General features: G+C 36.9%; 47 protein-coding genes and 1 tRNA gene (1 of these 48 running past the window's edge). 27 read left to right on the plus strand and 21 right to left on the minus strand.

All coding sequences use genetic code 11. From position 1 onward, the window contains the following. Nucleotides 1-271 precede the first annotated feature (271 nt). From gcvP to RMO03_RS01040, 11 genes are all read left to right on the plus strand, one after another. Nucleotides 272-3,115 (plus strand): aminomethyl-transferring glycine dehydrogenase, encoded by a 2,844-nt coding sequence (gene gcvP / locus RMO03_RS00990; RefSeq protein ID WP_309640208.1) that lies wholly within the window; start codon nucleotides 272-274, stop codon nucleotides 3,113-3,115. 9 nt (nucleotides 3,116-3,124) lie between these two features. Further along, on the plus strand, nucleotides 3,125-4,480 hold the full coding sequence (locus RMO03_RS00995; protein WP_309640209.1) for a M48 family metallopeptidase: 1,356 nt from the start codon (nucleotides 3,125-3,127) through the stop codon (nucleotides 4,478-4,480). A gap of 36 nt (nucleotides 4,481-4,516) precedes the next feature. Beyond that, nucleotides 4,517-6,046 carry a DUF6770 family protein gene (locus RMO03_RS01000; protein ID WP_309640210.1) on the plus strand — a complete coding sequence of 510 codons (1,530 nt, stop codon included), beginning with the start codon at nucleotides 4,517-4,519 and terminating at the stop codon, nucleotides 6,044-6,046. A gap of 41 nt (nucleotides 6,047-6,087) precedes the next feature. Beyond that, nucleotides 6,088-6,471, plus strand: a complete 384-nt coding sequence (locus RMO03_RS01005) for a group III truncated hemoglobin (protein WP_309640211.1) — start codon at nucleotides 6,088-6,090, stop codon at nucleotides 6,469-6,471. A 119-nt stretch (nucleotides 6,472-6,590) separates the two neighbouring features. Then, on the plus strand, nucleotides 6,591-7,649 hold the full coding sequence (locus RMO03_RS01010; protein WP_309640212.1) for a ketoacyl-ACP synthase III: 1,059 nt from the start codon (nucleotides 6,591-6,593) through the stop codon (nucleotides 7,647-7,649). Nucleotides 7,650-8,078: 429 nt separating this feature from the next. Next, the gene (locus tag RMO03_RS01015; RefSeq protein WP_309640213.1) at nucleotides 8,079-8,714 is read left to right on the plus strand and encodes a WG repeat-containing protein; all 636 of its coding nucleotides are present in this window, start codon (nucleotides 8,079-8,081) and stop codon (nucleotides 8,712-8,714) included. Between the two features lie 134 nt (nucleotides 8,715-8,848). Beyond that, a complete protein-coding gene (locus RMO03_RS01020; protein WP_309640214.1) occupies nucleotides 8,849-9,370 on the plus strand; it encodes a methyltransferase domain-containing protein in 522 nt (173 codons plus the stop codon). Between the two features lie 158 nt (nucleotides 9,371-9,528). After that, the gene (locus RMO03_RS01025) at nucleotides 9,529-10,164 is read left to right on the plus strand and encodes a WG repeat-containing protein (RefSeq protein WP_309640215.1); all 636 of its coding nucleotides are present in this window, start codon (nucleotides 9,529-9,531) and stop codon (nucleotides 10,162-10,164) included. A 109-nt stretch (nucleotides 10,165-10,273) separates the two neighbouring features. Continuing rightward, nucleotides 10,274-11,125 carry a glycosyltransferase family 2 protein gene (locus tag RMO03_RS01030; protein WP_309640216.1) on the plus strand — a complete coding sequence of 284 codons (852 nt, stop codon included), beginning with the start codon at nucleotides 10,274-10,276 and terminating at the stop codon, nucleotides 11,123-11,125. A 332-nt stretch (nucleotides 11,126-11,457) separates the two neighbouring features. After that, the gene (locus tag RMO03_RS01035) at nucleotides 11,458-12,207 is read left to right on the plus strand and encodes an ABC transporter permease (protein ID WP_309640217.1); all 750 of its coding nucleotides are present in this window, start codon (nucleotides 11,458-11,460) and stop codon (nucleotides 12,205-12,207) included. Further along, nucleotides 12,204-12,965 (plus strand): ATP-binding cassette domain-containing protein, encoded by a 762-nt coding sequence (locus tag RMO03_RS01040; protein ID WP_309640218.1) that lies wholly within the window; start codon nucleotides 12,204-12,206, stop codon nucleotides 12,963-12,965. Before RMO03_RS01035 ends, RMO03_RS01040 begins: the two co-directional genes overlap by 4 nt. 7 nt (nucleotides 12,966-12,972) lie before the next feature. On the opposite strand, the gene RMO03_RS01045 is transcribed toward RMO03_RS01040, so the two are convergent. From RMO03_RS01045 to RMO03_RS01090, 10 genes are all read right to left on the minus strand, one after another. After that, complete coding sequence (locus tag RMO03_RS01045) at nucleotides 12,973-16,203, minus strand: gliding motility-associated C-terminal domain-containing protein (protein WP_309640219.1); 3,231 nt, start codon at nucleotides 16,201-16,203, stop codon at nucleotides 12,973-12,975. 23 nt (nucleotides 16,204-16,226) lie between these two features. Continuing rightward, a complete protein-coding gene (locus tag RMO03_RS01050; RefSeq protein ID WP_309640220.1) occupies nucleotides 16,227-20,042 on the minus strand; it encodes a gliding motility-associated C-terminal domain-containing protein in 3,816 nt (1,271 codons plus the stop codon). Between the two features lie 283 nt (nucleotides 20,043-20,325). Next, nucleotides 20,326-21,384 carry a mannose-1-phosphate guanylyltransferase gene (locus RMO03_RS01055; RefSeq protein WP_309640221.1) on the minus strand — a complete coding sequence of 353 codons (1,059 nt, stop codon included), beginning with the start codon at nucleotides 21,382-21,384 and terminating at the stop codon, nucleotides 20,326-20,328. 56 nt (nucleotides 21,385-21,440) lie between these two features. Further along, nucleotides 21,441-22,037, minus strand: coding sequence for a SprT-like domain-containing protein (locus RMO03_RS01060; RefSeq protein ID WP_309640222.1), 597 nt, complete (start codon nucleotides 22,035-22,037; stop codon nucleotides 21,441-21,443). Between the two features lie 73 nt (nucleotides 22,038-22,110). Then, nucleotides 22,111-22,788, minus strand: a complete 678-nt coding sequence (locus RMO03_RS01065; protein ID WP_309640223.1) for an SDR family NAD(P)-dependent oxidoreductase — start codon at nucleotides 22,786-22,788, stop codon at nucleotides 22,111-22,113. Between the two features lie 718 nt (nucleotides 22,789-23,506). Further along, a complete protein-coding gene (locus RMO03_RS01070) occupies nucleotides 23,507-24,526 on the minus strand; it encodes a fibrobacter succinogenes major paralogous domain-containing protein (protein ID WP_309640224.1) in 1,020 nt (339 codons plus the stop codon). Nucleotides 24,527-24,625: 99 nt separating this feature from the next. Continuing rightward, a complete protein-coding gene (locus tag RMO03_RS01075) occupies nucleotides 24,626-26,479 on the minus strand; it encodes a T9SS type A sorting domain-containing protein (RefSeq protein WP_309640225.1) in 1,854 nt (617 codons plus the stop codon). A gap of 15 nt (nucleotides 26,480-26,494) precedes the next feature. After that, nucleotides 26,495-28,111, minus strand: coding sequence for an ELWxxDGT repeat protein (locus tag RMO03_RS01080; protein ID WP_309640226.1), 1,617 nt, complete (start codon nucleotides 28,109-28,111; stop codon nucleotides 26,495-26,497). A gap of 122 nt (nucleotides 28,112-28,233) precedes the next feature. Further along, nucleotides 28,234-28,983 carry a LytTR family DNA-binding domain-containing protein gene (locus RMO03_RS01085; protein WP_309640227.1) on the minus strand — a complete coding sequence of 250 codons (750 nt, stop codon included), beginning with the start codon at nucleotides 28,981-28,983 and terminating at the stop codon, nucleotides 28,234-28,236. Further along, nucleotides 28,983-30,833: a histidine kinase gene (locus tag RMO03_RS01090; RefSeq protein ID WP_309640228.1), complete on the minus strand. Its 1,851-nt coding sequence runs from the start codon at nucleotides 30,831-30,833 to the stop codon at nucleotides 28,983-28,985. The genes RMO03_RS01085 and RMO03_RS01090 overlap by 1 nt, the downstream gene beginning before the upstream one ends. A 197-nt stretch (nucleotides 30,834-31,030) precedes the next feature. On the opposite strand from RMO03_RS01090, the gene RMO03_RS01095 reads away from it, so the two are divergent. Next, entirely contained in the window at nucleotides 31,031-33,919 is a 2,889-nt protein-coding gene (locus RMO03_RS01095; RefSeq protein ID WP_309640229.1) for a histidine kinase, read from the plus strand. Further along, on the plus strand, nucleotides 33,919-34,665 hold the full coding sequence (locus RMO03_RS01100) for a LytTR family DNA-binding domain-containing protein (RefSeq protein ID WP_309640230.1): 747 nt from the start codon (nucleotides 33,919-33,921) through the stop codon (nucleotides 34,663-34,665). Before RMO03_RS01095 ends, RMO03_RS01100 begins: the two co-directional genes overlap by 1 nt. 190 nt (nucleotides 34,666-34,855) lie before the next feature. On the opposite strand, the gene RMO03_RS01105 is transcribed toward RMO03_RS01100, so the two are convergent. From RMO03_RS01105 to RMO03_RS01145, 9 genes are all read right to left on the minus strand, one after another. Further along, nucleotides 34,856-35,503, minus strand: a complete 648-nt coding sequence (locus RMO03_RS01105; protein WP_309640231.1) for a hypothetical protein — start codon at nucleotides 35,501-35,503, stop codon at nucleotides 34,856-34,858. Then, nucleotides 35,503-36,537, minus strand: a complete 1,035-nt coding sequence (locus tag RMO03_RS01110) for a D-alanine--D-alanine ligase (protein ID WP_309640232.1) — start codon at nucleotides 36,535-36,537, stop codon at nucleotides 35,503-35,505. The genes RMO03_RS01105 and RMO03_RS01110 overlap by 1 nt, the downstream gene beginning before the upstream one ends. A gap of 269 nt (nucleotides 36,538-36,806) precedes the next feature. Then, on the minus strand, nucleotides 36,807-37,514 hold the full coding sequence (locus RMO03_RS01115) for an NRDE family protein (protein WP_309640233.1): 708 nt from the start codon (nucleotides 37,512-37,514) through the stop codon (nucleotides 36,807-36,809). Then, on the minus strand, nucleotides 37,502-37,990 hold the full coding sequence (locus RMO03_RS01120; protein WP_309640234.1) for a DinB family protein: 489 nt from the start codon (nucleotides 37,988-37,990) through the stop codon (nucleotides 37,502-37,504). The genes RMO03_RS01115 and RMO03_RS01120 overlap by 13 nt, the downstream gene beginning before the upstream one ends. A gap of 67 nt (nucleotides 37,991-38,057) precedes the next feature. Next, nucleotides 38,058-38,447, minus strand: coding sequence for a DoxX family protein (locus RMO03_RS01125; protein WP_309640235.1), 390 nt, complete (start codon nucleotides 38,445-38,447; stop codon nucleotides 38,058-38,060). 246 nt (nucleotides 38,448-38,693) lie between these two features. Next, nucleotides 38,694-39,155: a YHS domain-containing (seleno)protein gene (locus RMO03_RS01130; RefSeq protein ID WP_309640236.1), complete on the minus strand. Its 462-nt coding sequence runs from the start codon at nucleotides 39,153-39,155 to the stop codon at nucleotides 38,694-38,696. Nucleotides 39,156-39,335: 180 nt separating this feature from the next. After that, on the minus strand, nucleotides 39,336-40,028 hold the full coding sequence (locus RMO03_RS01135) for a Crp/Fnr family transcriptional regulator (protein WP_309640237.1): 693 nt from the start codon (nucleotides 40,026-40,028) through the stop codon (nucleotides 39,336-39,338). A gap of 120 nt (nucleotides 40,029-40,148) precedes the next feature. Next, nucleotides 40,149-41,285 (minus strand): acyl-CoA dehydrogenase family protein, encoded by a 1,137-nt coding sequence (locus RMO03_RS01140; RefSeq protein ID WP_309640238.1) that lies wholly within the window; start codon nucleotides 41,283-41,285, stop codon nucleotides 40,149-40,151. A 179-nt stretch (nucleotides 41,286-41,464) separates the two neighbouring features. Beyond that, complete coding sequence (locus tag RMO03_RS01145; RefSeq protein ID WP_309640239.1) at nucleotides 41,465-42,388, minus strand: T9SS type A sorting domain-containing protein; 924 nt, start codon at nucleotides 42,386-42,388, stop codon at nucleotides 41,465-41,467. A 181-nt stretch (nucleotides 42,389-42,569) separates the two neighbouring features. On the opposite strand from RMO03_RS01145, the gene RMO03_RS01150 reads away from it, so the two are divergent. From RMO03_RS01150 to RMO03_RS01160, 3 genes are all read left to right on the plus strand, one after another. Then, a complete protein-coding gene (locus RMO03_RS01150; RefSeq protein WP_309640240.1) occupies nucleotides 42,570-43,634 on the plus strand; it encodes an anhydro-N-acetylmuramic acid kinase in 1,065 nt (354 codons plus the stop codon). Between the two features lie 62 nt (nucleotides 43,635-43,696). Then, a complete protein-coding gene (locus RMO03_RS01155) occupies nucleotides 43,697-44,923 on the plus strand; it encodes a Glu/Leu/Phe/Val dehydrogenase dimerization domain-containing protein (protein ID WP_309640241.1) in 1,227 nt (408 codons plus the stop codon). An 84-nt stretch (nucleotides 44,924-45,007) separates the two neighbouring features. Next, nucleotides 45,008-45,898, plus strand: a complete 891-nt coding sequence (locus RMO03_RS01160; protein ID WP_309640242.1) for an energy transducer TonB — start codon at nucleotides 45,008-45,010, stop codon at nucleotides 45,896-45,898. A gap of 104 nt (nucleotides 45,899-46,002) precedes the next feature. Here RMO03_RS01160 and RMO03_RS01165 read toward each other — a convergent pair whose 3' ends face one another. Then, nucleotides 46,003-46,398, minus strand: coding sequence for a biopolymer transporter ExbD (locus RMO03_RS01165; RefSeq protein ID WP_309640243.1), 396 nt, complete (start codon nucleotides 46,396-46,398; stop codon nucleotides 46,003-46,005). Continuing rightward, a complete protein-coding gene (locus RMO03_RS01170) occupies nucleotides 46,379-47,092 on the minus strand; it encodes a MotA/TolQ/ExbB proton channel family protein (RefSeq protein ID WP_309640282.1) in 714 nt (237 codons plus the stop codon). The genes RMO03_RS01165 and RMO03_RS01170 overlap by 20 nt, the downstream gene beginning before the upstream one ends. A gap of 130 nt (nucleotides 47,093-47,222) precedes the next feature. On the opposite strand from RMO03_RS01170, the gene RMO03_RS01175 reads away from it, so the two are divergent. The 11 genes from RMO03_RS01175 to RMO03_RS01225 all read left to right on the plus strand — a co-directional run. Next, nucleotides 47,223-48,443 (plus strand): folylpolyglutamate synthase/dihydrofolate synthase family protein, encoded by a 1,221-nt coding sequence (locus tag RMO03_RS01175; protein WP_309640244.1) that lies wholly within the window; start codon nucleotides 47,223-47,225, stop codon nucleotides 48,441-48,443. 58 nt (nucleotides 48,444-48,501) lie between these two features. Continuing rightward, nucleotides 48,502-48,576, plus strand: a tRNA-Val gene (locus RMO03_RS01180). A 263-nt stretch (nucleotides 48,577-48,839) separates the two neighbouring features. After that, on the plus strand, nucleotides 48,840-49,421 hold the full coding sequence (locus tag RMO03_RS01185) for a Crp/Fnr family transcriptional regulator (RefSeq protein WP_309640245.1): 582 nt from the start codon (nucleotides 48,840-48,842) through the stop codon (nucleotides 49,419-49,421). Between the two features lie 117 nt (nucleotides 49,422-49,538). Continuing rightward, nucleotides 49,539-50,399, plus strand: a complete 861-nt coding sequence (locus RMO03_RS01190) for an AraC family transcriptional regulator (RefSeq protein WP_309640246.1) — start codon at nucleotides 49,539-49,541, stop codon at nucleotides 50,397-50,399. 53 nt (nucleotides 50,400-50,452) lie between these two features. Then, complete coding sequence (locus tag RMO03_RS01195) at nucleotides 50,453-51,832, plus strand: alpha/beta fold hydrolase (protein ID WP_309640247.1); 1,380 nt, start codon at nucleotides 50,453-50,455, stop codon at nucleotides 51,830-51,832. Between the two features lie 12 nt (nucleotides 51,833-51,844). Further along, nucleotides 51,845-52,102: a hypothetical protein gene (locus tag RMO03_RS01200; protein ID WP_309640248.1), complete on the plus strand. Its 258-nt coding sequence runs from the start codon at nucleotides 51,845-51,847 to the stop codon at nucleotides 52,100-52,102. Nucleotides 52,103-52,136: 34 nt separating this feature from the next. Then, on the plus strand, nucleotides 52,137-53,474 hold the full coding sequence (locus RMO03_RS01205; protein WP_309640249.1) for a YCF48-related protein: 1,338 nt from the start codon (nucleotides 52,137-52,139) through the stop codon (nucleotides 53,472-53,474). Nucleotides 53,475-53,576: 102 nt separating this feature from the next. Continuing rightward, a complete protein-coding gene (locus RMO03_RS01210; RefSeq protein ID WP_309640250.1) occupies nucleotides 53,577-54,194 on the plus strand; it encodes a TetR/AcrR family transcriptional regulator in 618 nt (205 codons plus the stop codon). Between the two features lie 49 nt (nucleotides 54,195-54,243). Beyond that, on the plus strand, nucleotides 54,244-55,011 hold the full coding sequence (locus RMO03_RS01215) for a hypothetical protein (protein ID WP_309640251.1): 768 nt from the start codon (nucleotides 54,244-54,246) through the stop codon (nucleotides 55,009-55,011). A 106-nt stretch (nucleotides 55,012-55,117) separates the two neighbouring features. Further along, nucleotides 55,118-57,499, plus strand: coding sequence for a TonB-dependent receptor (locus tag RMO03_RS01220; protein ID WP_309640252.1), 2,382 nt, complete (start codon nucleotides 55,118-55,120; stop codon nucleotides 57,497-57,499). A 160-nt stretch (nucleotides 57,500-57,659) separates the two neighbouring features. Next, on the plus strand, nucleotides 57,660-57,671 hold the 5' end (the start) of the coding sequence (locus RMO03_RS01225) for a Crp/Fnr family transcriptional regulator (RefSeq protein WP_309640253.1). Its footprint extends 567 nt past the window's final position; the window shows 12 of its 579 coding nt (coding positions 1-12); its start codon is at nucleotides 57,660-57,662; the stop codon falls past the right edge of the window.

The raw sequence follows: 57,671 nt of genomic DNA on the forward strand, positions 1-57,671 counted from the left end.
CAACAAGGATATGTAATATGCTTGCAAACATCATTGGAAAAAGAGGTCACATAAACCAAGCTAAAAACCGCCAAACCCACATGCAACGATGATTGAATATAGAAATCAAAAAGTTTTTGAATTGCTCGCATTTCCAAAAATAATCAAACTGTTAATAAGATGACGTTTTAGTTCAAAAATTCTCATAAAACAATGCTAAAAATCCCATCCACTTTGAGAATAATCCATAAATTTGTGCTTCAAAAAAACACACATTACCTACCTATACTTTATGAAAACAGATTCATTTGCTTTACGACACATCGGACCAAGAGAAACAGATATACCTCACATGTTAAAAACCATCGGAGTCGATTCGATTGAGCAGCTCATTTACGAAACCTTACCCAATGACATTCGTCTCAAAGCGCCTTTGAATTTAGATCCGGCGATGACTGAATATGAATTCGCGAACCACATACAACAGCTCGGAAACAAAAATAAAATGTTCCGTTCTTATATTGGTTTGGGTTATCATCAGGCGATTGTTCCGGCGGTGATTCAAAGAAATATTTTTGAAAACCCGGGTTGGTATACGGCTTACACACCATATCAAGCAGAGATTGCTCAAGGCCGATTGGAAGCTATTTTGAATTTTCAAACGACAGTTATTGAACTTACGGGAATGGAAATCGCCAATGCTTCGTTGCTTGATGAAAGTACTGCAGCGGCTGAAGCTATGGCTTTGTTGTTTGATGTACGCAGTCGCGATCAAAAGAAAAATAACGTTAATAAGTTCTTCGTTTCTGAAGAATTGTTACCACAAAACATATCGGTTTTACAAACCCGTTCTACGCCAATCGGTGTGGAATTGGTCATTGGAAACCACGAAAATTTCGACTTTTCTTCGGATTTCTTCGGAGCCATTTTGCAATATCCTGGAAAACACGGACAAGTTTATGATTACGCTGGATTCATCGCTAAAGCCAAAACAAATGAAATTAAAGTAGCTGTTGCTGCCGACATTTTAAGCTTGGTGCAATTGACGCCACCGGGTGAAATGGGCGCTGATGTGGTTGTGGGAACCACACAACGTTTCGGAATTCCGTTGGGTTATGGCGGTCCGCACGCGGCTTATTTTGCTACGAAAGATGAATACAAAAGAAGCATGCCCGGAAGAATTATTGGCGTAACTGTAGATACGAATGGCAATCGCGCTTTGCGTATGGCTTTGCAGACGAGAGAGCAGCATATCAAAAGAGATAAAGCGACATCGAACATTTGTACTGCGCAAGTTTTATTAGCCGTTATGGCCGGAATGTATGCGGTGTATCATGGTCCGAAAGGCTTGCAATATATCGCCAGAAAAGTACACGCTTCGGCTGCAACTTTGGCGAATGAACTTGAAAAAATCGGATTGTATCAAACGAATACTGCTTATTTCGATACCATTGTGGTGAAAACCGATGCTAAAAAAGTACGTGCCATTGCGGAACAAAATGAAATTAACTTCAATTATATTGACGACCAAACAGTTTCAATTTCTTTGAATGAAACGACGAGCATTAAAGATTTAAATGATATCGTTTTCGTTTTTGCTTCGGCTCATGAAAAATCCTATACGGCTTTTGATACTTTGTTGGGTTCGATCCATTTCCCACAAAATTTAGAAAGAACATCTGCCTTTTTGGGGTATGAAGTTTTCAATTACCATCATTCGGAATCTGGGTTGATGCGTTATATTAAAATGCTTGAGCGCAAAGATTTGTCGTTAAACCATTCGATGATTTCGTTGGGTTCGTGTACGATGAAACTTAATGCTGCTGCTGAAATGTTGCCTTTGAGCAATCCGCAGTGGAATAACATTCACCCGTTTGCACCACTGGATCAAGCGCAAGGTTATCAGGAAATGCTTAAAAAATTAGAGCAACAACTTAATGTCATTACCGGTTTTGCAGGAACAACTTTGCAACCTAATTCTGGAGCGCAAGGCGAATACGCAGGCTTGATGGTGATTCGTGCGTATCATCAATCGCGTGGTGATCACCACAGAAATATTGCTTTGATTCCATCTTCTGCGCACGGAACGAATCCGGCTTCGGCTGCGATGGCAGGAATGCAAGTCGTTGTTACCAAAACTTTAGAAAACGGAAACATCGATGTTGAAGATTTAAGAGAAAAAGCGATTTTACATAAAGACAATTTATCGTGTTTGATGGTGACTTATCCTTCGACGCATGGTGTTTATGAAGCTTCGATTATTGAAGTGACAAAAATGATTCATGACAATGGCGGCCAAGTGTATATGGATGGCGCGAACATGAACGCTCAAGTTGGATTGACTAATCCGGCTACGATTGGTGCCGATGTTTGCCATTTGAATTTGCATAAAACCTTCGCAATTCCACATGGCGGTGGCGGACCGGGCGTTGGACCAATTTGCGTAGCGAAACAACTCGTGCCATTTTTACCAACAAACCCTGTAATTCCGACTGGCGGCAGTACACCGATTACAGCCATTTCTGCAGCACCTTGGGGTTCGGCTTTGGTTTGTTTGATTTCATATGGTTATATTTCGATGTTGGGTGCTGAAGGCGTGACTGATGCTACGAAATATGCGATATTGAATGCCAATTATATTAAGGAAAGACTCAACGGACATTACGATACTTTATATACCGGAGAAATGGGACGCGCGGCTCACGAAATGATTTTGGAATGTCGTCCGTTCAAACAAAAAGGCATTGAAGTTACTGATATTGCAAAACGTTTGATGGATTATGGTTTCCATGCGCCGACAGTTTCGTTTCCGGTCGCAGGAACATTAATGATTGAACCAACCGAAAGTGAAAACTTAGAAGAATTGGATCGTTTTTGTGAAGCCATGATTTCAATCAGAAAAGAAATTGAAGCTGCCGATGCGGATGAACCGAACAATGTTTTGAAAAATTCACCACATACATTAGCCATGCTGACTGCCGAAGCATGGAATTTCCCATACACGCGTGAGCAAGCTGCATTTCCTTTAGATTATATTGCAGAAAACAAATTCTGGCCAAGTGTTCGTCGTGCGGATGATGCTTATGGCGACAGGAATTTAATATGTTCTTGTGCACCAATCGAGGCTTACATCTAAAGCTTATTCATGCACAAGAAACTTCTCTTTACTTACATTTTATTCAATGCATTGTTTTGTATTTCACAGAACAATGCATTTAAGTATGTGCCCGAAAATAAAGATTCGGTGATCAGTTTCGTTAATTCGATTTACAAAAAGAAGATTACCAAACTCGAATCGGTTGCTGAAAAAAGAAGTGAATTCAAAAAAATGATGTCGGAAAGAAAGGATGATTTCATCAAATCGATCAATGACAGCAGTTATATTTTTGATAAGAATATTTCCAATTATGTGAAGTCTGTTCTTGTCGAAATATACAAGAGCAATCCTCAAATCGACACACACGATTTTTATTTTCTCATCAGCAAATCTCCAATTCCGAATGCCGCTTCTTATGGTAATGGAATATTTGTGATCAATCAAGGTTTATTCAATTTCATAGATACGGATGATGAATTCGCATCCGTACTTTCGCACGAAATATCGCATTTTGTTTTAGACCACAGCGATAAAAGCCTGCTCAATCGCCTTTCGACTTTAAATTCAAAAGAAGTAAAATCTAAAATCAAGGCGATCAACAAAACCGAATACGGCAGAAGAAGAGCCATAGCCGACTTAACCAAAACCTTAAGCTATAATTTCCTTGATCGAAGTCGAAAAGACGAAACACAAGCGGATTCACTTGGCTTGATTATGCTCAGAAAAACGCATTATAATGCTATGGGAAGTATTAATTCTTTGAGAAAACTTGAAACCATTGACAGCATTATTTTTAACGAAGATTCTAAAATAAAAAGCCATTTCAATTTTGAGAATTATCCATTTAAGGAAAGTTGGCTGATGAAAGACGAAACACTTTTTGACATCAAGGAAAAAGCGAATGATTATGCTTGGGACAAAGATTCGATCAAAACGCATCCTGATATTCCGTTGCGAATTGAGCTGCTCAAAAAAATAATTCAGGATACCACAGCCATTAGCAAATCTTCGCCGGCATTAGACAGAGTCAAGAAAATTGCTGCCGAAAACAGCATTACGATGTATATCGACAATTCGAATCTCGATTTTGCGCTTTATCAAACGCTGATTCTTTTTAATAAAAACCTCATTGACGAGAAGACTTATTGTAATAATATTTGTAAGTTGCTCCGCAAAACGTACGAAATCAAAAGCAACCATACTTTTGGAAAATATGTTGGGCAAATCAGTCCATTCTCTGACGAAAAGTATTTGAATGACATTAAGATATTCCTCAACAACATTGAAATCAAAAATGTTCGGAAAATCGGATATGCTTTTTGTGAAAAATATAAAGCACAAATGCAGCAAGATCCTGAGTTTTCTTCATTTCAGGCGTTTTTTGAAAAATTAAACACACCGTAAAAGTTCAACCTATTTATAAATAAAAACAATCCTAAAATGAAAAAAACCCTTTTATTATGCATTACGCTGCTCACCTTACACGGTTATTCTCAAACCAATAAAATTGGTGACGTAAACACGTTTAAAATCAGAAATGCCGGAGCCATCATGGACAAGAACAAAGATGTTGACGGCTATTATTTTTACTATGTGCTTGATAAGCTCAAAAAAGGAAATGCTGAATTCGCCATTCAGATCCTCGACAAGAACCTTGTTGAAGTTGCCAAAAAATCATATATAGACGATAAGCATACCGTATTGATGAACAGTAAGTTCAACAACCAGGCAATGATGTTCGCGATGGGAAATTGGGACGATAAGCAAATCACGCTGTTGACATATGACAAGCAAGCGAACCTGACAAAGACTACAAAAATCCCATTAGAAAGTAAAGAAGCAAGATACTATGCGATGTTCGAAAAATCGGGACAGCTCAGCACTTTGTTCCCTGTTGACAACAAAGGATTCCTGTTCAACAAACTTGAAGACAATAAAAAAATCGGTTATTCTTTGAAATACTACCCGACCGATGGTGGCCAAGCCTGGGAATTTAATTCTCCGGATGATTCAAAAGAAATTCTTGGCATCAGCCCGATTGAAGTGAATGAGAAAGTTGTCGTAGCCATTGAATCGGCAAAACCCGGCATGATGTCAGGAAAATTGACGTTGCGTACTAAAGTAATCGATATCAACACCGGTAAACTTTTGTACGAAAGAGAATACAGCAAAAAAGGAAAACCGAGAATCATCAACAATGCGTTTCTTGACAGCGACAACAATGTCGTTTTGATGGGCGAATACTTTGATGAAGGCGACAACATCATGAAAGATAAAAGTTTGGGAATGTTTACCGAAGTCGTTGACATGAGCGGAAAAACAATCAAGGAAAGTTTTATCTCATGGAAAGATGATGTTTCTAAAATCGTGAAGACTCAAAATGGTTTTCTTGAAGACAAAGGCTATGTTTATTTCCACAACATTGTAAGAACGGCTTCTAATGATTATTATGCGATCGGCGAATATTATAAGAAAACGGTCAGTGCTATGGGTGTAGCCAGTGCTATATTGAATAGAGGAAATTCGACATCGTCGCTTTCACAGCTTACGATTACAAATTCTGTTGTTTTCAAATTCAATTCAGATTTTAAACTTGTCAATATCCAGGAATTCGAAAAAGGAAAATCGAGAGTGGAGTGTGCGAACGATTATGGCAGCCCGCAGATGAATGCGCATTACTTGAGTGCTTTTGGCGCTTTTGATTATGAATATACGCAAATCGACAAAGCAAATGATCGTTTCTATGCTTGCTTTATCGACTATGAAAGATTGAAAGGAGAATCAAACAAAAACGCTTTCAAAACCATTATATATGATGAAGGGAAGCTTACAGAAGATAAGATATATTTGAAAAATGTTGGTAAATCCTTCCGTGTGATGCCTGCAAAAGTGGGTAATGTGCTATTATTGGAATATGACAAGAAAGCAAAAACAATCGATTTGCACATGGAAAAACTTAACATTAAATAAGTTTTATTTTTATAATCAAATGATTTTTAAGGCACCTATTTATGATGCATGATATTGAAAATCAAGGTGATTTATTCTTTTTGGTTGATGAATTCTACAAAAAGCTTTTGGCCGATAATAACATCAGTTATATATTCACGGAAGTAGTCAGAATAAAAATCGAGGTCCATTTGCCGATATTGGTTACGTTTTGGTCGCAGGCCATTTTGGGCACGGGCGGTTATACGCGAAACCTGACGCAGATTCATCTCGACATCAACCAGAAAGAATATTTATCTCCTGAATTGTTTCAGATTTGGTTAAGTCATTTCAATGCTACAGTTAATGAAAATTTTACTGGAACAAATGCTGAGAAAATAAAAACCAATGCGCTTAGTATTGCGACGATTATGCAAATTAAAATCGCTCAAGAAAAAAGTAAATAATTACGACATCAATAATTATATCTTAAATATTTTATAATTTCACAATTAATTTGAATTAAGTAACATTTTTGAGACTTTCGAAGTTTTTATTAATAATTTCGTAATGAAATAGTAATAATATGAATATCAAGATTACAGGTTCCGGCAGTTATATTCCGGAGATAAAGGTAAAAAATACTGATTTTGAAAACCATGTATTCCTCAACGATGACGGTACTCCATTCGCTTATTCTAATGAAGTTGTTATCAGTAAATTCAAAAGTATTACCGGAATCGAGGAACGACGTTATGCAGAACCTCATCTAACTTCCTCTGACATGGCCTTTTTTGCTGCTGAAAAAGCGATTAAGAACGCCAATATTGATCCTGAAACTTTAGACTATATTATTTTCGCCCACAATTTTGGCGATGTAAAACCCAATGCGATTCAATCGGATACCGTGCCTAGTTTGGCGACCCGTGTGAAATTTAAATTGCGCATCAAAAACCCGAAATGTGTTGCCTACGATGTGCTTTTTGGTTGCCCTGGTTGGATTGAAGGTGTCTTGCAAGCCAATGCATTCATTAAATCCGGCATGGCAAAACGTTGTTTGGTGATTGGTGCAGAAACTTTATCGCGAGTGGTTGATGCTCATGACCGCGACAGCATGATTTATTCTGATGGTGCCGGCGCATCAATATTGGAAGCTTGTGAAGATGGCGATGGTTTGCTTGCGTATGAAAGTGCCACTTTTGCTTATGATGAAGCGAATTATTTATACTTTGGAAATTCGTTCAATAAAGATTTGGATCCCGATGTGCGTTACATCAAAATGCATGGCAGAAAAATTTATGAATTTGCTTTGAGTCAAGTGCCACTAGCGATGAAAAGCTGTCTTGACAAAAGCGGTATTACCATTGACAATATTAAGAAAGTGCTGATTCACCAAGCCAACGAAAAAATGGATGAGGCGATTGTGAATCGATTCTACAAACTTTATGATCGTGAAATGCCCGATAGAATTATGCCTATGAGCATTACGCTTTTGGGTAATAGCAGTGTTGCAACAATTCCTACTTTATTTGATTTATTGGTTTCAAATCAAATTGAAAATCAAGAACTTCATCAAGGCGATGTTATCATTTTTGCTTCGGTTGGTGCAGGGATGAATGTGAATGCCTTTGTTTATCGATATTAAATCAACTTCTTCTTGTTTTTTGTATTGTTCTGAAGTTAGTGTGTGTCTTCTTTTTTTAGACGCATCCTGATGCTTCGGGGCCTATGTCATTTTGAAAACAGTGGCCCTAGCCCGGATAGAAGGGAAAATCCTTTTTTCTAAATCTGGAAGGTTTAGAAAAAAGATTGGAATGATAGCCGGAAACAGCTCCTAACCCATCGACTGTGCATGCTAAGATCAATCTAGAATTTTATATTGCTGTTGATTACGGCTATTTATTTTTGTTAAAATTTACACTACTCTAAAATAATTAAATGTAAGATAATTACATCTTTTTTATTAAATTTTAAGCACTTCGTCGATTTTATTTGTTTTTAATCGACGTTTCTTCATACTATTGCAATGTAGTTAAAAACAAAACAAAATAAATTAATCCCTAAATCTCAATTTATGAAAGTAATCTACACTTACGCAGCACTTGCATTATGTTCTTTTTCATTCGCACAACAACTATTCATCGTAAACTCTGATAACAAATTTGGAGTAGTTAATGAAAATGGAGTAGAAATCATCCCGGCAAAATATACTTCGGTTGATGAATTTGATATGATTCATCCCAATTGGTCGAAAGTTGGCCTGGACAATCTTTACGGATTCGTAGACAAAACCGGTAAAATTATAGTAGAACCAAAATACCAAGAAATCAACGCTTACAATACTTTTCACGAAGGTTGGGCATTGGTTAAAAAAGATGGCAAATACGGATTTATTGATAATTCCGGAAAAGAAATTGTTCCTCCAGTTTATGATAAAGTAGGCGCTTTTGGTGACTATGTGAAAGACTGGATGCTCGTTGAAGTCAATGGTTTAAAAGGATTTGTTGACAAAGATGGTAATGTAATTGTTCCTATCAAATATACGCAAGTTGATAAATTTGATAATATTAGAAAAAACTGGTCACTGGTTAAAGACAGTAAAGACAAACTAGGATTTATTGATAAAACTGGAAAAGAAGTGATTCCGGTGGTGTATGACAATATTGAAGCATTCGTTAAAAAACAAACGGTGATTGCTAATGTAGAATAAATACAACATCAAATATAAAACAAAAGGGATTTCTTATTGAAGTCCCTTCTTTTTGTTTCTGGCATTATCTATCGCTGCATTTAAGCCTACATTCTTTATATATTTGCAATCATTAAATCAATCCAAATTATAAGATGTACGAGAACACTTTCCCCAACAAAAGATTCCAATTGACCTTAGCGTTTCTTAAAAAACATATTGATACCCAAGAAAGTATTTTGGATTTGGGTGTAGAAAATCCGTTTTCAAAAATTATGTTGGCTGAAGGATTTAAGGTTACCAATACAAGCGGAGAAGATTTAGATCAAGATCAGTCTGTTTTCAAAAAGCAAGCTGCTAACGTGGTGACTGCTTTTGAAATTTTCGAGCATTTGTTGAATCCTTATACTATTTTAAAAGAAATTCAATCGGAAAAGCTGTTTATTTCGATTCCGTTGCGGTTGTGGTTTTCACCGGCCTATCGCAGTAAAACGGATGCTTGGGACAGGCATTATCACGAATTTGAAGATTGGCAATTGGATTGGCTTTTGGAAAAAACTGGTTGGAAAATTATTGATAGACAACAATGGACAAATCCTGTAAAAAAAATCGGAATTCGGCCTTTGTTGCGGTTGTTTACCAATCGGTATTATATTGTGTATGCGGAAAGAAAATAGTTATTTAACGCTATCTTGATTTAATTTATTTGTAAGATTTTTATTTTTGTTTTATTAAAATTTATGCATTTCATCGATTTTATTTGCTTTTAATCGTTAAAACATAGTATCATTGCTCTGTAATAACAAACATAATTAATAAACAAAAATTCAATTTTATGAAAGCAATCTACACCTACGCAGCATTGGCTTTATGCACGGTCTCTTTTGGACAAAAATTATTTATCGTAAGCTCTGATGATAAATTTGGAGTAATCAACGAAAACGGAGTTGAAATTATTCCCGCGAAATATAACTCGGTGGATGACTTTGACAAGGTTCACATGAATTGGTCGAAAGTCGGACTGAATAACCTTTACGGTTTTATCGATAAAAAAGGAAAAATTATTGTGGAACCAAAATATGAAGTAATCAACAATTACAGCACCTTAAATGAAGGTTGGGCTTTGGTTCAAAAAGAAGGAAAATACGGTTTTATTGATGATTTAGGAAAAGAAATTGTTCCGCCAATCTATGATAAAATCGGTGGTTTTGGTGAATATGCCAAAGACTGGATGCTTGTAGAAGCTGAAGGTTTAAAAGGATTCCTTGACAAAGAAGGAAACATCATTGTACCTGTGAAATATGTTCAGATTGATAAGTTCGATAATGTTCGAAAAAACTGGTCATTGGTCAAAGATCGTAGAGACAAATTAGGATTTATCGACAAAACCGGTAAAGAAGTAATTCCTGTAGTTTACGATAATATTGAAGCTTTTGTTAAGAAAAAAGCAACTGTAGCTGATACGAATTAATAAAACACAAACTCCCTAATATAAAAGAGGAATTTCTAATCAGGAATTCCTCTTTTTTTATGGCTTAAATATATAATTTTATCTTTGCTCAATAAAGCCAAAACATCCAATGCATTATTATCTAATTATTCCCGCACACAACGAAGAAAATCATATTACATTGACCTTACAATCAATTGAAAAGCAATCATTGTTACCTAAAAAAGTGGTTGTGGTTAACGATAATTCAACCGATGATACGGAAATGATTGTGCATTCGTTTGTAGAAAATAATCCTAATCTAGCTTTAGTAAACAATCATTCAAATTCGGAACACCAACCCGGAAGTAAAGTCATTCGTGCTTTTCAAAAAGGGTTGGAAACTTTGGATGACGATTATGATTTTATTGTGAAATTGGATGCGGATTTAATTTTGCCATCGAATTATTTTGAAACTATCGCGGCGCATTTCAAATCAGATGCGAACATCGGAATGGTTGGCGGATTTGCTTATATCGAAAAAAACGGCGATTGGATTCTCGAAAATCTAACCGATAAAGATCATATTCGAGGCGCATTTAAAGCGTATCGCAAAGCCTGTTTCGAACAAATCGGTGGACTCAAACCTGCCATGGGTTGGGATACCGTTGATGAATTGCTTGCCAAATTCTATGGTTGGAAAGTGGTGACCGATGCTACTTTGAAAGTAAAACACCTCAAACCAACCGGAGCCAATTACAACAAAACTGCACGATTCAAACAAGGTGAAGCTTTTTACAGTTTGGGTTATGGCTTTTGGATTACTGCAATAGCCTCAGCAAAATTGGCAATGATGAAGAAAAAACCGTTGTTGTTTCTGGATTATATTCGAGGGTTCTGCAAAGCGAAGTCCGCTAACAAACCACTTTTGGTTACTGAAGAACAAGCAAAATTTATTCGCCAATATCGTTTGTCGAAAATGAAAAGAAAGATTTTCCGTTAAGACATTCTGCGTGAGATTTAGCTTCGCTCGGTTCGGCTGTGCCTCGGGTGAGATTAAGAATTTGATATTAAGAGGAGAATGTCCGGTGGACATTCGGTTTTATAAGTGGACTTCAGGTGTTTTTTTGGATTTTGAATTATAGATAAAAGTCATCGTGAAACCAGATTTGCGTGAGGGATAGCAGTGGTTATCCTTTTGTGCTGTCGTTCAGCGCAAAAGATAAGAACGCATAGCCCGACCCTTGTGGTCACGCACAAAAAGCTCCTAAAAAAACTGACAACCAACACCCGACAACCAATAACTTTTCTTATTTTAGCGCATATTTCAAAACTATGATGCTCGTTCGTTATTTGTCGCAAATTGGGAAGTACTTTTTGATGTGGAAAGAGATTTTCAACAAACCTACCAAATGGTCGGTGATGCGAAGTCTTATCTTTAAAGAAATCGATGATTTGATCATTGGTTCGCTCGGCATTGTGGCATTTATTTCGTTTTTTGTTGGCGGCGTTGTAGCGATTCAAACGGCATTAAACCTGACCAATCCGTTGATCCCGAAATACCTCATTGGTTTTGCGACACGTCAATCGGTGATTTTGGAATTTGCTCCGACGTTTATTTCGATTATTATGGCGGGAAAAATGGGTTCGTTTATCACATCGAGTATAGGAACCATGCGTGTTACCGAGCAAATTGATGCGTTGGAAGTTATGGGTGTGAATTCGTTAAATTATTTGGTTTTTCCTAAATTAATCGCGCTACAACTCTACCCTTTCGTGATTGGAATCAGTATGTTTTTAGGCATTCTCGGCGGTTGGATAGCCGCTGTGTATGGCGGATTCGGTTCGAGTGCTGAATTTATTGGCGGATTGCAAAAAGAGTTTATCCCGTTTCACATTGCTTATGCTTTCATCAAAACTTTTGTTTTTGCTTTGCTTCTTGCGACCATTCCTTCGTTTCATGGTTATTATATGAAAGGCGGCGCGTTAGAAGTTGGGAAAGCCAGCACCGTTTCATTTGTTTGGACTTCCGTGATGATCATCACGATGAATTATATACTAACCCAATTGCTTTTGACCACATGATAGAAGTAAAAAATGTTGAAAAATCATTTGGTGGCACTAAAGTTTTGAAAGGCGTTTCGACTGTTTTTGAAACCGGAAAAACCAATCTGATTATCGGTCAAAGTGGTTCCGGGAAAACGGTTTTGCTTAAAAGTTTGCTTGGCATTCACACGCCCGAAGTGGGCACTATTTCTTTTGATGGCAGGATTTATTCTGATTTAACTGCCGATGAAAAAAGGGAATTGCGTACCGAAATCGGAATGGTATTTCAAGGCAGTGCGCTTTTCGATTCGATGACGGTGGAAGAAAATGTGGGTTTCCCTTTGAAGATGTTTACTAGCAATTCGAAATCTGAGATTCAGGATCGTGTTGATTTTGTGCTTAAACGTGTGAATCTTATTGATGCGAATCTAAAATTACCTTCTGAAATTTCGGGTGGTATGCAGAAACGTGTGGCGATTGCCCGCGCTATAGTTAACAATCCAAAGTATCTGTTTTGCGATGAACCGAATTCGGGTTTAGATCCGAACACAGCGATTTTGATTGATAATTTGATTAAAGAAATTACCGAAGAATATAATATTACAACGGTAATCAATTCGCATGATATGAATTCGGTGATGGAAATCGGCGAGAACATCGTCTTCTTGAAAAACGGCCTCAAAGCATGGCAAGGCACTAAAGAAGAAATTTTTAAGACCGACAATCAAGCGGTGATTGATTTTGTGTATTCTTCGAATTTGTTTAAAAAGGTTCGTGAAGCTTATTTGAAAGGGTAATCAAATTTTATTGACCTGTCACAAATACCCATCCTTGTTTATTTTCTCCTGATTGTAAAAAAGCAATATAAAAGTAAGTCGAATCCGGCAAGGGTTGATTTTTATTGTTTTGTCCGTGCCATTGATCCGTATAATCATTTTGTTGATACACCAATCTTCCCCATCGATTATATACTTCCAACTTATCTACTAGCAAACCGGTCAAATCAAATATATCATTCACAAAATCATCATTCGGAGTAATTACGTTAGGTATTTCACATTGCGTTCCCGGAATCTGTATCGATTGCAATGTCGAGCATCCTGCACTATTGGCAATGGTAACTTCATAAACTCCGGAAGGCAAACCGGTGATTTGAATTGGGTTTTGCAAACTCGTATAACCATCAGGTCCGGTCCAAGAATAATTGGCTGATAATGCATCGAAAGAATTGTTTATTGGTGTGGCGGTTATTGTATATCGATTGTTGACACAGCCACTTTCTAGCGTAAATTCAGGTACCGAATTGACCACTACCTCAACATTGGATTCCGCAGATTCACAATCGTTGGTAAGCGCTTTTACAGCATAGATTCCTGCTTGCAATGTTGTTATGTTTTCTATTGTTGGATTTTGCTCTGAAGAAGTAAATCCATTGGGGCCTGACCAAAGGTAATTTCCAAAAGGAATGGTTGTGGCTTGCAAATTTAATGCCCTCGAATCACAAACCGCTTGTTCCAGAAAAGCGATTGGAGTTTCCGGTTTTTCTTTAATGGTAATCGTTGAAATCGATGTGTCGGAAGTACTACACGAACCATTTACGGTATATTTAAATTGGAAATTTCCCGAATCAATCGTGGTAGAATTCCATAAATTATTGGTTAAAAAACCGCTATTGGTAATTTCTTGCCAAGTGCCATTGCTGTCATAATTTCCTGTGAGTAATGAAAATAAATCGATGATTCCTTGTGCTCCGCAATATTGAACAGTCTGTCCATTTCCTGCTTGCGGATTCGATGAACTGATGTTAATTTGATAATCAACTACAAAATCGACGCACGAATTTGGGTTGCCTGTATAGAAAACACGAACATGGTAAATTCCGTTATCTGTCGGTACTTGAAATGACGGAAAATTTAAAGTACTCAATGTGCTGATAATCGTAGGGTCATCACCTTTTCGCCATTCATAATTTAAAAAAGTAAAAGCCGGAACCGACAATGAGCCACTTTGACCTTCACAAAAAGGGGTTGCTTGAATTGGGAAAAGACTCGGATTGGAAATATCGAACAAACTATTTAATATATTACCGCAAGCATCTTCTATTTGAAAATTATAAACTGTGGGTTCCAATCCTAAAAAGATATTCGAGAAATTGTTGTTGATGAAAAAAGGTTGTCCGTTTTTAGTGGTGATTCTATATTTTAATGGCGCATAACCTTCAGCAATAACAATGGCGTCGTATAGGCTATTTTCGCAGGCAAAGGAATAGACGTTTGTGATTCTGGGGCCAACAGTAAATTGAAAGCTATAAACTTCATCAATGCAAGGCAAAACCACTTGTGCTGCATTTCCAACAACAGTAATGACGCGGATGACCCTGAAGAGTCCACTTGACTGTATATTACTGTTAGTTCCAAAACGATTAAGTACATAAGCAGTCAATTGATTAAATTGATTGGTAGCTCCTATAAATCCCGTTATGGGATGTCCCCATTGGTTCGTAGTAGCGTAAAACTTCTGCATATAATAACTAACATTTCGTGCATTGGTTTGTTGCCTGAATGCAATGTTAAAGGAGTCGCAGTTTTCCGTTATTGTTGCTGTTGCCGGATCACTTGTAAGACCGGTCACTATAGCTGTAGTGAGTTTCACTTCATCGCAACTATCGAGAGTGCTGAAAACATATGTTCCCGCCATCAATGACCCCATAGAGATGGAACTTCCGTAAAAGTAACTACTCAAATCCTGCGGTAACGGAAAAGGATACCCTGCTGGGGCTGAAATCAGCGTCCCACTCACAAGGGTATGGCTGCCACTAATCTGTAGCGAACCTCTATTGCCTTCACATCCGGGATGTATAATAGCATTAACATTACCCGGAGGAGATGATGTCAGTTGAACCGTGTTGGTTCCTATTCTTCCACAAGCATCAGTCACTTGAACAGTGTAGGTTCCCTGTGGTAATGGTACCGAAGCATTATAATAAGTTGCTATACCCGAAAATGGGCCCGGATGATTCGAATTAAATGTCAATGGATTGAAACCCGCAGGAGCACTTAAAAAACTAATGGTAAAAGGAGCAGTTCCATTGAGCATGCCAATCTGGAGTTTTTTTGCATCGCAAATGACTACGGGTGTTGACAATGCTACCTGCATTGCAGCAGCTTGAATAAGAATTCCGTTTCTAGAATAGTGATTACCGCATCCGTCTGTAACAGCAACATTATAGCTATTATAGTTATTTGGAACTGTAAATGAAAAAAGCACAACTACGCCGCTTCCCGAATTGTAAGTTGATGTAAAAACCAAAGGAGCGCCTGTTGATGACATTACAGTTGTTTGGATGGTAATCGGAAAAGCAATGATATGACCCGATGTATTTGAAAGAGAATTAGAAACGTGCAAATTATTGCATCCATCGACGGATACAGTTCCATTGAGAACAGACAATCCTGGTGGTGCTTGGGGCACTGTAAAAGTCCTTGCCAAACCTTCACCACAAGCATCAAAAACCCTCACGTTGTATGCTCCGGCTGGTAAATTATTAAAGATGTTTGAAGTTTGTAAAGGCCGAATTACCGGGCCCGAAAAAATCTCATACGAAACCGCAATACTATGCGTAATCGTCACTCGAATTTGCCCATCATTACCGCAAATCTCAGGATCTCCTGCTAAGGTATAGTTGAGATCTATAATCGTATCTGAAATGAAAACATCTTGTTGCTGGCTATTGCTGAGTTCACCCAAAGATTGCGTGGCAACAACCCTATAATTTCCAGACACTAATCCGGTTAATGTATTGCCACCCAATACGGCTATGGGTACAGTAGTGTTGGGTAATTTATAAATCGTATATAAAATTGTTGCTCCCGAAGTTGTGTTAGCAACCTCAAAATTTAGCCTACCATTGGCCGTGCAACTTTCCGTAATCGGTGCAACTTGCAAAACAAAATCAGACAATTGTGCATACGAAAGCATTGTATTAAAAATACAAACCAGCAACAGTAAGCGCCATTTTAATTTTATTGCTTCCATAACTTTTTCGAAATTAATGAAATTTACCTAGTCACATAAACCCAACCCGTTTTTTCTTCTCCAGATTTTAATTTGATGTAATAATAATAGGTAGCATCCGGAAGCATTCGATTCTTATAATCTTGCCCGTGCCATTGGTTGGTGTAATCGTCTTGTTTGTATACCATAGTTCCGTAGCGATTGAATACTTCAAATCGAATTTCTTTTCCCAAACCTGTCAAATCAAATTCATCATTATAATCATCGTCGTTGGGTGAAATTCCAAGTGGTACTTGACCACAAAATGTATTGCTTACCACAATGTTTTTGGATAATGAACAGCCTTCTGAATTGGTTACTGTTGCAGTATATTGACCCGAATTAAAACCCGTAATATCGATTGGATTTACGGTACTACTGAAATTATTTGGACCGGACCACAAATACGATACGGCTGCTACATCAAACGATTTATGATTTGGAACAACAGTAATATTATACACCGCGCCTTTACACAAACCTTTAAGATCGAAATCCGGAACCGATTCACCCGCAACAGTAATCGAGTTTGTCGATTCGCAACCATTCAACAAAGCTTTAATGGTATACAATCCGGCATTGTCAGACGTTGGATTTGCTATCGTTGGATTTTGTTGGCTTGAAGTAAAATTATTAGGACCGGTCCATTCATAAGTGACATTCGCAATCGCATTGACATTCAATTGAAACGGCTGGTTCAAACAAAAGAAAGCATTCGATGTGATAATCGGAATTTCCGGAACTTCTTTAAAATTAATCGTAATAACGGCTTCATCAAAATCATCACAAAAACCATCAACATGGTATTTAAATCGATAGACTCCAAAAGGAATATTTGTAGGAATCCAAGTGTTTCCAGACAACATTCCGCTATTGGTGATTTCAGTCCAATTACCCGTAGTGTCATAGTTTCCGCCTAAAACAGAAAATAAATTAATCGGATTTGAATCAGCGCACAATGAAATCGCATTGTCATTTCCCGCCTGAGGATTGCTTACCGTTGGAATCGTATAGGACAACGTTTTATCCAAACACGATAGTGAAGAATTAGAAAAAACATGAACAAAATAAGTTCCTGCCGCAGTACTGCTATAGAAAGGTGTGAAATTTAAAGCATTGGTGGTGCTTAAAATCACTGTTGGTGCATTGGCATTCCACCATTGATAACTTAAAAAAGAAACCGCCGGAACAATCAGTTTTCCGTTTTGCCCATCACACAAATTGCTTTGCGATATGGCCGGTTCTAATAAAGTAGTGATATCATAAACTCGATTAACGACATTGCCGCAATGGTCTTCGATTTGAAAATTATACGTTCCGCTGGTTAAGTTTGAGAAATAATTAGAATTTCCATTATCAACAAAAAAGGGTTCGCCATCTTTTGTGGTAATTTTAAAAGTAAATGGAGGAACTCCCGCAACAGTAATAAAGGTGTTGTAACTGCTATCATTGCAAAGTATCCCTGTAGCATTGATGACCCTTAACTCGCCGGTGAATTCGAATTCTTTAATGACAACCATACCACAATTTGTAAGGGTAGCACTACCATTACTATAAACAGAATTTACTTTCACGACACGAAACTTTCCATACAATGCGATATTGAAATTGGTGGCATAATTATAAACTTGAAAAGAATTTGTGGCATTGACTTCATCGCCATTAACAAAAGGAGTTCCGGTATAAGGATGCTTCCATTGATTGGTCACAGGATCTAGTTTTTGAAGCCAAAAACTTTGCATATATGGTTGATCCATCACGTGATTTAAAATCAAATTAAACGAACCGCAATTCTCAACGATATTGACATCACTCTGAATAACGTTATAACCGGGCATAACGACTTCAAAATTATTAGCAATACCACAGACATCTATAGTGCTGAAAGCATAAGTTCCTTCAGGTAAATCATTCATATAAAACTTCCCTAGTGTACTGATATTAAAGGAAACATTATACGGAAGCGTTTGTGCAAAAGCGGGCGGTGCAGCCGTGATTATCACTTCTGTGAATCTGCGATTGGGGGTGTCTATAGAAACAGATCCATATCCTTGTGTGCAGCCTCGTAGCATGTTGAAACTTGGGATAGCTGTAGATATATTCACAGGAACTGTTACTGATAAAGGATATATATTTCCGCAATAATCTACCACTTCCAACACATAATCTCCAGGTGGCAATCCTGTAATTTCAACTTCTATCCTTGAAATGGGTAACAAAATATATTGTGTTGCATTGAAAGGCAAAGGATATAGAAATGCTGCCGGAGCTGATAGAATTCTGACTCCAACAATGGCTAACTCTAAACCAATAGTAGCATATTTGATTCTGATTGTTCCTGTATTTGATTCGCAACCCACTTGGTTTTCTGCGGTAATGCTATATTCAGGTAAATCTATAGTTCGAACGAATGTATATTCTTCTCCGCATCTATCAATACCTTCAAAAGTATAAGTCCCTAAAGGAAGTTGCATTAAAAATATACCATCAACAATAGCAGAAGTCGCGTCATAAGGTATTGGAAAACCAAAACCTGCCGGTGCTGAAGTAATAATAAGTGTAGCAATATTCCTGATTTTCACTAGTCCAAATGTTGCACAAATCGGAGTTGCTGAAATGTCCGGTTCGCAATTAGGTGGTAAACTGCCTAACCCTGTAGTTACATTACCACATGAATCCGTTATTGCTACTTCATAATCTCCTAAAGGAAGTTGATTTTCTTTTGTAGATAAATATTCAATCGGTGAACTCGCAAAAGGTCCAGGATGTTGCGAATTAAACGTGTTGGGGTTAAATCCCTCTGGAGCAGTTATAAAATTTACATAGAATGGTGGTACTAAATTGCATGTTTTAACTCTAATGAAACTCAAATGATCTTCGGTTTCAGTAGATGCTAATACCGTAACTGTTCCTTCTCTAATTAGTTCGCTACCATTGTAGATGAAATTATTACCACAAACATCCGTCACATTTATTGTATAGGTATATGTTTCTCCTGTGATAATTGCCAAGCTTAAATTTGCAGTAGCATTTGGAATTTGTGTAGGAAGATTAGCGTTACCGGAAGTAATGGTTTGAGTTGTAATGACCGGAGTTCCGCCGTTGGGTGGAAAAATAGTCGTCTGTACTATTAGCGGATAATAAATAGTAGCTCCTACTGCAGTACTAATAGTAATGTCTCCATTTGTTAATAGGCAACTTACAGGATCACAAGATTGTACAATTGGAGAAATGTTTAAAGAACTTACATTCGCTAAGGTAAAAGTCTGAACGATGCCATCGCCACAAACATCATTCACTCGAACCACATATTCTCCTACAGTTAGTCCTTGGAGCACATTAGAAACTTGAGGCAGTACGATTACAGGCCCCGAAATAATTTCATATGTTGCCGGATTTCCTTGTGTTACCGCTATTGTGATATTACCATGAATACAATCTACAGGTTCACCGCTAACTTGAAAAGCCAAAGGATTGATTGTATTTAGAATTTGAATGTCTTGTTGCTTTGAATTGCTAAGATTGCCCAACGATTGCAGTGCTACAACACGATAATTTCCGGCCACTAAACCCGTTATAGCATTGGAAGATGTAACTCCAATTGGGTTTAATGTGTTGGGTAATAAATAAATTGAATAGACAAAAATAGCATCAGGTGTTGTGCTGGATACACTGAATGATAAGGAACCATTGCCTGAGCAACTTTCATCGGTTTTGGTAACTGTAAGCGTAAAATTTGTTAATTGAGAAAAAGCAATTTGACTAAGAAAAAAGAAAATCAAAATGAATAAATATTGCTTTTGGTATAGTTCTTTTCTCATATTAAACGGCTTTTATATTAAATCAAAAATGTCCTAAATTAATCAATATATTAAACGGAGTAGTATCTTGTCAGAAAATTTCCAAAAAATACAACTTTAAAAGTAGCGGTTTCTTTTGAAAGAATTGAAACTGAATTAGTATTCGATGCGTTTGAATTAGTATTCGAGGGAAACGATTTGTAGATTAGCAATAAATTAAAAAATAAACCGCCGATTTACAAATTAAACAATAATTAATCTGCAAATCAGCGGTTAGGTTTTAACCACGAACAAAATTTGATTTTTATTTTTTCAATTGGCTCACAATACCTTTGATTTCTTGCTCTTTGCTTTTCGGATAAATCAGCAAGACGTTGTCTTTATCTACAATAATAAAATCTTCCAGACCATCAATAATCACCAACTTATCTTTAGAAGTACTGATAATATTACTCGACGCATTATTGAGCAACACCGTCGCATTGACTACCGAATTATTGTTTTCGTCCTTGTCTAATTTTTCGTGTAATGAACCCCAAGTTCCAAGATCATTCCAATCGAATGTTGCTGGAAGTACATATACGTTTTTCGCCTTTTCCATCACAGCATAATCAATCGAAACATCCTCGGCTAAGCCATAATTTTCGGCTATAAAATCTTTTTCTGCGGCTGTATTATAATCGCTCCAACCTTTGAGGAATAAAGCATTCATTTGGGGTTGAAATTTTTCAAAAGATTCCACAATTGCCTTCACACTCCAAATAAAAATACCGCCATTCCACAAGAAATTGCCGCTTTCAAGAAATGATTTTGCCGTTTCATAATCGGGTTTTTCACGAAATTGATTGACTTTTTTAATGGCATTGTTGTCGGTTTTGTCAAACTCGATATATCCAAAACCGGTATTGGGAAACGTAGGTTGAATTCCTAAAGTCATCAAGGCATTTTCAGTGCTGCAATAATCAAAACATTGCTGCAAGTTTTGAGTGAATAATACTTCATCTTCAATCCAGTGATCGCTTGGCGCCACAACCATAACCGCATCTGGGTTTTGCTTTTTAATTTTCATCGAAGCATATAAAATACAGGGTGCCGTATTGCGCATTGCCGGTTCTAGTAAAACTTGTTCTTGCTTGACCAAAGGCAATTGCTCTAAAACGATATGGTTGTATTTTTCGTTGGTCAATATCAAAATGTTTTCCACCGGAATCAGCTTCGATAATCTGCTGAATGTCTTTTGTATTAAGGTATCGCCGGCACCCAACATATCGTGAAACTGCTTTGGAAATTCCGCCGTGCTGACAGGCCAAAATCGAGATCCAACGCCACCGGCCATTAATATTGCGTAATAATTTTTATTCATTTTTTCTGAGTTGCTGCGTTACTGAGTAACTGAGTGTTTTTAATTTGAGTTTATTTTTAATGGAGCAATTCCACTTCTGCATTCGGATTAAACAAGTACATTCTCCCGGAACTTAGCTCAACACATTCATACCGTTTGGTGCGCAAAGCTCCTTTTTGAAAAATCTTGCCATTATGAATTCGGAAACGGCTTCCATAAGGGATTTCAAAGATATAATTTTTATCATTCTGTTGGTCAAACTGTTTTAATGCTAATGATAAAGTAGCATCAACATCGCTGCTGGCTGTTGGATTTTTGAAATGCCTTGCCAACAGCGGTAGCAATTGACTCGGGAATATTTCAGGTCGAATAAACGGAATCATCATGCGTTGAAACGTATACTTCCATTCGCTTCCGTGTGGTTTGATGTTTCTGCCAAACTTTTCAAAAGCCACCAAATGAGAAATTTCATGAATTAAAGTAATCAGGAATTTATACTTATTCAGATTGGCATTAACCGTAATTTCGTGTTTACCATTCAATCCTTTTCGGTAATCGCCATGTCGAGTGACACGCTCGTTGACAATTTTGAGGTGCACTTCGTTGGCAACAATCAATTCGAAAGTTGGCTTTACAGCGTGTTCTGGTAGATATTTGGATAGGGTTTCGCTCATGAAGGGTTGTAGGTTTTAGGTTGTAAGTTGTGGGTTAAACGTTTTAACATACAACTTACAACCTAAACATTTTTTATGGTGTTGTTGAAGAAACTTGCAATACTTTCCCGTTGTAAAATCGATGTCCGGTTAGTGTGAAATTATAAATATAATCTGCCATTTCAGCAGCAGCAAGTGGTGCTTGATATCCCGGAAAAGCTTCCATGAGCATTTCTGTTTGCACCGATCCTAACGCCAACACATTAAAAGCAATACCACGTTCTTTGTATTCCTCGGCTAACAATTCCGACAACGTAATCACAGCGCCTTTGCTTGAAGAATAGGCTGAAAGTCCGGCGAATTTCATACTGCCTTGAATACCACCTATCGAACTAATCGAAACCACATGACTGCCTTTTTGCAAATACGGCAAAGCCATTCTGGTAAGCATCGCAACAGCAAAAACATTCACTTTATAAACTTTTTCAAAATCAGCAAATGTGGTTTCTGAGAAAGGTTTGAATACTAATGAACCTGCATTATGAACAATCGCATCGACTGTTTTCCATGAGGTTGTAAGAAAGTTTTCGACTTGCATCAAATCCTCTTCTTGGGCTAAATCAACTGCCAGACAAGTAATGTTTTGATGTTCGATTAAGGTTTGTGGTGTTTGGCGTGACAGTGCCAAAATCTGGTGTCCGGCGTTGGCCAATTGAAGTGCCAGTTCGTAGCCGATTCCGCGTGAAGTTCCTGTTATGATGATGTTTTTCAAAACGTATTTTTTTGTAAAAATAGCAAAAAAAATGCATCTGTTTCGAGATGCATGATCAACCTAACTAAAACAATAAAATATAAAGATTCCTATGAAGACGTATATGGCAACCAACAGAATTTCGAATTTGTTTTCTTCTATGTATGACCTCAAATTTTCCATCATTTTTAAAAGAAAAAGATAAATAAACAAACTAATAATACAAATGAAATAATACTGATGATTCTGTATTTTTTACGCTTTTCTTTGAGGAACAAAAAGGCAGGCAAAGTAAATAAACAGTAGCATGTCAATGCCGTTAAATTTGGAAATCCTTTATATAAAGGCCTCATCCATTGCGGTAATACTAATAAGGTTTCTTCTTTTAATCCTTTTGGCGATAAGATTTCCAGGAAATTATTTAATGAAAATAAGAACAACAAACTCATCAATATGCAACATGCAAGGAAAAATATAAAAATTACGATACGTTGTTTTACATTCATTGTAATTTAAATTTAAATACACTAACCAACACCAATTATTGACCAGCTATTACTTTCAAAAATTATTGCAATCAATAATTGATGCTGGTTGAAGTGTATTCTTTGTTACGTTTTGTTTTAATCGTTTTCGTTTTCAAAATCTAAATTATAAAAGAATTGGATTCCATAATGAAGAAATGTATAAGTGCTAGGCATCAATGTATAAGTGCTGAATAATAGGTTATAATTGATTTTTAATCTTTAATACATCGCAAACAAAAAGCTTGGGGTTTTGCAATATTGGGATTTCGACTGATGCCAACATTACTGGAATCAATCCCTCGATGAACCACATTGGAAGCACTCGTTTCTGATGATGTCCACCAGTAAGCACTAAAAGCTCTGGCAGTAAAAACTCCCGTGCCATTATTTTTTTGCCCGGCAAGTAGTCCTGTAAATCCTGAGCTATTGGTTCCGCCGCTAGATAGTAAACTAATATCTTGACCAACATTACCCGTATTTCTAAAAAAAGAATTTTGTTGTTCGGCGACCGACATTCCTAGTGTATATTCAAGATACATCCATTCGCAATCACTTGGAATATGGAAACCTGCGGGACAAACACCTTGCGAACGTTCAATAATGGCTCCTTGCATGGCGGCTGGCCATTGGTATAATCTGCCTTCATCAGCTGCAAGTTCGTTTACTGCATCATTGTAATAACCGCTCCATGCTGAAGCTGAAGTGTTGGCATAAGCCGTTAAGTTTGTATTGACAATATCGGTATTATACCGACACCAACATTGCCCTCCGATTTCTACTAATGCTCTTGTATTGGTTGTCGCGCCCAATCCAATTCCCATAGTACTATTGGTGGCATTCGACCAATCGTATTCGACACCCAAAGTCGTTAAAGGGTCATCGTTTAAAGTAGCTCCGGCCACCATACTGCAAGGTGTTTTAGAAATGGTTTTGCCAATGCAAAGTGAATTGTTTGGAATGGTCGCTTGAAAAGTAGTCCCACAACCGTTATACCATAACGAACCTGCCCACCATTCCATACAATTTATAGATGTATTGAAAATGAAAAGCCCAACTGCCGGAGATACAATGGCGTTGCGTTGAGCGGTGGTCATTCTTGGCGGCAAAAAACCTGCAACTGTAGATTTGACATCTAATATAGAAGAAGCATCAGGATTGGTTGTTCCTATTCCGACTTGCGCTTCTGCGAAATTCGCTAAAAGAAACAGCGCTAAGAAGAAAAATGTCTTCATTTTTTTTGTATTAAATGAAGTTAGAGGATGTTTGATCATCCTCCAACTTAAAAAACAGCAATCAGAATTTGAGTACAAGTCTTAAACAGGTTTAAACCGTTATTCTACAATCAGTGTTTTGCGTGAAGTGCCTTCGTTAGTTGAAATTTTAACGATATAAGAGCCTTTTTCTAAACCTGAAATTTCATATTGATTTTGTTGATTGAAGGTTTTGACCAATTGCCCTAACATCGAATAAACTTCCACTTTTTCGATGGTGCGTTCGGTAGTTAATTCGAAGTAATTGTTAGTAGGATTTGGGTGTAAAACAATGTCTATATTTTCGGTATTCTCTATGCTAGCATCGCTGCTTCTAAAAACACTGGAACAATTCAAACAGATATTTTTGAAGCCTACAATACCGGGAGCAGCAGTTTCAACATAAGAAGAATCATTTGCCAAAGTAACTCCTGGCAATGGAAGCAGTTGGGTAACCAAAGGATAATAAGATGGAGTTAAAGTGCCGGCAGTAAAATTGCCTAATGCATGTGACCAACACGTTGAATTGAAATAACGTATATCTTCTTTAATCATAAAATTCATTGGATTATAGACCTGATATGATGGATTAGTATAATTGCTGTAATTGATATACAACTTATTAGTATCCTTAGACATAAAATCAACGTTTCCAATTACTAGTGAATTATTTACATCTTGTTCTCGTAGATTTATACTTAAATTCCCCGGATTAAAAATTCCAAAATATTTCCCTACTGAAAATAGAATGTTCTTTTGATGATTTTTTAAATCAAGTTTATAAGTGTTAAAGTTACTGTAAGCTATTGCAAAAGGAAACCTATATTTATCGGAAGGTATTGGACTGGTATAACTTCTGAAATGATACACAGCCGGTTTTAAGCTTTCTATGGTTAATAACAATATTTCCGGAGCTACAGTCCCGTTTTTCATTACAGCCAAATGCGCATCAAATGAATTGGAAGTATTGTTTTGACCAGTAAGCAAAACATTGATATCGCCGGTAGTTCCCAGAGGATCCATTACTGCAACGCCTTTCATTATATAGTTTCCTGAAAAATAGCTGGCTTGAACATTGTTGGATGTATTACCGTTTAGTTCTAAAGAGCCATGATAATTTAAAGTTAAACTTACCCAAATTCTATCACTAGACGGGCCATTGGCGCCTTTGACGTACTCTACATCTTCAATAAAATCTTCAGCGAAAATAGAAAAATCATGAAGAATTGGATCTGGAGTAGTCGCAGGATCTGAGTATTGATGCAAATAAGATATAGCCAACCTAAATGAATTAACAACAGTACCCAAAGACGAAATTTCTATAACATTAATTGTTGGATCTACTTCTCCATTATTAAAATAAGGATATACACTGTTATTTGTAGCAAACAAAACATAGATATTATTATTGTTTGGATTAGCAAGAAGCTTTGGTCTTGTAGGGTCTCCCCCAAACCCGGGAAAATTGTTTGGTCCTCCGGTATCATAAAATGGTGTTGATATTATTTTGGAAAAAATCAAGTTTCCCTGATTATCATAATTACGCAGCACATGAGGATATACATTAGTTATTAATGCAAAACCACCATCACTTTTAGAGACCCCATTGTATGCAACATTTTCTGTTGGGTAATTAGCACTTGGAATTATAGGTATTTTTTTAGTCTCTATTGGGCAAAGCTGCCGGTCATACTTTGTTAATAATGAAAAATAATTGTTGCCTAATTTAACAAAAGGCGTGTGGACCATAACTTGATCATTTGCTAGTTCAAATGCTGTTGCATAAGCATGAAGCTTATGAAAAGAACTCAAAAAAACTTCTTCATTTGATGCATTGGTATTGCTTACACCATATTCATACATTATCCCTCTACTCTGCCCGTAAGAAAAATTAATCCCGACAATTACACCCAACACTACTAATAGTTTTTTCATAATGTCTGTTTTTAGTTACTCTTTAAGCAACGTTTTATTAGTAGTTCCTTCTGGAGTAGTTATTTTAACGATATAAGAACCTTTTACTAAATCAGTAATTGAATATTGGTTTTGTTGCTCAAAAGTTTTTACCAATTGCCCAATTATTGAATAAACTTCTACCTTTTCAATAGATAATTCTGAAGTTAATTCGAAATAGTTTTTGGTTGGATTTGGAGACAATGTAATCGCCTTTTCAATGGAAGCGAAATGATTCGAGCTTAAGGACGGATCTTTGTAGGCATATAATTCCTTGCCTATCAAGTTTGATGCAGTAGCGCCAAAATACAATTCATCATTCAAAACGATTAAGTCTGATATTGTACTACTGGCTGATCCCGGAAGAATATCTACTACCATTGTGGTTCCTAAATCTGTTCCGTCAGAAACCCAGAGTTCAGTTCCATTGGTTCCGTTGTCTGCCGTGAAGTATAATTTCCCGTTGTATTCGGTCAAATAATTTGGGTTACTGCTTGCTATAGATGGATTGATGTTCTTTACTAAAAAAGTGCCCGTAATAGTTCCGTCAGTTTTCCATAATTCGGTGCCGTTAACAGCATCAGTAGCGACAAAGAAAACGGTATTCCCAACTTGGATAAATTTCGTTGGATTACTGTCGCCTCCCATCGGGCTAATGTCAAAAAGAAGATGTGTAGAAAGCGTTGTTCCCGCCGAAACCCATGGCTCACGACCATTTGTTCCGTTATTCGCACAAAAATACAATAAGCTTCCTATTACAGTACAGTCGCTTGGGTTACTGTCGCCAGCAGTATTAATGTCTTTCAACGCCGTTAAACTGCCTGAACCATTAGTTTTAAACAATTCTCTGCCTAAAGTAGGATGAGATGCCACAAAAGTTAATTGCGACCCTAACACATTTAATTCTGCAGGATTACTAGCCCCACTACCACCAAACAAATCTAAATATAACGATGTGCCCGCTGAAGTCCCATCAGTTTTCCATAATTCTTTACCATTTATTCCGTCATCAGCAGCAAAAAAACAACTGGTGCCAAGCACTGTAAATTCTGTTGGTGACGAGCTCGGGCTACCAGCAAAAATATCTTTTAAAAGACCGCTATTCGAAGTCGTTACAAGATCGATAACTTGCGGTTCCTTCTGTCCTACCCAAAGCGGATTAAAAACTATTTTATTATTAAACCCAACGGCAGCATCAAATCGACAGAAATTTGTATTGGTATAGTTGGTAATATTAAAAACAGACGTTGCGGCATTTGAAACTCCTGATAGCTTCATAACATTCATGTCTGAAGCAGAATTGTCTTGAGCATCAAAATACAAATTAGAATTGTATTCATAAAAAAGAACAGTCCCATAATTATTTAAAGCAAGTAAACCCGTATTAGGGTCATCAAATCTAATATTCGCAGTACCCGCAGAAGTCCCATCTGTTGCATAAATCCTTCTGTAACCTGATCCGCCAGCAGCTCCAAAAAAAAGCCTGCCATTATAGACAATAAAACCGGTAGGATTTGCTGAAGCAGTTCCTGCGTTTAATTCCCTAACCAATCTGAGTTGTGCTTGAGCACCAAAAGCAGCAAAGATTGCTGTAATAAGTAGTAGTTTTTTCATAATGAATAGATTTAAAGTTACCCAAACTTCATGAAAAAAAACATCAAATAACGGCCACATATATAAGTGACAGTATCTGATTGACAACTGTATGAGATTGTGCTAAAAGTGATTTTAAAAAACTAAAACGAATCCAAAACCTGAAGTATTTGCGCTTTCTTGCGATGCGAAACTGGAATCTCATCTTGGTTTTGCATGACTAAAATACCACCGTTAAACTTGTCCATACGCAGGATTTTACTCGTATTGATTAAGTGCGAATGATGCGGTCTGATAAAACCATAAGGTTCTAAAAGTTCTTCGTATTCTTTTAAAGATTTCGAGATGATGATTTTCTTGAGATTCTCAATGTAAAACTCGGTGTACTGACCGTCAGATTCGCAGCGAATAATATCGCTTACTTTTACAAAAAAAATCGAATTGCTGTCTTTCAGTACAATTTTTTTCTCTTTGGAACTGATGCGATGCAAACTTTCTTGCATGACTTCGAGTTGGTCTTGCACGAATTTATTTTTAATTTGCTTGGTCACTTTATCAAAAGCTTCGATCAATTCGTTCGGATTGATGGGTTTCAATAAAAAATCGATGGCGCTAAATCGAAAAGCATCCATCGCGTATTTGTTATGAGCCGTAACAAAAACGACATGAAAATCGACTTCATTTAATTGCGATAACAAATCCATTCCGGTGCCGTCATCCAATTCAACATCCAGAAAAAGAATATCGGGATTGACTTCAGCGACTGCCTTAAGTCCGCTCGTCACACCATCTGCTTCGAAAATTTCGAAAGCAAAAGGGCAGAAATTTTTGATTAATTCAACAATGCCTTTGCGTATGTTGGCTTCGTTATCTACAACTAGTATTTTCATCATTAATAAATCTTAGGCAAAGACATTACTATTTTAAATCCGCTTTCGCCTTTCGTGTGCAAGACTTGATAAAACGCATCTGAATGGTGCTGCTTGTTGAATAAATAAATACGGTCTTTAACGATTTGCATCGCTCTCGATTTATGGTCTTTCACGACGTGGTCTTGGGTTTGTCCTTTCCCATTATCTTTAACAGTAATGGCGACGTGATTTTCTACATCCTCAAAAACAATGACAATATTTCCTTTATAATTGATATCCTTAAAACCATGTTCGATTGCGTTTTCTATAAAAGGTTGTAGCAACATACCCGGGATTTTCAATTCATTAATTTCTAAGGAATCATCAACATCAAATTGGTATTCGAACTTATCGGGAAAGCGCAATTTTTGCAATTCGAGATAGTCGGTCATGAATTCTAATTCACTCTCAATCGTTACTAATTCTTCATAAGTACTTTCTAACGACTGTCGCATTATTTTAGCAAAACGCGAAATAAACAAAGTCGTTTTCGAGCTTTTCTCTTCTAACGAAACGTTTTGCAAAGAAGCCATCGCATTGAAAAAAAAGTGCGGATTGATTCTGGCTCGATTCAACCGCTGCTCGGTTTCTATGATTTTTTGTTTGTTTTGTAAACTGCGTTGACGGAAAAAGAATACCAATGTTAGTATGGTTAGCAAACCACCAATGATTAAAAAAGTATACCATTGCTTAGTTTTCTCGAGTTCAAAAATCATCTTCTCATTTTTGACTTTATTGTATTTTTGCTCAAGTTCATTGACTTTCTCCACCTTTTTGATATTCCATACACTATCTTTCATTTTGGAATATACTTTATACACTTCAAAAGCTTTAGCCACATTTTTGGCGCCGCTATACAAATCAGAAGCGTCATAATACAACATCATTTTTGCAGAAGAATCCTTAACATCTTTCGCCAGTACCAAAGCAGTATCCATACTTTTATTGGCTTCCGCTATTTGTCCGTTATCTAAATGATCCCAAGCTTTAGCCGAATACAACGGACACAAATTTTTATAACCTTCAATTTTTTTGGCATAAAAGATAGCCGAATCCATATTTTTTAAGGCGTTTTTTACATCGCCTTTTCGATACGAACAGGATTCCTTTATTCTATAATAATTGGTTACTTCGGTATACAATTTATATTTGAAAGCACTTTCTTTAGCTTTATTGGCAAAGAGTGCCATCGAATCTAACAGTGTTTTTCTATTGGATAGCGTGTACTTTGTGTCATATTCCATCGCCAACCACAAATAATTTATAGTCTTTTGTTTACTGTTGTCTTGGCTTTCAATTAATTTTTGAGCACGCAGTACATAAGTCCATTTTTTTTGGTGCTCATTCATTCTGGTCAACAAAAATACCACTTCTTTAATCGCGGCAATTTGATCATTAGCGCCTTTACTTTTTTCTGCTTCCTTCAACGATTTGAATGCGTAAATGGATAATTTTTCTAGGTCGTTGATGACTTTATAATAAAACGCTTTATTGGAGTTGACAGCAAAATCGTATTGGCCTTTACATTTCATTTTGCTCAGTAAATCCTGCTGTTTTTGAAGAATCGCATAGGCTTTTTTGGATTCTCGATTACTGATGTAATAATTAAATTGTATTTGCAAACCTTCGAAAACACAGCTTTTAAATTTGGAATTTTTTAGGGATTGGATTTTCGCAAACACTAGCGTCGAATCTTTTTCATCAACCCAATTTTCTTTGATTGCTTTGGATGCCACTTCGCAATTACAAGCTTCTTGAGCGGCTATTGATGACACAAAAAAGGTGGCCCATAAAAAAAAACAAGCTTTTAGAATGCTACTGTTGGATTTCATTGCAATTTTGATTTTACAAACTAGCTCAAATCTACTCTGATTAAAAACCTACCTCTTTTATATTATTTAATCGTTAGGATTTCTTTAGCAAGTGAGGCTTTTTATTGGATAAGTGATTTTCATAGCCTTGTAAGTGATGCTGCTTTTGTATCCTATATTTTATAGAATGTTTACATTTACTTCATCAAATATTTGGTGTGAAAAAACTCCTGTTTCTTTTTTCTTTCCTGTATTGCCATTTTCTCGTGGCACAAAATCCGTTTTGCATTAATTATTCCACCAACGACGGCTTGCCTTCAGCGAATATCTATTCGATTTATCAAGATGAAAAAGGGTTCTTATGGTTTACAACCGATGCTGGAATTGTAAAATATGACAGCCATACCTTTTCGCTTTTCAATACCGATAATGGGCTTTCAGACAATGAAGTTTTTCAGATGAAAAGAGATCATAAAGGTCGTGTGTGGCTTTTAACTTTGAATGGAAAAACATCTTACATTTTTCACGATAAAATCTACAACGAAAGCAATTCTGCCTTGGTCAAGAGAATCTCAGGCTCTAGTCTGATGAGTGATTTTTATGAGGATGCACAAAAAAACATATACTTCTTGTATCGTGATGGCGAAATAGCGATTGTAAAACCTAATGACCAGGTGATTAAGAAAAGTAAAGCAAAAATTCCTCATATCGGGGTTTGGAAAAACAAAGACAAACTGTCTTTTCTAACACCGTTGGGTATTTATAGTGAAGATAGCAACCTACTGATTCATAATAACCTAGCTTCCAATCACAACCGGACGTATCACTTTCAAAACGAAAATTATTTAAGTCATGACAATGAATTGTTTCGGGTTGGCATCAATAATCAACTTGAAAAAATTGTTGCAATTCCTGAAAAGACTGAAATTCTTCAAATGTATATTGAAAAAAACAAAATTTGGATCTGCACTCGTAATGGCTTGTATTTAAAAGAAAAGCAAGGCCTTAAACGATATTTTGAGAATGAAATCGTATCGAATGTTACAAGAGATTTTGAAGGTGGCTATTGGATTTCGACCTTAAAAAACGGCGTTTATTATGTGCCTTCGTTTGAAGTTTTTATCAATAATATGAATGCCTCAACGCCCACAAAACTCAACTGCATCAGTATCAATGACAAAAAAGAAATCTGGATTGGCGGCGAATACAATACCTACTTCGTCAAATCTGCGAACCAAGATTTTGTCAAAGAAACTTTCCCATCAGGAAATCAAACCGATGAGGTCAAATCGATTCGTTTTTTTAATGGCAACACCTACATCATTGGTAAAACGATGATTACAGAAATCGACAACCATCATAAGAAAACTGCTTTTGGTTTTGGCGGAAATGATATACTGATCGATGAGCAGGATTGTTTTATCGGATACAATCTGACTTTCAAAATGTCATTGAAAAAGATCGATCAAATCATCAAATCTAAAAAAGCAACTTTAAATGTACTGCTCTCGAAAAGGACTTCGGTATTTTCAAAAGATTCTAAAAACAACATTTGGATTGGAACTAACACCGGGCTTTACCAATACAATCGCAAAGATTCGATTACGAATTGGAGTACAAAATCAAACAATTTACAAAGTTCCATTCAAGATTTGTATTTCGATGATGCCACAAAAACATTACTTGTAGCAAGCAATTCGAAAGGCATCATTACAGTAAAAAACAATCAAGTCATCGATCAGATTTCAAAGAAAAACGGACTCAACAGCATAACTTGCAATACGATTAAAAAAATTGCGGATGACTATTATTTAGTCGGTTCGAACAACGGATTGAATTCGATTGCATTCAAAAACAAAACATACACCATCAAAAACCTCAACGCGATTTTAGGTTTGAAAAACAAAAGAATCAACGACATCGATTATCTCGACGACATCGTTTATCTGGCTACCGATAATGGCTTGCTGTATTTCAACATCAAAAACATCGAGCGCAAAAACAGCCAACCAAAATGCTTGATTGAAAGCCTCAAAAACCAAAGCGGTATTGTTCCTCAACAGCAACAGTATCAATTTAATTATAACAACAACGACCTCAGTATCAATTATACCGGAATCTCCTACATCAATCAGAACAACCTGTCTTATTATTACAAACTCGATGGACAAAACGACAAATGGTCGGCCACCAACGAATCGCAAATCAATTACAAATCGCTTGCTCCAAAAAAATATACGTTCTGTGTGTATTGCATGGATGGCTATGGCGTCAAAAGCAATACTGCGACAATTTCATTCGAAATCCTGGCGCCTTTCTGGCAGAAAACCTGGTTTATTTTGTTGTGTATTCTATTGATTTCTTTGCTGATTTACGCTTTCATCAAATACCAACTCAAACAGCAACAGCAATTATTTGAAATCGAAAGAGCATCCATACAGTTCGAACGTGATAAGGCAAATCTCGAAAAACAGATGATCGATCTTGAGCAAAAAGCATTGCGATTGCAAATGAATCCGCATTTTATCTTCAATGCATTAAATACGATTAAAGGCTATTATTCAGAAGGCGATGCGGTGAATGCGAGCACCTATATTTCGAAGTTTTCAAAACTATTGCGCATGTTGCTCGAGAATACCGATCAAGTTATTTCGCTGGCCAATGAAATTGAAATGTTGCAGTTGTATATCGAGTTGACTAAAATCCGCTATAAAAATAAATTTGAATACGAATTGTTTGTTGATGACCATTTGAATAGTAATGACATCGCAATTCCAACTTTATTGTTGCAACCGATTGTTGAAAATGCCATTATTCACGGGCTTGCTCCTAAAAACGAAATGGGTTTGCTCAAAATTTCATTCCTCAAAAACGAAAACCAACTCGAATGTCACGTTGAAGACAATGGTATTGGTCGCGATGCATCGAAGAAAAATCAAAAGCATAAGGAATACCAATCGAAAGCGCTTGAAATCACGACAGAAAGGATTGCGCTTTTTAGTAAAGACATCGGAAAATCGACATTTGAAATTATTGATTTAATTTCGGATGGAAAATCCACAGGAACCAAAGTCATAGTAACCATTCCATTAATAAACATTTGGTAATGAAAGTTTTAATTATAGAAGATGAAGACCAATCGATTTCGGCATTGAAGTCGGAAATCGCCATGCACTGCAAGTCACTCGACATTGTTGGTGTGGCTAAATCAGTCAAAGAAGGCATTGAAAAAATCAAATTGCTGCAACCTCAACTGGTTTTTTTAGACATTCAATTGTCGGACGGATTGGGATTTGAAATCTTGAATCACTTCAAAGACGGGCTTTTCTTTCACGTTATTTTCACGACCGCCTATAGCCAATATGCGATTAAGGCAATTAAATTCAGTGCGCTCGATTACCTGCTCAAACCGATTGATTCCGAAGAATTGATGCAAGCGGTCAACAAAGCCACGAAGGTTTCTGAAAAAGAATCGACTGCTAAAATTCAGAATTTCATTCACAACCAAAACGAATCTCAAATCCAAAAAAAAATTGTGCTGCAAACTTCCGAAGGCATTTCAATTTTTGAGATTGATACGATTTTGAAATGCTCTGCGGAAAGCAATTATACGAGTGTTTATTTTACGAACGGAAAGAAAATATTATTTTCGAAAACACTTAAAGATTTTGAGGAATTGTTGTGCAATAGTGGTTTTGAACGCATTCATCATTCGCACATTATCAACTTAAATCATTTGACAAACTTCGTCAACAAAGATGGTGGTTATGTAGTTTTAACAGACAAAAGTACGCTGCCGGTGTCGCAGAGAAAGAAAGCCAATTTGATTGCAGCTTTGGGAAATTTGGGTTAGATTTTAATGGTTATCAGGAAGTTTATACCAAACAAAAGATTAGATTATTATATTATTTTGCATGACTGATATTTTTAAAAACTCTGCGTCTTAGCGACTTTTCGAGCCAATTTTATATCTCGCAAAGTCGCTAAGACGCAAAAGACTTATTAGCAAGTAGACTTAGACTTCGGTGTAAAGTTCCCAATAATCACTTAATTTTTCTGTAATATTTCCTCCAAAACTGAACGCCTTGATAAACGCCAAGTGTAATAAAAACTGAGGGAATCATATACAGCATCAGATATTTCGTGAGGAATTCGGTTTGGGAAGTCAGTCGCGCCAACGATAAAATCAAAACCATCATGCCGGCGAAAGTGCCTAAAAGCGTTCCTGCGATATACGTGAATTTATTTCCGTTTTTGATTTCTATATAGCGACCGTTGAGCACATACAAATTCCAACCGGTCCAAAATGGCAACTGGATGAAGTTGAAACAACTCAGTAAAATACCCATAACATAAGGCGAATATTTCAAATATTTTTCAAAAATATCCTGTTGTAATTTCGGATGTTGCGCACCACTATAAAATGTAAACGCCAAAACAAACATGAAGATTACCGAAAACGCTTCGATGTATTTGAGGAGTTTTTTGTTGCGCATTAATTTGTCAGCAAAAACCAAAGTGCCGAAAATCACAACCGCTTCAATCGTAATCACACCCAGTAAAAACGGAATAACGCTTCCGATTCCGGAATACTGATACAAATGAAATCCAATCACGTTCAGATAACCTAACGGAATCGAACCGAGAAAACTCACTAAAAATCCGACGGCTATGTTTTTGATGGTTTTCATTAGAAGTTGAGGATTTTTTTGCTTTGCTCCAAGTGCATTCGGTATTCTTTCATGCCGTCTTGATGCGATAAATAAGGTGTACCGTTCTTGTGATTCGCAACACTAATTTCGAACATGTATCGGATGTGGCGAATGAGTTCTTTCCAACCGAAAAATAAGGAATGTTTTGGGTCGTAGATATGTGTCGGTTCACTCGCAGCGCCGTTGAGTTCTACTATGGCGAAGTTTTTTCCTTGTTCGAGTTCTTCGATGGTGTTGTACATTAAGTCGAGTCGTCCGAAATAAAAACCAGGAATTTGCAAACACATTGCATTCATAACTTCGGTAAGTTTTGGTGAAATCCAATGGCTGTTGTCTAGGAATTTGGCGCCGCGAATGTGGTTGCCATAAGGCACGAGATTGCGTTGTTCGTCTTTTTGTAAAACGATTTGCAGTTCCGTTCCATATTCTTTTTGAAGCGCCTGCAGTTGCATTTCATGACGCGGATCTTTTTTGATTAAAGTTTCTATGGTGGCATTTCCGTCGCCGGTGACAATTAGGAATTCTTTCGCTACAATGCCCGTAATCCTACCTTCTTTTTCGTGTGGATAACGCACATAGAACACGCCTATTTCGTTAGAAAACGGAATTAAATCCTGAACGAGATAATCGAAATTGGCTTTTTCACTGTAGGTTTTGAGCTCGTTTTCGTTGTCGATTTTCTTGACTGCAGAACCGCGCAAACCAATGTCGGGCTTGGCGATTAATGGAAATTGCAATCCTAATGTTTTTACTTTTTCTAACACTTCTGTGAATGGCGTGCCTTCAATAATCAAATCGGTTTTTGGGTAATACTGCTGTGGAATCAGATTGTAGATTTGCTTTTTCGATTCCATGATGAAGCCGCCGTTTTTGATTGTGGGGTTCGACGCGTTGAAGAAGAAAATCGTTTTGGCTTTTAAGGCATAATACGCCCATAAAAAATAGATGGGAATGTAGACGATGTGCATCGGCCAGTATTCCCAGTGGAGTAGTTTATGGAGGAGAAGCTTCAAATTGGATTGTTAGATTTTTGGATTATTGGACTGTTAGATTATTGGAGGTCACTCGACTGCACTCGGGATGACAATTATGCGAGTATGCGTGAGATTTGATATTAAGAGGAGGACAGCCAGTGGCTGTCAGGTATTTTAGATTTGCGTGAGGGATAGCAGCGGTATCCTTTTGTGCCATTGTTTGGCGCAAAAGATTTAGCGGATAGCCCGACGGCGCCCGAGAATATTCTTCGGAACAAAAAATGTTGTTGCGCCGGCACGCCAAAAAATCATACATGGATAAAGGTATTATAAAAATCTTTTTGTTCGATGAGATCGTGGTGCAATAGCGTGATTTTATTTTTTTCGATGACGGATTGCGTTATACTCAATGTTTTGAGTTTATTATTTCTGTTGATGACGAGCCCATGCTCCGGATTATCGGTTTCGGTGTAGCGGTGAAATTGGAACATTTCGGCCTCGGTGACTTCGGGCTTGGTATCGAGAAAAGTGGCAAACCATTGGGCGCGCTGCTCTCGAATCGGTTTGGCGTATAAGGTCGATGACGACCAGATGTAATTTTGTGTCGCGTCGAGATTTAGGGTTTCTTTTTCGGTGCCATTCCAGCGCAGTTGATACAGTTTTTGGTCTTGGTATAACACGAGTGTGAAGGGTTCTACATTATCTAAATCGATGTCTTTCCATGTTTGGATTGCGGAATCCGAACCCATTAAATCCAATACAATCAAGCCGCGACTTCTGCGGTATGGCGGATTCCATTGGTGTTTTTCTGCAGCGCCATTTAGGAGTACGAGTACATTGGCATTTTCATCGACGGCATACCAAGTGCCACCCGCTTTGGGATCTTTTGGGAAACAGATGTTTTTATTATTGACTAAATAATTTTGTGGTGCTTTCGCCGGCCTAACAAGTTGTTCGTCGCGGTTCGAAGTAATGATGATTTTATCGTTGGAACAAACGAAACTTACTGTGCACATTGCTTTCTGTATTCGATGGTAGAACGTGCCACGCCAAAATTGTCATCGATGTTGATGTGTTCTAATTGCAGTAAGGCTACTTTGATTAAGGCTTGGTGGTGAATGCAATGCTCTAAATTATACACCAACTCGCGGTAATAATTCGTATTGATGCTGATCGCTTCACCTTCGATAGTTTGTTGCAATTCGAGATTTTTATTGGATTTATCGAGTTGATTAAGAATCGTTGCTATTGCTTTTTGAGCACAAAGGGTGTCGGTTTGAATGGCGTAATCGCGTTTTCTTAAATCGTAATTGATGGTTTCCGAATCGTATTGGCTGTCGAGACATTGAAACATTTCGATGATGTGTCGGGTGTGTTCTCCAATCGTGGAGCCGCTCAATCCGTAGCATGGGCTAGTGTAATCGTCGTGGGAAAGCTTTGCCAATAAATCGGACAATTCGTGAAGCGCTTTTTGTATGGAAGGAATTAGCATGATGTTGTTGTTTGACCTGATATACGAATCTGGGATTGGATTAGTTTTTCAGGTATGAAATTAAGAATTAAAATTGAAAACGCAGTAAATCAGGGATTTTATTTTTGTTTTGATACACGAGAATCGCGCAGCATAAGAATGTGATAAGGGCGAGTATGAATAGTTCACCGCCGTCGCCTTTGACTTCAATTCCCAAAATAAAAAGATGAGATACGATAGCACCAAACATGGTTCCCAATCCGAGCAGCGCGCCTAATAAGGTCGTTCTTGGGATTAGAATTAAAATGGATGCGATGAGTTCAACAACGCCCGAGCCAATTCTGCCGTAAGGTTCAGCGCCCAAAGTGGTGAAGATGTAGACGCTTTCTTCGGCGCCAGTGAATTTGAAATAAAGCGTTTGTAGCAGAATGATGACTGCGATGAGTTTGATGATTGTGGTGATTATTGGATGTTTCATTTTTTAGATTTTTAGATTATTGGATTTTTAGACTGTAAGATTTTAGGATTTTGGGCGTTCCCTTCGGTCGGGCTGTGCACTTTATCTTTTTATCCTGAACTCGTTTCAGGATCTTTAAATAGTTAAAGCGTATTGGTCGAGATCCTGAAACGAGTTCAGGATAAAAAGGATGCCCGCTTCCATCACACCCGAGCGAAGCGAACTGGCGAAGCAAACGCGGCTTCACGGAAACAATAAGACAAGTATCTAATTACTGACCCTCTTCCAGTTGATGTCGGCCTTTTTCTTTAAATTAACTTCATCTTTATTCCAGCTTTTTAAAGTATTGTTGAAATAAGCGTTGTAAAACAAATACAATTTTCCGTCAACAATTTTGAAAGTTTCGGGATCGATTTCGACTTTATCGCCGTTGCTTCCCATGGCATAAGCGCACCAGCCACCGTATTGTGGCTCGAAAGCAGTCGGGTTTTTCAAAAAAGCATCTTTGTTGGTCGTGGTTGAAAATTGGTATACAACACCTTCGTACGAAGCCGCGATTTCTTTTTTGCCTTTGATGGCTTTGGATTGCTTGAAATACGATACGGGATCGTAACCTTGAATGGCTACTTTTTTATCAAGGTTGAATTGCTCGGCTCTTTTGGAAGCCGTTTGAGCTAATGTTGCAACAGATAGAAATGCTGCGAATAAGATTAGAATTTGTTTTTTCATTTTTACTTTTATTAAACTTTGATAGGACAAAAGTAAAGTGGAACAAAAAGCACAAATGTCGGCTGGTTTACAAAACCGATAAAAAAATTATTTCTCGCAAAGACGCAAAGACGCAAAAAAATAAAAAACTTATCATCCCGAGCTTTGCGCCTCTGCGCCTTTGCGAGCGATTATCAAAAATTATAATTTGGTAATATCCGGTATCAAAATTTCTTTTCTGTTGTAATGTAGCAAACCCGAAGTTTCGAGTTCATTGAGCAGTTGCGTTGCCGTTTGTCTTGACGTGCAAATGATTTGAGCAATATCGTTTTGGGTTAGATAATTTTCAATGGTGACTTGGTTGCCCACTCTTTTTCCTTCATTCTCAGACCAATCTTTTAGAAATTGATACAGTCTGGTTTTGGCATCTTTAGAAACCAAATTCGAATAGTTGTTTTTGATGCGCTTCATTTTGAGTCCAACGAACTTAGTATAGGATAACGCCAAACTTGGATTGCGCAACAATAAATCCTCAAAGTCTGACATCAGAAAACTGCAGATGGCGACTTCATCGGTCAAGGCTTTGGCATATTCGTTAGAATTGCGATCGTTCTCTAGTGTCAATTCGCCAAACAAATCGCCTTTTTGAATGATGTCTTTGATGGTTTCGTTGCCGTCTTCATCGATAGCGACAATTTTGATATTGCCTTTTTTTAATAGAAAAATACGCGGCACATCGGAAGAAGAAAAATAAATCACATCGCCTTTTTTGGCTTTTTTAAATCCAACGATGATGCACAATTGTTTGATTTGCGAAAAACTCAGTACACGGAATAGTTTATGGTCTCGAAGGTACCAGTATTTTAATTCTTCATAAGTTGATGTTGCGCTCATAGTGTAAAAGTAACCAAATATTCAATAAAAAACCATTAAGGAATTAAGTTTCATTAAGTCGAATACAACCCAATTTTCTTAATCTCTTAATGGTTTTACAACTATTTTTTAAATGTTCTACTAAACCAAACCTCTCGAAATTACAATTCTTTGAATCTCAGAAGTACCTTCATAAATCTGTGTGATTTTCGAATCGCGCATCATACGCTCAACGTGGTATTCGGCTACATAACCGTTTCCGCCATGAATTTGAACTGCTTCATTCGCTACTTCTAAAGCAATTTCAGAAGCATACAATTTCGCCATGGCTCCCGAATGTGAGATGTCTTTACCTTCGTCTTTTTCGCAAGCGGCTTTCATGATTAACAATTTAGCGGCTGTGATTTTTACGTACATATCAGCCAACTTAAAAGCAATCACTTGATGGTTGAATATTTCTTTACCAAAGGCTTTGCGTTCGTGCGAATATTTCAATGCCAATTCGTAGGCGCCTGTTGCAATGCCTAGTGCTTGTGATGCTATTCCGATTCGACCGCCATTTAATACATTCATGGCGAAATTAAATCCGAATCCGTCAGCGCCAATTCTGTTTTCTTTGGGCACTTTGACATCGGTAAACATTAGTGAATGTGTATCAGAACCACGAATGCCCATTTTCTTTTCTTTGAGACCAATTTCAAAACCAGGCCAGCCTTTTTCTACGATGAATGCGTTGATGCCTTTGTGTTTTTTCTCTACATCGGTTTGTGCAATCACTAAATAGGTAGAAGCTGTGGCGCCATTGGTAATCCAGTTTTTGGTGCCGTTTAAAACGTAGTGATCTCCTTTATCGATAGCTGTTGTTTTTTGTGAAGTGGCATCTGATCCCGCTTCTGGTTCTGACAAACAAAAAGCACCAATGACTTCACCTTTGGCTAAAGGCACGAGGTATTTCATTTTTTGTTCTTCGTTGCAGTATTTTTCTAAACCGGCACAAACCAACGAATTATTCACCGACATGATTACGGCTGCCGAAGCATCGACTTTGGCAATTTCGGTCATGGCTAAAACATACGATACACTATCTAAACCTGAACCTCCATATTTAGGATCGACCATCATGCCCATAAAACCTAAATCAGCCATCATCTTGACTTGCTCGGTTGGGAATTTAGCGTGTTCGTCTCTTTCAATAACGCCGGGTAACAATTCGGTTTGAGCAAAATCTCTAGCGGCTTGTTGAATCATCAAGTGTTCTTCGGTAAGGTTGAAATCCATGTGTAGTGTAATAAAGTGGGTATATTTTTATTGGTTTTCAAATGTATAATATAAAAGTTAAAATTTCAAACGTTTTCGTGATTTTAGATTTTGTCTAAAGTGGCTTCAACCATTTGAATTTTATTCAAAACAAAAAGCACCTACAATCGCAGATGCTTTTCATGAATATCAAAAATAAATTATTGCTTAATCATTCGAATCGTTTGTGTTTTATCGCCTTGCGACACTTTCAAATTATAAAAACCGGATGGGTAATTTTGACCTATTGTAAAGTCATTCATTCGAGTGGCTTCTACATTCAAATCCTCAATTTCTTTTCCTAACATATCATAAACTTCAACTTGAATGGCTTCACTTGAAATAGCATTCATGCTCAATTTAAAAACATCTTGAAACGGGTTTGGGTAAGCGGTTACAATGTCAGAAACAGATTCATTAGAGATTGTGGCTAATGAACTATTCATTACGCGATGAAGCGGTGTTGCTTGTGTGTAGCCTAAAATTAAAGCTGGAGTTGAATATGTAGTCATCGTCCTTGGCGCATTCGATGAACCATAAGGAGCCCAACCCACCTGCGTATTCGTTGAACCAGCAGCAGGAATAGTCGAAGTTGGTGACAACCACAATTCCGGATCGCTATCGACTGCCCAAGGCACCGTGTTGGTAAATCTAAACCTGCCTATTCGGTAGGTTCCCGGAAGAATATTTACTTGGGAACTAGCAGTTGTAGCTTGCGCAATTCTTAAATGTGGCGTTCCTGGCCCTCTGTAATAAGTCACTATTGGACTTAAACCTCCATTCGCGGTAATTTCAGGAGCTATCGTTCCAGGTATTAAAACCCAAGAACCGCAACCAGAAGTCGAACAAGGTGTGCCGCCGTTTAAAATCGCAGGGGTGAAATTGATTCCTGTCGAACAACTTGCCAATCTTACTCCTGTAGTAGTTCCGTCAATAATCAGCATGACATCTACTTCAAAAGTATTGCTTGTCTCCATCATATTGGCTAAAGTAACGGTGAAGTGTTGTGCGAATCCTATTGAAGAAAGTGCCAACAAACAGAAAAGCATTATTTTTTTTGGAGTTGAAGTAGTATTGTTTTTCATATCAATCATCTTTAATTCATTGAATATTAACACACAAACATACTAAAAAATGCAGAGAATGGTTAAGTAGAATTTAGAATTCGGTAGGTTTGAGTTAGAATTTGAAGCATGTCATGAATGCACTATAGTGTAAAAGCAAAATAAAAAATCAAGCATTCGATGGTTTTTGTATTTTTAAGCCATGATAAAAGAACACTACAATATCATGGGTGTGATGAGCGGCACTTCGCTCGATGGTGTCGATTTGGCGCATATTCAATTTACGATTCTCAACAACCAATGGCAGTTTCAAATCTTAGAATGTGAAACCATTGCTTATGATGAAAGTTGGGTGAAACAATTGAAATCGGCTGTGAATTACAATCAAAATCAACTAGACGAACTCAACCAGAACTACACAAAACTTTTAGGAAACATCATTCGTGATTTTATTGAAAAACACCAACTCAAAAATATTGATGCGGTTTGCTCACACGGCCATACAATCTTACACCAACCACAAAACGGATTGACTTTACAAATTGGAAATCTTCCCGAAATTGCATCTTATTGCGAGCAAAAAGTGGTTTGTGATTTTAGAGTACAAGATGTAAAACTAGGCGGCCAAGGCGCACCGCTAGTTCCGATTGGCGATAGAATTTTGTTTGCTGAGTATGACTATTGTTTGAACTTGGGTGGTTTCTCGAATGTGTCTTTTGAAACCGATGGAACAAGGATCGCTTTTGATATTTCACCCGTGAATACTGTTTTGAATTTTTATGCGAATCAACTCGGTTTCGATTATGATGACAAAGGCCAAAAAGCGCAATCTGGAACAATGCATTTAGCATTATTCAATGCGTTGAATCAACTCGATTTCTACCAAAAACCATTTCCAAAATCTTTGGGTTTTGAATATGTCAAAGAAATCGTTTTGCCATTAATCGAATCCTATTCCATTACTATTGAAGACAAAATGCACACGTTTACCGAACATGTTGCGTATCAAATTGCGTTGGCTTTACCCGTAAAAAAAGGACAACTTTTAGTGACCGGTGGCGGTGCTTACAATGATTTTTTAATTGAAAGAATGCAATATCATTTACCCGAAACGGACATTATAATTCCGGATTCTGAAGTGTTAGAATTCAAAGAAGCCTTAATTTTTGGTTTGCTCGGCGTTTTAAAATTGCGCGGTGAAATCAATGTTTTGAGTAGCGTGACCGGAGCGAAAACCGATCATAGTTCAGGTGAAATTTATCAGTAAACTTTCCTTTATTATCTACTTTAAAAAATTACATTTGCACCATCAAAAAAAGCAAAATTTTAATGAAAGATTTACTCAAGAAATTCGAAGATAAAACACCCGAAATTATTTTTAACTGGAAAGATTCCGAAACCGAAGCCGAAGGTTGGACAGTCATCAATTCCCTTCGCGGTGGCGCTGCCGGTGGCGGAACCCGTATGCGAAAAGGATTGGATATGAATGAAGTTCTATCGCTTGCCAAAACCATGGAAGTTAAATTCTCGGTTTCCGGTCCTGCGATTGGCGGTGCGAAATCAGGCATCAACTTCGATCCTAATGATCCGCGCAAAAAAGGCGTTTTACAACGTTGGTATAAAGCGGTTTCTCCTTTGCTCAAAAGCTATTACGGCACCGGTGGCGATTTGAATGTGGATGAAATTCATGAAGTGATTCCAATGACCGAAGAGTGTGGCGTTTGGCATCCGCAAGAAGGTGTTTTCAACGGACATTTCAAACCAACGGAAGCCGATAAAATCAACCGCATCGGACAATTGCGTCAAGGTGTGGTGAAAGTCATTGAAAACCCTAAATTCTCGCCAGATGTGTCGAGAAAATATACCATCGCAGATATGATTACAGGTTATGGTGTTGCGGAAGCGGTGCGTCATTATTATGATATTTATGGTGGCAGCGCTAAAGGTAAAAAAGCGATTGTTCAAGGATTTGGAAATGTTGGTTCAGCTGCGGCTTTCTATTTAGCGGAAATGGGTGTAAAAGTGATTGGAATCATCGATCGTGAGGGCGGTGTCATCAATGAAAATGGATTCACTTTCGAACAAATCAGAACGTTATTTTTGAATAAAGATGGTAATCAATTGGTGGCTTTCAACATGATTCCGTTTGAAGAAATCAATAGTACAATTTGGTCATTGGGTGCTGACATTTTCACACCGTGTGCTGCTTCAAGATTGGTGACCCAAAATCAAATTGACAGTATGATTGACTCCGGTTTAGAAGTGATTTCTTGCGGTGCGAATGTTCCGTTTGCCGATAAAGAAATTTTCTTCGGTTCGATTATGGAGCAAGTGGATCAGAAAATCAGTTTGATTCCGGATTTTATTTCAAATTGCGGTATGGCGCGTGTCTTCGCTTATTTTATGGAGAAGAAAGTGCAAATGACTGATGAAGCGATTTTTGCCGACACATCAAATATCATTAAAAACGCTATTCAAAAAGCATATGAATTGAATGCATCGAAAACCAATATCAGTGCAACCGCTTTTGAAATTGCATTAAAACAATTAGTATAAACTTTGAAGTAGTTATTAAAAAACAATTTTTAGTATATTTATTCGTTTTTAAAAGGAATTCGGTTCATTAAATACAATATTATCATGGACATATCACTCAATAAAGACCAACAGAAATCAGTCGGACTGACTATTCTAGTCATGACTTTACTGCTTCTCATCTTATTCTTTGTTCGATTTTGGCCACCAGCGAATCTCAAGTTAATGGGCGGCGGTGGCGGTGGCGGTATTGAAATGAATTTCGGCGACAGCGATTATGGCATGGGCGATAACTTCAAAAGTGAAGTATTGAACGTAAAAGATGAGGCCAAACAAGCACCAACTGCAGCAACTTCAAAAGATGATAACATCATTACCGAAGATGATGCGACCGATGATGTGATTGCGATGCCTAAGAATGATAAAGCAAAAAAACCAACTCCTGTTGTAGAAAAAGTGGTTGCAAAACCGGTTATTGAAAAACCCAAAGTTTCTAAAAACACCAATGATGCACTTGCTAATTTATTGAACTCGAACAAAGGTGGTGATGGCAATGACAAAACCGGCGGTAACAAAGGAAGACCAGACGGCAGTTTATCTTCAAGTGGTTATAGTGGAAGCGGCTCAGGTACTGGAAGCGGAACAGGTTCTGGCTCAGGAAACGGAAGTGGCTCTGGCAGCGGAAATGGCTCAGGAAATGGTAGCGGAACAGGAAGCGGCAATGGTTCGGGATATGATTTAGGAAACAGAAAACCTTTAAACAAACCAAAACCAAATTATAATTGTGATGAACAGGGTACAGTTGTGGTTCAGATTACAGTAGACCAATCCGGAAATGTCATCAATGCCAACCCTGGCGCAAGAGGAACTACAAACGCTGCGAAATGTCTTTTAGATGAAGCCAAAAGTGCTGCATTAAGAACCAAATGGCAAGCCGATAGTAATGCTCCGGACAAACAAGTCGGGAAGATTATTTATAATTTCAATTTGAATTAACTACACACAGATTTTCATAATTGAAAGTCAAAATAAAAAAAGTTAGCCACGAATTCACAATTATTAATTAGTGAATTCGTGGCTAAAATGTTTTTAAGAAATGATTACTTCGGACTTGTAGCAATCACGAATTTCAATTTATTCCTAACACCGATTTGAAGTACATCCACCAAATCCTGCACTTGCAGATTGAATGGTATTCTGACTACAACAGTTTGATCTTTCGCCGGATCCATTTTGGAAAGCAACAAAGCTTCGAGTTTATCAAAATCCACTTGTTCCTTGTCAACAAAAAATTGTTTGTCTTCCGTAACTGACAATGTAATCAATTGCTTGTTGGTCTTCTCGTTGGTTTTCGATTTTGGTAAAGTCATTCGAATGACATTCGGGTTGGCCAACGTCGAGATAATCAAGAAAAACAACAGCAGGAAAAACATGATGTCGCTCAATGATGAAGTTGCTACTTCTGCATGGAATCTTTTATTTCGTCTTATCGCCATGATTTGGTCTTTGAATGATATTTACAAATTCTAATACTTGTTTTTGGATGGCGAGTGAAAAACTATCGATACGACCGTTGAACAAATGATAAGCAGCATAGGCTATAATTCCAACAACCAAACCCGCACCACTACTGATCATTTTCTCATATAATCCTCCGGAAATATTCCCGATACTGATATCTTCGGTTACCGAAATGCTGTAAAATATTTTGATTACTCCCGAAATTGTCCCTACGAATCCTAATGTTGGCGCAATACCAGCAATTAATCCTAATTGACCTAACTTCTTTTCCATCTCGCCGATTTCGATGTTCGCGGCGCGTTCCATGTTCGATTCGATTTCGGTGATAGGTCTTCCAATAGTTAAGATCCCTTCTTTTAAAACATTGCCTTGAGCGTTTCCGCTTCGATCTGCTGCGGCATGAGCCATGTCTAAGTTCCCAGCATTGAGATTGTTTCGGATGTCTTTGATTAAATGTTGGTCGATTTTTGCCACTTTGTTGATGAATAAAAGTCTTTCGAAAATGAGATAAATCGTATAGATGAATAGAATTACGATTGGAATCAAGAAAAATCCTCCTTTGAAAATAAATTCCAAAACGGAAACTTCATTAGTAAGCGGTGTATTTTTAGCCACTTCGGCTGTAGCCTGTGCTAAAGTATCGGCTTGTATTTGCAAAAACGTCGTAATCATATTTGTTTGTTTTTTTTGACTTTTATGATAAAATAATTTCAAATTTGTATCGGCAACACCGACTTCACAATATTAAACTAAAAAAAGTAGAAAATATTTTACATCAAAATTTATTTATTAAAAAGTAATGAACTATAACGACACTGTCAACTGGATGTTTAAGCAATTACCGATGTATCAAATGCAAGGCGCGATTGCGTATAAAAAGGATTTGACCAATACGATTTTGCTGGTTGATTATCTCGGCAATCCGGAAAGAAACTTGCGTTGCATTCATGTTGCAGGCACCAATGGCAAAGGATCTACTTCGCATATGCTGGCGTCGATTCTTCAAGAAGCCGGTTATAAAGTTGGATTGTATACTTCACCGCATTTGAAAGATTTCAGGGAACGTATTAAGATTAATGGAGACATGATTTCTGAGGATTTTGTAGTGGATTTTATCAATCAACATCGCAGCTTTTTTGAAAACCATGAACTTAGTTTCTTTGAAATGAGCGTCGGTTTGACGTTTGATTATTTTAATAAAATGCAGGTTGATATTGCCATTATTGAAACCGGTATGGGCGGTAGATTAGATTCAACGAACATCATTCGCCCATTGATTTCGGTAATTACCAATATTGGATTGGATCATACAGTATTTTTAGGCAATACTTTACCATTGATAGCTGCAGAAAAAGCGGGTATTATCAAAGAAAATATTCCCGTGGTTATTGGTGAATATACCCATGAAACCAAATCCGTGTTTGATGCCAAAGCAACTGAAACCCAATCAGAAATTTATTTCGCTTCCGATTTAATTTCAGAAGACTATCCGTCGGCATTGCTTGGAAATTATCAACTGCATAATAAAAAAACAGTTTTGCAAACCATTAGAGTTTTACAATCTCAAAATCAACTTGTTATTACCGAAAATCATATCAAGAAAGGTTTTTTAGCGGTAATAGAAAATACCGGTTTGCATGGACGATGGCAACAACTGCAAGAGCATCCTAAAGTCATTTGCGATACGGCACATAATGCGGCGGGATTAACTTCGGTTATCAATCAAATACTTCAAGAGCAGTATGCGCATTTGCATATTGTTCTTGGTGTTGTGAATGATAAGGATTTGAATGAAATTTTGCCATTATTTCCCAAAAAAGCTACTTATTATTTTTGCAAACCCAATATTCCTCGCGGACTAGATGCAATCATTTTAAAAGAAAAAGCCTCAGAAAATGATTTGATGGGGGAGATTTACAGCTCAGTTTCAGAAGCTTACCAAGTAGCTTTAAATAATGCCGGTACTTCTGATTTTATATATATTGGCGGCAGCACTTTTGTTGTTGCAGAAATTTTGTAATAAAATTGAAATTTGTTTGCAAATATGAAAAACTACCTTATATTTGCACACGCAATCAGGGCGATTAGCTCAGTTGGTTCAGAGCATCTGGTTTACACCCAGAGGGTCGGGGGTTCGAATCCCTCATCGCCCACAACTTATTAAAGGACAAATCATTTTTGATTTGTCCTTTTTGTTTTTAGGCGCTAAACCCCTATTAATACTGGTAATTTTTAAAAGTATAGGATTCAAATCTGCAGTTCGAACTTTATTATTTTCAAATTGAAACTTTTTAGGAAATATCGAACCAATAATTTGCCTTCTTTGAGTCAAATCTGCAAATTAGAGGAAGAATTAACAACTGTTTCACATGTAACTATAGCTTGCTTTAGTATTTTTGTTAATAAGCCTTAAAAAATGCATGACGAATTAAGAAAAAGCCTCAACCATTTTGTTGCTATTACTGATGATGAGTTTAATCTCTTTTTAGCCAGAATGAAACCAAAAACACTCAAAAAAAATGAATATTTTTTGAGACAGGGTGAAGTCTGTCACAATGCGGTTTTCCTCATCAAGGGTTGCGTTCGTTATTATTTTAATATTGATGGGGAAGAAAAAACAGGGCAATTTTTTTTTGAAAGTTCTTGGTATACTGATCTGGAAAGCTTTGTTTTCGGCGAACCATCCGAGCAAAATATCCAAGCACTGGAAAATTCAGAATGTTTAATTATCAGTAAAAAAGATTTACACGAACTATATGAAAGCAGTCACACTTTCGAAAAATTTGGCAGATTATTGGTCGAGTATGGTTTTCTTGGATTAAGAAAAAAAAATAAATTACTCACAAACATGAGCCCTGAAGAACGGTATTTAGATTTACTAAAAAACCGTCCTAAGGTTATCGAACGCATTCCACAGATTTATATTGCTTCGTATTTGGGTATTCAACCTGAAAGCTTAAGCAGAATTAGAAAGCGGATATTCAATCAGAAAAAATAAGTTGATTTATTTTAGGAAGATGTCTTTTCTGTAACAACATCAGATTTTTAATACTCAATACACGAATAAAATTTTTGAATAAAATAAAGATTAACAATCTTGATATCTATTTGTAAAATGAACAAAACGATTTTAACTGATTCTAAAGGAAGTGAAATTCGATTTTCTAAAGTGCAAAACTTTGATGGCGAAGTCTGTTTCAAAGATTTTTCAATCAAGCATGTTGTTACAGGTTCTGAAGCATACAAAATTGATAAAAAAGAATATGCTCTCAAGCAAAATGATTATCTTATAGGTTCAAAAACCTTTTCAAATGTTAAAATCGATAATGAAACTCCGGTTTATGGTATTTGCATTGATCTTTCAGAAGAAATCATTCAAGAGGTTATTACCTATAACTATGGCAACTTCTCTATTTTTAAAAATTACATATTTGATAATGATGCCATTAAAACCAGATATAAGTCAGATAGTAGTTTACTCGGTAAAGCTTTAAAAAATTTAGGATTAGAATTTGAATCCATCATGTACAATACTGATGTTCTGAATAATGAAATCTTTTATCTATTGTCTGAATGCTTAGTAGCAGACCAACACCAATTATTTAATCAGTATAAGAATTTAGATGCATTAAAAGCAATTACCAACAAAAAAATCTTCAACTTATTGTTGGATTCCAGAGAATATATCGATAAGAATTATCTCGAAAAAATAGATATTCAAAACATCGCCAACACCAATACGCTGTCGGAATATCATTTTCTGAGATTATTTAAAAAGGCTTTTTCTGTCACACCACATCAATATATTATTCAAAAAAGGTTAGAGTTTTCAAAAAATCTACTTTTAGAAAATTATACTTTAAACGACGTGGCATTTTTAAGTGGCTTTGCAGACCAACCTTCTTTTGCAAAATCTTTCAAGAAAAAATATGCCATAACTCCGAATGGCTTCAAAAAACACTTTAGCAATTTTTGACAATACAATTAATATTGGTCTAATTATTTTTGTTTAAAATCAAACAAAAAATAATGAGAAACTTCATCATTGTGCTATTTAATGTATTGTTAATAAGTGTTTTACAAACAGTTTTCGCCCAACAATTGCCTCGAAAAGGTTGGTTTGGAGCGAGACTAGAAACCGTCAATGCTGAAAACTATAAAACACTATCCTTAAAAGAACCAAAAGGAATTAAAATCGTTCAAGTAGTCGGCGGTACTTCAAAAGCATTAAAATTACTTCCAGATGATGTTCTTATTTCAGTAGATAAAAACTATTATAAAGAAACGGCTGATTTGGGAAAATACATCAATTCTAAAGTAGAAGGAAATTCAATAACCTTACTAATTTCAAGAAAAGGAAAGGAAATTAAAATTGAGGGCAAAATTGTCGGACGCGATCGAGAAACTGACAAAAACGCAACTATTGTTTATGAAAGTGTGCCTTATAAAGAAGGCTTATTAAGTGTAATCATTAACAAACCTAAAAAAGAAGGCAAACTCCCAGCGGTACTTTTTATTCCCGGTTACACTTGTTCTTCTGTTGATAATTTATCCGAAAATCATCCTTATGGAAGAATTATTAGAGCCTTCAGCGATGCCGGATATGTAGTGCTTAGGGTTGAAAAAAGCGGCTTGGGTGATAGTCAAAATACCCCTGAATGCACATCAACAAATCTCAACGATGAAATAGAAAGCTTTACAGCAGGGTTAAATAAATTGAAGTCTTTGCCTTACGTAGATGATGAAAATATATTCCTCTTCGGACATTCTATGGGTGGCATCATAGCACCAGCACTCAGTGCAAAAAATGCTGTAAAAGGAGTCATGGTCTACGGAACAACCGCCAAAAGTTTTTTTGAATACCAGCTCGAAATGAATCGACTTCAACTTATGTTGGCAAAACCAGATCCGATGGAATTTGAAAAAACTTGTCGATTGCAAACTCAAATTGCTTACGAATATTATATTGAAAAAAAGGATTTAAAGACAATCGCTTCAACGCCTGAACGAATGGATGCGCTAAAAAAAGACTGGCAGTACGACGGACAAAATAAAATTTTTGACCGCAATCAAGAATATTGGCGACAAATAATAGACCATCCTTTGCTTGAATATTGGAGAGATACCACTGCGAAAGTATTAGTTCTTTATGGCGGTGCCGATTATCAGGCCTTTTCAAAACCCGATCACGAACAAATTGTCTACACGGTAAATCATTATCATCCGAAGCATGCAGAGTTACTTATTTTTCCTGAAACAGATCATTATTTAGCGAAAACAAATACCCGCGAAAATGCTTTTAATCTGTTTAATGCTGGAAAAATTCAAGAACTTTTCAATGCATTCGATTTTAAAGTTACCCAAAAGAGTGTCGAATGGGCCAACAATCAGCTTCTAATCAATCATTAAAATATAATTAACATGGAAACTAAAGCAACCACTCAAGTTACAAGATTTCTCTATGTAGCATTTGTATTGTTCGGATGCTATCAAATTTTCGTACTGCAATCTTATGTAAATGCTTCTGCCAGTTTTGGAATTGCGTTAGCATTCGACCCCTTTAATCATCTTCAGCCTTGGAAAGAAAGACCGCGGTGGCAAAAAATTTGGCTAATTGTCCATTTGGCAATCGTAGCCTTGCTCTATGGATACGCTGTAGGTGTAAACGACAAAAATTAATTCAGCTCAAAAGTAAAATCTAAATAAATTAAAAATGAAAAAAGCATTACTTACTATAGTTCTAGTAATTGGTTTTCTAAAAATAGAAGCACAACCCTACAATTGGTCAAATCTGCCGAACGCTCCTTACAACGGAAGCAAACAAGACGGTATATTTTTTTTAAACCAAAATCTAGGTTGGTCTGTAAATGGCTCCGGTAGAATTTTTAAAACCCAAGATGGAGGAGTAACTTGGTTACAACAAAAAAATGCCCCGGGAACTTATTTTCGAAGTGTTGCATTTGTAAACGATCAGGTCGGCTTTGCAGGAAATATTGGAATTAATTATTTTCCTGGAGTAACCGATACCAATCCGCTATATAAAACCATTGATGGCGGCAACAGTTGGGCTCCAGTTACAGCGTCGATTACAGGCGTTGTTCCGGCAGGAATTTGCGCAATCGAAGCCGTAAATGAAAACGTAATCTACGCAGCAGGAAGAGTGGGAACACCACAAGTAATTCTAAAAAGTACCGATGGCGGAAATACATGGACGGGTACCGATATTTCTAGTCAATGTAAAATGATTTTAGATTTACATTTTCAAACACCAGAAATTGGGTATGCTTTTACAGGTACAAGTGCAAGCATTGCTTCATCTAAGGCACGCGTTTTAAGAACAACCGATGGCGGGACAACTTGGTCGATTGTTTACACCTCAACCAGAAACTACGAGATTATGTGGAAAGCCTCTTTTCCGACTGCAAACGTGGGCTATGCTAGTATCCAAAGTTATAATTCCGCAACAACACAACGTTACATTATTAAAACCATTGATGGTGGATTAACATGGTCTGAATTGTCATTGACCAATTCAGGTGCAAGAGAATTTGGTATCGGATTTATAAGCGACAATGTAGGCTGGGTTGGTGGTGAAACCACGGGTTACGAAACGGTGGATGGTGGCTTAACATGGACTGAAAAAAATATTGGTCAATACGCTAATAAATTCAGCGTTACCGCCAATCCTAACGGTAGTAAAACGGTCTATGCGATTGGTTTGAATGTATTTAAAATGACCGATAACGGCACATTGGGAACTACAACAACTTCAATACACTTAAAAAATGATTTATTGGTATCACCTAATCCAGCTGTTGCCGGGCAATACATTGCGATTAGTTTGGATAAAATCAAAACCAAAATTGTCAAATCTGAATTGATTAGCATCGAGGGAAAAGCAACAACTATTTTATTTGATGCTTTCTATACAGGAACACAAGAAGCGCCATTTATGTTCAAACTGCCCAATGTAGCTTCGGGAAATTACATCTTAAAATTTACCGATGAAAACGGAAAAATATTCAAACAAAAAATAGCAATCATTAATTAAATGTAAGCCAACCGAATCTTGCTAATCGTAGCATAAAAACATAAATTGTATAAATTGATTTTGAGATTGAACGTTGTTCAAAAAATAATTATACATTTGCATATGACTATAGCCGATCGTAAAGCAAGAGATAAAGAAAACCTAAAAGCATTGATTCTTCAGGGTGCTAAAAAGCTTTTTTTAGAAAAAGGTATCGAGCAAACAACGATTAGAAATATTGCAGACGAAATTGATTATAGTGTGGGTACAGTTTACGTCTATTTTAAAGATAAAAACGCCATACTGCATGATTTACACACCATCGGTTTTCAAGAGTTGGGCGGTAATTTTGTAGAGCTGTATACTATAGAAAACCCCATGGAACGATTGCGAAAAATGGGCATTATTTACATGAAATTTGCTATAGAAAATTCAGAGATGTATGATTTGATGTTCAATGTCAAGGCACCGATGGAGTACATCGAAAACTCAGATAAAGAAGATTGGAACGAAGGTGTTGGGACTTTCGATGCACTTAAAAATACTGTAGCTCAATGCATGGAAAAAGGTCATTTTTTGGGCCACGAGCTCGAGCCTTTGTCTTTCATGATCTGGAGCTTGGTTCATGGTATGTGTTGCCTCGAAATTAGAAACCGAACCAAAGGCGTGAAATTCTCAAAACCTGAAACCATTCTCACAGATGGCTACCAAGAGTTTTTGAAAATTATAGAGAAACTATAATATTTTTTTGATTAATAATTTGAACGTCGTTCAATTAAAAAACATCGTTATGAAACAACTATTAGAAATTATCAAACATAAAAATGAAGCATTATTTATTTATGGTATAGTTTGCTTGTTAGGCGCTATGGTTTGCATGGTCTTAAGCAAGTATAGTACAACGCAAGTCATGGGAATAAGTGCCTGGATTAAGCCGCTAAAGTTTTTACTATCGGTAACCCTTTTCGTTTGGACTATGGGATTTTATTTGCAATACCTTGAAAATCAAAAGCAGGTTATTTTCTATAGTTGGTCGGCAATTACTTTGTTTTCCATAGAATTAATCCTGATTATTTATCAAACAGCCCAAAGCAAAATGTCACACTTCAATGTCGAAACGCCTTTAGACAAATTCATTTTCAACATGATGGCCGTTATCATCACCCTTTTGATGTTGCATACGCTCTACATTGCACTGCTGTTTTTCAACCAAAACCAATTTAGTGCGCCGGAAACCATAATTCTCGCTGTCAAACTGAGTATTGTGGTCACTGTATTATTTGCTTTTGAAGGCTTTGCTATGGGCGCCATTTTAAAGCATACTGTCGGGAGCGAAGATGGTTCGGCAGGTTTACCCATAATCAATTGGAGTAAGAATTATGGCGATTTAAGGGTAGCGCATTTCTTCGGTATACACGCATTGCAAATGATTCCATTACTCACCTATTTGTTGGCCAAAACCAAGCGGGATGTTTTAATTATAGCCTTTATTTATTTTGTCTTCGTTTCCTACACACTCGTCAATGCTTTACAAGGAAAACCATTCATTAAACTTTAAAATCAAATTTTAAAACATTAAATCAACTTTTAACATTTATTGACTTTAGTCAATTTTGATTCAAAACAGTTGAAATAGTTTTGCTAAAAATTATAAATAAAAAAAAATGAAAAAGCTATTTATTTTATTCCCATTCCTCTTCAGTATGATTTCTTTTGCCCAAACAGGCATTATTCGAGGAACAATTACAGATAAGCAATCTGAGAAAATCATTGCCGGTGTATACATTGAATTGGTTAGTGATTCCAATTTGGGAACGGTTACAGATGAAAATGGTAATTTTAAATTGTCGAATGTTCCTTTAGGTAGACAGACCATTCGAATTAGTTTTTTAGGATACGAAAACACGACAGTGCCCGATATTGATGTTACATCAGGAAAGGAGATTGTCATTGCAGTTTCCTTGATAGAAAATTTCAATACGCTTGAAACCGTCAATGTGAGTGCTGGAAATAACAAAGCCAAAGCAATCAATAAAATGGCAGCCGTTTCGGTAAGACAGTTTTCGACCGAAGAAGTCAATCGTTATGCAGGAGGCAGAAGTGATGTGGCGCGATTAGCATCGAACTTTGCAGGCGTTTCAACGGCCGATGATAGTCGGAATGATATTGTTGTTAGAGGAAACTCGCCTACGGGATTATTGTGGCGATTAGAAGGCATTCCCATTCCAAGCCCCAATCACTTCTCGACATTGGGAACTACGGGAAGTCCGGTTTCTGCTTTAAATCCAAATTTATTGGCGAATTCTGACTTCATCACCTCTGCTTTTCCTGCCGAATACGGTAACGCCATTGGGGGCGTATTTGATTTGGGCTTTCGAAAAGGAAATAACAAAGAATATGAATATACTTTAGGTGTTGCTGCATTTCCTGGCGCAGAAGCCATGGCTGAAGGTCCACTTGGAAAAAAAGGAGGCTCATTTCTAGTCGCGGCTCGATACGGAATTGTAGGGTCTTTGGGACTTGCCGGAACTGCTGCACAACCCAATTATAATGATATTTCATTTAATATCGATTTTGGAAAAAGAAAATTGGGCAACCTTTCGGTGTTCGGGATTCTAGGCAATTCTAATATTGATTTGATAGGAAAAGATGTAGAGTTGAGTGATGATGACCTTTTTGCAACACGAGATGAAGATAGTTTTGTAACTTCCGGATTTGGTGTCATTGGCGTAAAACATACTATCGACTTAAGTTCACAATCATTTTTGAAAACAATTTTGAGTGCTTCAACTTCAGGCAATAATTTTGATCAAGACCGGTATTTCAATTTAGAAACGCCTACAGAATATAAAGTTAGATGGACAGAAGCGGATAATACTGAAAGTAGAGTAACCTTTTCAACGCTGTTCAATTCGAAAATTTCTAAAAAATTCACTTTCAGAACAGGATTGCTTTTAGAAAACTTTTCCTTAGAATCTAAACTTTCCGATAGAGACCGACAGCAAGACACCAATGGCGATGGGCAACCTGATTTCGTCAATTTGATTGATAATGACGGATCTTATTCAATAATACAACCTTATGCCATGGGGCAATTTAGGCTTACTGAAAAATTAACTTTTAATGCGGGTATTCACGGACAATACTTTTCACTAAACGAACAATTTGTTTTAGAACCCAGAACTGCTTTGACCTATGCCATAAATAATAGAAGCTCCATTAATATTGGCTATGGTTTGCACCATCAGAATGTTGCTGCTCCATTGTTATTCCTCAATGAAAACATTGGCGGGAATTTGATACAAACCAATAAAGATTTAGATTTAGTTAGAAGTCAACATTATGTTGTAGGTTATGATTTGCGTTTTGCGGATAAATGGAGAGCAAAACTTGAACTCTATTATCAGTCTATCGACAAAGCAGCAGTTGAACGCACACCATCAAGCTATTCTTCGTTAACAGAAGGTGCTGATTTTGGGTTTTCAATAGACAAAAACTCATTGGTTAGTGAAGGTAAAGGGTCAAACCAAGGAATTGAATTTACCCTAGAAAAATTCTTTAGCAAAGGATACAATGTTTTGTTTACCACTTCTATTTTTGAAAGCAAATACAAAGGAAGTGATAACATTGAACGAAATTCTCCATTCAATAACGGTTATGTAATCAATGCTTTAGCAGGGAAAGAATTCAAAATCGGAAAGGCCAAAAAGAATGTTTTTTCGATCAATACCAAATTTACAACCGCCGGTGGTCGCTATTATACTCCAGTCGATTTAAACGCTTCGATAGCACAAGGATTTGAAATTAGAGATGATACCAAAGCGTACAGCGAGCAATATGATGCATATTTAAGACTTGACTTGAAATTTGCTATTAAAATCAATAGCAGTAAAAAGAAACGTTCGCATCAGTTTTATGTTGATTTTCAGAATGTAACCGACAACAGTAATGTTTTCTCTAAAGATTACAACCGATTGACCCAGCAAGTGAATCAAGTTGACCAACTAGGGTTTCAGCCAGATTTCGGATACAGATTTCAATTTTAGATACGTTAGTTGCATGTTTTGTTTGAAGTAGCGTTTGGCAGTGATTTTTTTACGACGCAAACGCTACTTTTATTAATTTTATTCAAAGCAATAAGTGCCATAAATTAAAAACCATTAACGTCCCCAAATAATTTTTAAATCATAAAACGCATATAATGATATGATTGATAAT

Source organism: Flavobacterium sp. (assembly GCF_031411595.1).
Classification (GTDB): domain Bacteria; phylum Bacteroidota; class Bacteroidia; order Flavobacteriales; family Flavobacteriaceae; genus Flavobacterium.

Excerpts from the sequence above, each read along its gene's own strand:
- RMO03_RS01060 (WP_309640222.1), bottom strand. The coding sequence starts at position 22,037 with ATGAGCGAAACCCTATCCAAATATCTACCAGAACACGCTGTAAAGCCA.
- RMO03_RS01035 (WP_309640217.1), top strand. The coding sequence starts at position 11,458 with ATGATGCTCGTTCGTTATTTGTCGCAAATTGGGAAGTACTTTTTGATG.
- RMO03_RS01130 (WP_309640236.1), bottom strand. The coding sequence starts at position 39,155 with ATGAAAAAACAAATTCTAATCTTATTCGCAGCATTTCTATCTGTTGCA.
- RMO03_RS01040 (WP_309640218.1), top strand. The coding sequence starts at position 12,204 with ATGATAGAAGTAAAAAATGTTGAAAAATCATTTGGTGGCACTAAAGTT.
- RMO03_RS01115 (WP_309640233.1), bottom strand. The coding sequence starts at position 37,514 with ATGTGCACAGTAAGTTTCGTTTGTTCCAACGATAAAATCATCATTACT.
- RMO03_RS01015 (WP_309640213.1), top strand. The coding sequence starts at position 8,079 with ATGAAAGTAATCTACACTTACGCAGCACTTGCATTATGTTCTTTTTCA.
- RMO03_RS01090 (WP_309640228.1), bottom strand. The coding sequence starts at position 30,833 with ATGAAATCCAACAGTAGCATTCTAAAAGCTTGTTTTTTTTTATGGGCC.
- RMO03_RS01190 (WP_309640246.1), top strand. The coding sequence starts at position 49,539 with ATGAACAAAACGATTTTAACTGATTCTAAAGGAAGTGAAATTCGATTT.
- RMO03_RS01075 (WP_309640225.1), bottom strand. The coding sequence starts at position 26,479 with ATGAAAAAACTATTAGTAGTGTTGGGTGTAATTGTCGGGATTAATTTT.
- RMO03_RS01045 (WP_309640219.1), bottom strand. The coding sequence starts at position 16,203 with ATGGAAGCAATAAAATTAAAATGGCGCTTACTGTTGCTGGTTTGTATT.
- RMO03_RS01080 (WP_309640226.1), bottom strand. The coding sequence starts at position 28,111 with ATGAAAAAACTACTACTTATTACAGCAATCTTTGCTGCTTTTGGTGCT.
- RMO03_RS01165 (WP_309640243.1), bottom strand. The coding sequence starts at position 46,398 with ATGGCGATAAGACGAAATAAAAGATTCCATGCAGAAGTAGCAACTTCA.
- RMO03_RS01135 (WP_309640237.1), bottom strand. The coding sequence starts at position 40,028 with ATGAGCGCAACATCAACTTATGAAGAATTAAAATACTGGTACCTTCGA.
- RMO03_RS01025 (WP_309640215.1), top strand. The coding sequence starts at position 9,529 with ATGAAAGCAATCTACACCTACGCAGCATTGGCTTTATGCACGGTCTCT.
- RMO03_RS01210 (WP_309640250.1), top strand. The coding sequence starts at position 53,577 with ATGACTATAGCCGATCGTAAAGCAAGAGATAAAGAAAACCTAAAAGCA.
- RMO03_RS01140 (WP_309640238.1), bottom strand. The coding sequence starts at position 41,285 with ATGGATTTCAACCTTACCGAAGAACACTTGATGATTCAACAAGCCGCT.
- RMO03_RS01195 (WP_309640247.1), top strand. The coding sequence starts at position 50,453 with ATGAGAAACTTCATCATTGTGCTATTTAATGTATTGTTAATAAGTGTT.
- RMO03_RS01000 (WP_309640210.1), top strand. The coding sequence starts at position 4,517 with ATGAAAAAAACCCTTTTATTATGCATTACGCTGCTCACCTTACACGGT.
- RMO03_RS01010 (WP_309640212.1), top strand. The coding sequence starts at position 6,591 with ATGAATATCAAGATTACAGGTTCCGGCAGTTATATTCCGGAGATAAAG.
- RMO03_RS01160 (WP_309640242.1), top strand. The coding sequence starts at position 45,008 with ATGGACATATCACTCAATAAAGACCAACAGAAATCAGTCGGACTGACT.
- RMO03_RS01100 (WP_309640230.1), top strand. The coding sequence starts at position 33,919 with ATGAAAGTTTTAATTATAGAAGATGAAGACCAATCGATTTCGGCATTG.
- RMO03_RS00995 (WP_309640209.1), top strand. The coding sequence starts at position 3,125 with ATGCACAAGAAACTTCTCTTTACTTACATTTTATTCAATGCATTGTTT.
- RMO03_RS01150 (WP_309640240.1), top strand. The coding sequence starts at position 42,570 with ATGATAAAAGAACACTACAATATCATGGGTGTGATGAGCGGCACTTCG.
- RMO03_RS01220 (WP_309640252.1), top strand. The coding sequence starts at position 55,118 with ATGAAAAAGCTATTTATTTTATTCCCATTCCTCTTCAGTATGATTTCT.
- RMO03_RS01050 (WP_309640220.1), bottom strand. The coding sequence starts at position 20,042 with ATGAGAAAAGAACTATACCAAAAGCAATATTTATTCATTTTGATTTTC.
- RMO03_RS01185 (WP_309640245.1), top strand. The coding sequence starts at position 48,840 with ATGCATGACGAATTAAGAAAAAGCCTCAACCATTTTGTTGCTATTACT.
- RMO03_RS01120 (WP_309640234.1), bottom strand. The coding sequence starts at position 37,990 with ATGCTAATTCCTTCCATACAAAAAGCGCTTCACGAATTGTCCGATTTA.
- RMO03_RS01215 (WP_309640251.1), top strand. The coding sequence starts at position 54,244 with ATGAAACAACTATTAGAAATTATCAAACATAAAAATGAAGCATTATTT.
- RMO03_RS01085 (WP_309640227.1), bottom strand. The coding sequence starts at position 28,983 with ATGATGAAAATACTAGTTGTAGATAACGAAGCCAACATACGCAAAGGC.
- RMO03_RS01200 (WP_309640248.1), top strand. The coding sequence starts at position 51,845 with ATGGAAACTAAAGCAACCACTCAAGTTACAAGATTTCTCTATGTAGCA.
- RMO03_RS01125 (WP_309640235.1), bottom strand. The coding sequence starts at position 38,447 with ATGAAACATCCAATAATCACCACAATCATCAAACTCATCGCAGTCATC.
- RMO03_RS01055 (WP_309640221.1), bottom strand. The coding sequence starts at position 21,384 with ATGAATAAAAATTATTACGCAATATTAATGGCCGGTGGCGTTGGATCT.
- RMO03_RS01175 (WP_309640244.1), top strand. The coding sequence starts at position 47,223 with ATGAACTATAACGACACTGTCAACTGGATGTTTAAGCAATTACCGATG.
- gcvP (WP_309640208.1), top strand. The coding sequence starts at position 272 with ATGAAAACAGATTCATTTGCTTTACGACACATCGGACCAAGAGAAACA.
- RMO03_RS01205 (WP_309640249.1), top strand. The coding sequence starts at position 52,137 with ATGAAAAAAGCATTACTTACTATAGTTCTAGTAATTGGTTTTCTAAAA.
- RMO03_RS01145 (WP_309640239.1), bottom strand. The coding sequence starts at position 42,388 with ATGAAAAACAATACTACTTCAACTCCAAAAAAAATAATGCTTTTCTGT.
- RMO03_RS01005 (WP_309640211.1), top strand. The coding sequence starts at position 6,088 with ATGATGCATGATATTGAAAATCAAGGTGATTTATTCTTTTTGGTTGAT.
- RMO03_RS01105 (WP_309640231.1), bottom strand. The coding sequence starts at position 35,503 with ATGAAAACCATCAAAAACATAGCCGTCGGATTTTTAGTGAGTTTTCTC.
- RMO03_RS01020 (WP_309640214.1), top strand. The coding sequence starts at position 8,849 with ATGTACGAGAACACTTTCCCCAACAAAAGATTCCAATTGACCTTAGCG.
- RMO03_RS01155 (WP_309640241.1), top strand. The coding sequence starts at position 43,697 with ATGAAAGATTTACTCAAGAAATTCGAAGATAAAACACCCGAAATTATT.
- RMO03_RS01030 (WP_309640216.1), top strand. The coding sequence starts at position 10,274 with ATGCATTATTATCTAATTATTCCCGCACACAACGAAGAAAATCATATT.
- RMO03_RS01070 (WP_309640224.1), bottom strand. The coding sequence starts at position 24,526 with ATGAAGACATTTTTCTTCTTAGCGCTGTTTCTTTTAGCGAATTTCGCA.